A 57,671-nucleotide genomic window follows, 5' to 3' on the forward strand; every position below is an offset into this window, starting at 1 on the left:
AAGCACACGAACGCGGGTGTGCCCACGTCGAGGGTGGTGTTGTAGGTGCCGGTGGCGAGGTCGGAGTCGGAGAAGACTGCGGTTTCGGTGATCCCTGTGGTGCATTCGCCCGGGTTGGTGACCTCGTACAGGTCGTACGTCAGCCCGGCGAGTGCCGTGCCGTTCGTGGACATCGTCACGTCCGCCGAATAGTCGCCGGTCACCTGGAGCCCGAACGGGGCGGCCACGGTGTCGCCCGGTGCCAGGGTGCCCGCATCGAACGTGAGCGTGGCCGGCGCGCTCTGGCCGTTGTTCGCCCACGTCGTGCCGTCGGTGCTGCTCTGGAGCTCGAACGTGCCGGCCGTGAAGGTGCCGGTCGCCGCCTGATCGTCGCTCCAGGCGGCCAGGGTGACGGCCGCGCCGACGCCCAGCACGGCGCCGCCGGCGAGGATCGCCTTGAACTTGCGTGAACGGGTGGACTGCTTCATCTCAACTCCAACTGATGGAAGGACGGAATGTTCGATCAGTGATCGCCCGGCGACAATAAGCGGCAGTGGAACCCGCGATACGCCCTCTTCCCGTGAGTGCGTTTTCGCCCCTGCCGTCCATGGCACCAGAAATCATCCCGATGCTAGCAGTCGATCGGCCTGGTGAAGTGAGACGGCTGCATATGAAGCGGCCGCGCCGGAGGAATTCTCCGGCGCGGCCGAAATGGTGGCGGGTATGGCCCGCCGACCCGTGTCAGATTGCGACCTCCAGGCTCTCGTTCCGGGCCCCGAGATCGACGAACAGGGCGGCATTGAGGTCGAACGCGATCTTCGCCTCGGCCACGGCCTCGGCTCGTTGGGCGTCGGTGAAGGCGGCCGCGTCGAGCAGCGCGCGGTAGGAGTCCTTGAACGGCTTGACCTTCGGGATGGCGGTGAAGGAGTAGAAGGTCAGCTCCTCGGGCGGGATGCCGTAGTGGCGGCGCAGCATCGCGCTGATCGCCTGGCCGCCGGAGAGGTCGCCGAGGTAGCGCGTGTAGGCGTGCGCCACGTACTGGGCCGGGGTCGAGATCGCGGCGAGGCGATCGACATACACCTCCGTGGCCGGAACGAGGCTCGTGTGCTCGCGCCAGTCCGCGCCCACCATGGCCACGAGGTCCGCCTCGATGCTCGGCAGCCGGATGAGCTCGGGCAGCAGGAAGGCGGCGGTGATCGGATCGTTCGAGAGTCGCTCGCCCAGCTGCTCGAGTGCGGTGTAGATCGCCTCGTGCTGGACCGCGAGGTCGATATAGGCGGGGCGCCCGAGTCGGCCCGACATGAGGTCGGTGACGAACGTGCGGGTCTCGGCGTGCTCGTGCTGTTCCCGGGTGGCGGTGCGCAGCAGTTCCGACAGGGGCGTGGTGGTCATGGCGACGGCGTTCCTCGATCGACGGCGGTGTGTGGGTGGCAGGCGGGGCCGGCCGTGCTGACGCATTGTCACGACAGTGCGTCAGCACACTATGGCACGGTGCGTCGAATAACGACAGTTGTGAGTCACGTATTTGAGACGTGCGGTCGGCCGGGGCGTGAGGTCGGTCACGCGGCGGCGCCGCCGATGCTGGTCGGCGACGGCCGCAATCGCCGCCGCCGAGCCGATCGCGCCGGCGTCACGGGGATCCGACAGCCTGTCAGATCAATATGCAAGGTGCGTGTTGCGATATAAAGCGAGGGAAGGCTAGCCTTACTCGCGCTCCGGCGTGGATGCCGGTGACCCGGGCGAGGCAGACGCATCGCGATCGATCAAGAACGAGGAACCCATGTTGAGAACGAGTCCGTCTCGGCCGTGGCGGCGCTCCGCGAGTGCCCTCTCCACGCTCGCCCTCGCCGCCGTCGGCGTCATCGCAGCGACACCGGCGATGGCCGATGAGGCTGATGACGGGGGTCGGGAGATCCCAGCCGTCGCCGCGGAGTTCGCGGGTGAGATGGAGGTCGAGGTGACCGGGGCGAGCGCGCAGGACGGGCTCGAGTTGAGCGCCTCTGGAACCGGGTTCGCCGACCTGCCGGAGTCGAGCTTGGGGACGCCCGCGGCGGGCTTCTATCTCGCCCTCGTCGACACCTCGATCAGCGATGCGGAACTCAACGCCGACCAGGATCTCGCGACCGCGCTGCAGTACGTGCGGCCGACAGCGGTGAGCGACGGCGCCTGGTCCACGAGCCTGGTCGCCGGTGCCGACCAGCTCGACCGCGAATCGGACTACGAGGTCGTCTCCTGGGTCGCGCACGGCTTCCTCACCGAGGACACCGAGCTCGCCCGCGCGCCGATCACCCTGTCCGACGACCAGCTCGAGGCACTCTTCCCCGGTGATGCGGGCGAGGGGCCCGGCGATGGATCCGGCGAGGGCGGCACGGACGGAACCGACGCTCCCGAGACGACCGTGGCCGTGACCGCGGCCACAGCGACGGACGGGCTGACCGTGGCGGTCTCGGGCAGCGGCTATGTCGACCTGCCGGACGCCGAGGGCGCCGACGGGTCGGCCAAGCCCGCGATGGGCTTCTACGCCGCGATCCGCGACGCGGCGACGCAGAGCTACGAGGACATCAACGCCTCGACGAGTGCGCTGGCGCTCACCTGGATCATGCCGCAGCAGGTGCGCGGCGGGGCATGGGCGACCGAACTGTCCGTGCCCGCGGGGGAGGTGCCCGAGGGCGGCGACTTCGAGCTGCTCACCTGGTCCGCGCACGGGAACCTGACCGAGGCGACCCTCATCGACACCGCGCCGATCACCCTGTCCGACGACCAGCTCGAGGCACTCTTCCCCGGTGACGCGGGCGAGGGGCCCGGCGATGGATCCGGCGAGGGCTCGGGCGAGGGCGGCACGGACGGGACCGACGCTCCCGAGACGACCGTGGCCGTGACCGCGGCCTCGGCGACGGACGGGCTGACCGTGGCGGTCTCGGGCAGCGGCTATGTCGACCTGCCGGACGCCGAGGGCGCCGACGGGTCGGCCAAGCCCGCGATGGGCTTCTACGCCGCGATCCGCGACGCGGCGACGCAGAGCTACGAGGACATCAACGCCTCGACGAGTGCGCTGGCGCTCACGTGGATCATGCCGCAGCAGGTGCGGGATGGGGCATGGGCGACCGAATTGTCCGTGCCCGCGGGGGAACTGCCCGAGGGCGGCGACTTCGAGCTGCTCACCTGGTCCGCGCACGGGAACCTGACCGAGGCGACCCTCATCGACACCGCGCCGATCACCCTGTCCGACGACCAGCTCGAGGCACTCTTCCCGGCCGGTCCGGGCGAGGGTGGCACGCCGGAGCAGCCGGGCACCACGCCCGAGCAGCCGGACGGTCAGGAGCCGGAGGCCGAGGAGAACGAGGGCCCGGCCCCCGAGAACACGGCCCCGGTCGTGACCGGCAAGCTCGAGAAGCAGAAGGACGACGGCACGGTCGTCACCTGCACCGTCGAGACCGTCCAGGGCTCGGCGGGCACCCCGCGCCTGACCTGGGGCGTCAAGTCCTCGTTCGCGAGCTACATCGAGGGCGGCATCGCGAAGGGATCGATCTCCACCGCCGGCGGGGCGGCCCGCGGCGGCGGCGGCTTCACCTGGGGCGCGGGATCGGGCAGCCTCGACGCCTCCGGCGCCGGCACCGTCACCTTCCCCGGATCCGTCCACTTCTCCGGCCACGACGGCGTGCTCACCACGACCGTCTCGAACGTGCGGGTCAAGGTGACCGGCGCCCGCTCCGGCGTGCTCGTCGCCGACATCGCCTCCCAGGACATGGAGGGCAACGACCTGTCCGCCCGCGGCGTGACCTTCGCCGACCTGTCGTTCTCGTCGGTCTCCGGCCAGGGCGGCACGGCATCCGCCACCCTGACCGCCGCCGGGGCGAAGGCGTTCGCCGGCTTCTACTCCGCCGGTGAATCCCTCGACTCCCTCACGCTCTCCGTCAGCGGGGCCACCGCCGACACGACCGAGGAGGTCTGCTACGACCAGGACGGCAACCGCGTGAACGCCGACGGCACCACCTACACCGGCGACGGGCTCGCCCACACCGGCCTCGGGGGCGCGGACGATCTCATCGCCCTCGTCGCGGGACTCACCCTCGCCGGGGCGGTCCTGCTGCTCGCCCGGGCGCGGACCACGCGCCGCGGTTCAGCGCTGCGCCGCTGACCGAACGATCGGGTGCTCCCGGGGCGATCCCCGGGGGCACCCGGTCCTTCACAACGACAGATCGACCGATCGACCACCACAGCAAGGAGTCGCCCGTGAAGCGGTCCAGGATCGCCGCCGCGACGATCGCCGCCCTGGCCATGCTCGCGGCGGGCTGCTCCGCCCCCGCAACCGGGGGCGACCCCGCCGCGACGGCGACCACGGGGGCCACCGCGGCGACCCCGACCGGAGCCGCGACCGAGGGCGAGGACGAGGGAGAGCCGGGCGCCGTCGTCAATGCGCTCGACCTCACCGGGCCCGCCCACGCGGCCGACGTGCCGGACATGGAGCCGGTCGTGACGCGGGCGAGGCCGAGCCTGCCCGTGACCATCACGGATGCGGCGGGGGAACAGGTCACGATCGATAAGGCCGACCGCCTGCTCAGCCTCGACCTGTACGGCACGCTCACCGACACGGTCATCGGGCTCGGGCTCGGGGACTCCCTCGTGGGACGCGCCAGCTCGGACCTGCAGGCCTCGCTCGCGGACCTGCCCGTGGTCACCCGCGGCGGCCACGACCTCAACGTCGAGGCGATCCTCGGACTCGAGCCCGACCTCATCCTCACCAACACGACGATCGGAACCGCCGCCGCCTACAGCCAGCTCGAGGCCGGCGGGGTCACGGTCGTGCGATTCGAGCAGATCCCCACGTTCGAGGGGATCGCGACGACCATCGAGGCGGTCGGTGCGGCCGTTGGGATGGCGGCGGAGGCGACCACGCTGGCGGAGGACACCCAGGACCGGCTCACGGTCGCGCTCGAGCGGGTCGAGGAGCTCGCCGCGGGCACCCCGCGGCCACCCCGCGGATTGGTGCTCTACGTGCGCGGCACCGCCGGGGTGTTCTTCATCCTCGGCGCCGAGTACGGCGCCGCCGACATCCTCGGGGCGCTCGGGCTCGCGGACGTCGCCGGAGAGAACGGTATCGACAACCTGCGGCCCGCGAACGCGGAGTCCCTCGTGAGCCTCGATCCCGAGATCGTGCTCGCCATGGACGACGGCGTCGAATCGAGCGGCGGGATCGACGGCTTCCTCGACCGGCCCGGGATGGCCGCGACCACCGCCGGGATGAACGAGCGCGTCGTCACCGCCGCGGACAGTCAGCTCCTCGCCTACGGCCCCCGCACCCCGGAGAACCTCGTGGCGCTCGCCGAGGCGATCTACACCGGCGGCGACGCCTCGTGATCACCGCGCCGGACGCGCCCGAGACCCTCGCCGCCCGGGAGCCCGCGCGGCCCGGTCCCGCCCGCGGCGTCGGCGGCGTGCGGGCAAACCGGCGCGGCCTGCGCGCCGCGATCGTCGGCTCGGTGCTCACGGTCGGACTCCTCGCCACCCTCGTGGCCTCGGCCACGATCGGGCAGTTCGACACGACCCTCGGCGAGGTGGTCGATTCCCTCGTGCGCGTGCTCACCGGCGCGGCCTCCCCGAGCGAGTCGCGCCTCGACGCCGCCCTGTGGGCCATCCGCTTCCCCCGCGCGCTGCTGGCGATGATCGTCGGCGCCTGCCTCGCGGTCGCGGGTGCCGTGATGCAGGGCGTGTTCGCGAACCCGCTCGCCGAGCCGAGCATCGTCGGGGTGAGCTCGGGCGCCTCGGTCGGGGCGGCGGTCGTCATCGTCTTCGGCCTCACCGCCGTCACCCCCGCGGCGCTGCCGATCGCGGCGTTCCTCGGCGCGCTCGTGGTCACGCTCGCGGTCTGGGCACTGGCCCGCACCGGCGGCAAGGCGGCCGTGCTCACCCTCGTGCTCACGGGCATCGCCATCAACGCGATCGCGACCGCGGCCACGAGCTTCCTCATCTTCCTCGGCGACACCTCCTCCCGCGAGCAGGTCATCTTCTGGCAGCTCGGCACCCTCTCGGACGCGCGCTGGAGCAGCGTGGCGATCACCGGGGGCGTGTTCGCGGTTGCGTTCGCCGGCTGCCTGCTCGTGCGCGGGAACCTCGACGTGCTCGCCCTCGGGGACACCTCGGCCGCCACGAGCGGGGTGCCGGTCGAGCGACTGCGCGTCATCGCGATCCTGCTCGTGTGCCTGCTCACGGGGGTGGCGGTCGCGTTCTCCGGGGTCATCGCCTTCGTCGGGCTCATCGTTCCGCACGCGCTCCGGCTGCTCGTGGGGCCCTCGCACCGCTACCTCGTGCCGCTCTCGGCGCTCGGGGGAGCGGTGCTGCTCAGCCTCGCCGACATCGTCGCGCGCACGATCATCCCCTTCGGGGACCTGCCGATCGGGATCTTCACGGCCGTGGTCGGCGGCCCGCTGTTCCTGGTGCTGCTGCGGCGAACCCTGCGCGGGCAGGGGGTGCGCGCCTGATGGCCGCCCTCAGCCTCGCCGGCGTGAGCGTCTCGATCGGGGGCGCACGGATTCTGGACGACGTCTCGGTCGCCTTCGCGCCCGGGCTCGTCACGGCCCTCATCGGGCCGAACGGGGCCGGGAAGTCGACCCTGCTGTCGGTGGCGGCCGGGTACCTCGCGCCCGACCGCGGCAGCGTCACCCTCGGCGGGGAGGAACTCGCGCGGATCCCGGTGCGCCGCGCCGCGCAGCTGCGGGCCGTCATGGCCCAGGACTCGACCGTCGCCTTCCCGTTCACGGTGCGCGAGGTCGTGGCGATGGGACGGACCCCGTGGAACACCACGCCCGGGGACGACGACGCGATCGTCTCCCGGGTGCTCCACCTGACCGAGCTGACCGAGTTCGCCGATCGGGAGATCACCACCCTCTCCGGCGGGGAACGGCAGCGGGCCGCGTTCGCCCGGGTGCTCGCCCAGGCGATGCCCGTGCACGAGGCCAGCGTGCTCCTGCTCGACGAGCCGACCGCCGCCATGGACATCGCCCACGCCGAGTCGACCCTCCGGCTCGCCCGCGGGATCGCCGCGCGCGGGGCGGCCGTGGGGATCGTCGTGCACGATCTGGACGCGGCGGCCTCCTACGGCGATCACCTCGTGCTCATGGATCGCGGTCGCGTGCACGCCGCGGGACCCGTGCGGGAGGTGTGCACGCCGGAGCTGCTCTCCGGGGTCTATCGAACGCCCATCGACGTGCTCGAGCACGCGGGCCGGGTGCGCATCGCGCCGAGCCGGGGCGAGCAGCGCGCCGTCGGCCTGAGCGACACCGCCGAGCTTGCCGCCGGCCTGGCCCTCGACCTGTGATCACCGAGAATGATGGAATCTGACGCATGTTGAACAGGGACTAACAACTTCGCGCACCTTCGGCTACCATGAGCAAGCATTCGCTGTGCGATCCGAAGGATGAACAATGAAGTTACGACAGTCATGGCGCCCGCAGACGTGGGGAGCCGGCCTGGGAGTCATGGCGCTCGCGCTCGGTCTCTCGGCCCCCGCGCTCACCGCGCCGCCTGCGCAAGCCGAGCCGCCTGCAGAGACCAACGTCGCGCTCGCCTCGGAGGGTGGGGTCGTCACCGCCTCCGGTCAGGAGAAGGCCGGGCAGTGGGGTCCGGAACTGGTCAACGACGGCGATACGAGTGAGGTCGCCGGGGCGAGCGGGTCGCGCTGGTCCTCGAACCACTCCGATGACGCATGGATCCAGGTGGAGTTGGCCGAGCCGACCATCGTCGACCATGTGACGATCTACTGGGAGGACGCCTGCGCGGCGAAGTACAAGCTGCAGACCTCCACCGACGGGACGAGCTGGACGGACGCCACGGGCGAGATCGAGCCGACCTGCGGCACGGTCGACGACCAGGTCCTCGACACCCCCGAGCCGGTGGAGTTCGTTCGCATGCAGGCGCTCGACCGCACCCCCATCGGTGGCTCGAAGTGGGGAGTGTCGATGTGGGAGTTCCAAGTGTGGGCCGACCTATCCGAGCCCACCCCCGCTGAGGGCCAGAACATCGCCCTCGCCTCGGCCGGCGCGATGGTCGGCTCCTCGGGCACCGAGGTGAGTGACGGGCGCTGGACCGCGGATCTGGCGACGGACGGGGACCGCTCGACCCGGTGGTCGTCGAACACCTCCGATGACGCCTGGATCCAGGTGGAGTTGGCGGAGCCGACCGTCGTCGATCACGTGACGATCTACTGGGAGGCCGCCTACGCGGCCCGATTCAAGCTCCAGTCCTCGACCAACGGCACGGACTGGACCGACCTGACGGCGGAGCTCACCGGCTCCGAAGGGCGCCAGGAGATCCCGATCACCACCGGTGACCCGGTGGCATACGTGCGGATGCAGAGCATCGAACGCTCCGGCACGTACGGCGTGTCCCTCTTCGAGTTCGAGGTCTGGGACGGGCCCGAGCCCACGCCCGTGACCCCCGAGGCGAGCCTCGTGCCGCTGCCCGCCTACGTGGACTGGGCCGGCGAGGACGCCGAGCCGTTCCGGCTGACCGACGCCACGCGGATCCTCGCCGAGGACGGCCTCGCCGGCGAGGCGGCACTGCTCGCCGCCTCGCTGCGCGGATCGACCGGCTTCGACGTGCCGATCGAGACCGGCACGGCCGGAGCGAGCGCGAGCGACATCGTGCTGACCACGGGGGACCTCGACCAGGCCGTCGCCGACGCCGGGCTCGCGGACGCCTCGCTCGCCGAGAACCCGCTCGACGGCGGCGCGGAGACCTACCAGCTCGACGTCAGCGCCGCCGGGGCGATCGTCACCGGCGCCTCCGCGCACGGCGTGTTCAACGGCACCCAGACCCTGCTCCAGCTCCTGCCCGAGTTCGTGTACTCGCCCACGGCCGTCGCGACCGACTGGGCCGCCCCGGCCGTCACCATCGTCGACTCCCCCCGCTACGACTACCGCGCCATCATGCTCGACCCGGCCCGTTCCTTCCTCACAGTGGACGAGGTCAAGCACGTGCTCGACGCGATGGCGAATGCCAAGATGTCGGCCCTGCACCTGCACCTGGCCGACGACCAGGGCTGGCGGATCGAGATCACCAACGAGGGCAAGGCCGACGACGACCCGATCGACTACACCCGGCTGACGGAGATCTCCGGCAAGACCGCGATGAACAAGCTCGGGGCCACCTACAAGGACGAACTCGGCCACACCGGCTACTACACGCAGGAGGACTACACCGACATCGTGACCTATGCCGCCGAGCGGCACATCACGGTCGTGCCCGAGATCGACCTGCCCGGCCACACGAACGCCGCGCTGCACGCGATCCCGGAGCTCAACACGGCCGGCTCCTCCCACGAGGGCACGGCCGCGGAGCCCACGGCGCCCGCGAACGGCAGCGGCGACGTCGGCTACTCCTACCTCGACCCCGACTCCGAACTCTCCTTCACGTTCATCGAGCACGTGCTCGGCCAGATCGCCGCGCTCACGCCCGGTGAGTACCTGCACATCGGCGGCGACGAATCGCATGCGATGACCAGTCGCTACGGCATCGACGGATTCAACGAATTCGTCGCGCGCACGATCCAGATCGTGCACGACCTCGACAAGAAGCCGATCGGCTGGAGCGAGATCGCCGCCGGCACCCTCAACCCCGGCGACGGCGTGCAGTACTGGGTCGGCGGCACGGCCGACATCACCCGGGCCGTCACCCAGGAGGGCGCCAAGGTGCTCGTCTCGCGCGGCGGGAACTCCTATATCGACATGAAGTACAACCCGAAGACCCCGATCGGGCTTACGTGGGCGTGCTCGGGCATCTGCGACTTCGACCGGTACTACGACTGGAACCCGGCGGCCACGATCGACGGCGTCGACGACCCCGCCATCCTCGGCAACGAGGCGCCCATGTGGTCCGAGACGATCCGGGGCGGCTACCAGGCCGAGTTCCTCGCCTTCCCGCGGGCCTTCTCGCACGCGGAGATCGGCTGGTCGCAGCAGAGCGACCGGAACGTCGCCGAGTTCGCCCAGCGGATGGCGACCCAGGGCGTGCGGATGCTCGCCGGCGGCTGGAACTTCTACGACGGCGACAGGGCCGTGTGGGACACGGCGCTCGTCGGTACCGACCTCGAGGCCAAGCCCGGGGCCGACGTCACCTTCGACGTCGGGCTGCTCGCGGCGCCGGGCACGACGACCGACGGCGCGAGCGTCGCCGTCGACACGGTGGACGACGAGGACGGCGTGAGCCGCTCGAGCCTCGACGGCCCGCTCACGGCGACCGTCGACTTCGGCGACGGCACGGCGGCGCAGCAGGTGACCTTCTCGACCGAGCAGGCCCGGGACTCCCTCCACGCCGGCAGCCTGTACACCATCGAGGCCGGGCACGCCTACGCCACGGCCGGCGAGTACACGGGAACGATCACCGGTTCCGACGGATCGGTGGCGACCTTCACCGCCCGCATCGCGGCCGACGCCGAGAACCCGAGCGAGCCGGTCTCGCCCTGGGATCCGGCTGCGACCCCGACGGTGACGTTCACCGACGACGACGCGGAGGCGGGGGCTCGCACCCAGGTGTCGATCTCCGGCTTCGAACCGGGCAAGCACGTCGCCCTCACCTTCGACGGAGCGCCGTCGAACTCGGTCATCCCGGGTGACGACGGCACCATCACCGTGTGGTGGCAGGTGCCACCGGCATCCACGAACGGCGAGAAGACCCTCGTCGCGACTCAGGGCGAACGGAGTGCCACCGATGCGATCGTCGTGACCGACGGTCGCCTCACCCTGGCCGACCCGATCGACCAGTCGCTGTACACGGTCGCGGACGTCTCCAGCCAGGAGACCGTCGGTGAGCCCGCGGGCAGCGGGGTGGCCACCGCGGCGATCGACGGCGACCCGGCCACCTACTGGCACACCCAGTGGCAGGGGACGGTCGATCCGGACGGCTCCGATCAGCTGCCGCATCACATCACGCTCGACCTGGGCGGGCAGTACGACGTTCAGGCGCTGGAGTACATGACTCGACAGTCCGGGACGAACGGTCGCATCGCCGACTACGACATCTACGTCTCGAGCGACGGGACGACCTGGGGTGATCCGGTTGTGACGGGCACGTTCTCGACTGCGCTCTTCCCGCAGGTCGTGGAGTTCGCGCCGGTCGAGGGCCGGTTCGTCAAGCTCGTGGCGAAGACCAGCCAGGCGGGCAACGAGTTCGCCGGTGCCGCCGAGATCCGCATCGGGGGCCTACCCGCCGACGAAGGCGGCGGTGACGACGACGGCACGGCCGATTCCTCCGGTGGGGCCGACGACGGCACGGCCGACGCCTCCGGTTCCGGCACGGACGCCGGTGCCGACGCCGATTCGTCGGGTTCGGGTACGGATGCGGATGCCGATTCGTCGGGTTCGGGTACGGACGCCGGTGCCGACGCCGATTCGTCGGGTACGGACGCCGGTGCCGACGCCGATTCGTCGGGTTCGGGTACGGACGCCGGTGCCGATGCCGATTCGTCGGGCTCGGCTACGGACACCGACGCCGATTCGTCGGGTTCGGGTACGGACACCGGTGCCGACGCCGACTCGTCGGGCTCCGGTACGGATGCGGATGCCGATTCATCGGGTGCCGGTACTGCCGCGAGCGCCGACGCGTCGGGTTCTGGTGCCGGTACCGACGCGGACGCGGGTGCCGATCCCGCGGATCCCGGTGCCGATTCCGCCGGCGCGGGTGACGGCAGTGACGGTGGCGATGGCGGAGGCCGGGGCGCCGGGGCGGATGCGCTCCCGACCGTCCCGGGGGCCGACGAGCCGGGCGACCTGCCGGACACCGGGGCCTCCGTGCTCCCGGCGGCGCTCATCGCCTGTCTCGTGATCCTGGGCGGGGTGGCTCTCCTGGTCCGCCGAGGCGCCCGCGGCTGACCGCAGAACGGCTCACCGCCGGGGCCCCGGTCACCATGGGTGGCCGGGGCCCCGGCATGCCCGGGAGACCGTCGCTCGGAATGTTCGCCTAGGCGTAGTTTGAGGATTAGGTGGCCTGGGTCTACGATCCGGGTCATGCCTTCTCCCATCGTCGTGTGCCGGCCCGGCCCCGCCCGTCGCCGTCGGGGGGCCGCCATCGCCGCAAGCCTCGCGGTGCTCACGCTCGCCGCGGCATGCTCCGGTGGCCCCGGGTCCACCGGAACTGCAGGAGTGGACGCCGGTCCAGGCGCCGGCCCAGGCGACGACAGGGCCGGGGTGTCTGGGGCCGGGGTGTCCGGGGCCGACGACCGGCCCCTCGTGCTCACCACCTTCACGGTGCTCGCCGACATCGCCCGCAACGTCGCCGGCGACCACCTCCGGGTCGAGTCCCTGACCAAGGTCGGAGCCGAGATCCACGGCTACCAGCCCACCCCCTCGGACCTGCAGCGGGCCGAGGGGGCCGACCTCGTGCTCGACAACGGCCTCGGCCTCGAGGCGTGGTTCGCCCGGTTCATCGGCAGCGGATCGACCGCCCGTGTCACGGTCACCGACGGCGTGGACGTGCTCCCCATCGCCGGCGGGCCCGAGAGCGGTGCCCCGAACCCCCACGCCTGGATGAGCCCGGTGAATGCGGGCGTCTACGTGGACAACATCGCCGCCGCATTCGCCGAGCTCGACCCGGCCCACGCGGCCGACTACCGGGCCGCCGGGGCCCGCTACCGGCGCGAGGTCGAGGCCGTGGGCACCGGGCTGCTCGACCGGCTCGCGGACCTGCCGTCATCGGCCCGGATGCTCGTCACGTGCGAGGGGGCGTTCTCCTACCTCGCCCGCGACGCCGACCTGACCGAGGGCTACCTCTGGGCCGTCAACGCCGAGCAGGAGGCCACCCCACGCACCGTCGCCGGCGTCATCGACGTCGTGCGTGAGCGCGGAGTGCCCGCGGTGTTCTGCGAGTCGACGATCTCCCCCCGCACGATGATGCGAGTGGTCGAATCCACCGGTGCCGCCTTCGGCGGGACCCTCTACGTCGACTCCCTCTCCCCACCCGACGGGCCCGTGCCCACCTACCTGGACCTGCTGCGCCACGACGCCGACGTCATCGCCGGCGCGCTCACGGCCGGCCACGACGACAAGGAGGGGCGATGACCGACCCGGCACTCGTCGTCCGTGATCTGACCGTGCACTACGGGCCGGTCCGCGCCCTCGACGCGGTGAGCCTCACCCTGGCCGCGAGCCGCGTGTGCGGGCTCATCGGCATGAACGGATCGGGCAAGTCCACGCTCTTCAAGGCGATCCTCGGGCAGGTTCCCCTCGACGCCGGCGACGTGTCGATCTTCGGGCGCACGCCGGCGGCCGCGCGGTCCGCGGGGCTCGTGGGCTACGTGCCGCAGACCGAGGCGGTCGACTGGGACTTCCCGGTCTCCGTGCGTGAGGTGGTGATGATGGGCCGGTACGGGCGGATGGGCCTGCTGCGCCGTCCCCGCCGCGCCGACCACGAGGCTGTGGAACAGGCACTCGACCGCGTCGAGCTCACCGACCTGGCCCACCGCCAGATCGGCCGGCTCTCGGGGGGACAGCGCAAGCGGGCCTTCGTCGCCCGCGGGATTGCCCAGGGGGCCCACCTCATGCTGCTTGACGAACCCTTCGGCGGGGTGGACAAGCGCTCGGAGGCCATGCTCGTGGGGCAGCTGCGCCGACTCGCGGCGGGCGGCGTCACGGTGCTCGTCTCCACCCACGACCTCGCGGGCCTGCACGACCTGGCCGACGAGGCGATCCTGCTCCTGCGCACCGTGCTCGCCCACGGGCCGACCGCGAGCGTGCTCACGCCCGCCCGCCTCGCGGGCGCCTTCGGTCTCGACGTGCTCGGGGGTGCTCGTGCCTGACCTGCTCGCCCTCCTGACCGCCCCGTTCGCCTACGAGTTCATGGTGCGGGCGCTGCTCATCACCCTCGCCGCCTCCGGGGTGTGCGCGCTGCTCAGCTGCTGGCTCGTGCTCATCGGCTGGTCGCTCATGGGGGAGGCGGTCTCCCACGCCGTGCTGCCCGGGGTCGTGCTCGCCTACCTCGTCGGGGTGCCGTTCGCGATCGGGGCGGTCGTCTTCGGCGGGCTCGCCGTGGTCCTCATCGGCACCGTCCGCCGGACCACCCGGCTCAAGGAGGACGCCGCCATCGGGATCGTGTTCACCACGCTCTTCGCGGGCGGGCTCGTGCTCGTCTCGGTCACCCCGAGCGAGGTGGACCTGTTCCACATCATCTTCGGGAACCTGCTCGGAGTCTCCCGCGCCGACCTCGCCCAGGTGCTCATCCTCGGGGCGATCGTGGTGATCGTGCTGCTGGCCCTGCGGCGCGACCTGACCCTCGTGGCCTTCGACTCGACCCACGCGCACGCGATCGGGCTGAGTCCGCGGCTGCTCAACGCCGTGCTGCTCGGGCTGCTCGCGCTCACCGCCGTCGTGGCGCTGCAGGCGGTCGGGGTGGTGCTCGTGGTCGCGATGCTCATCACGCCGGGGGCGACCGCCTACCTGCTGACCGACTCGTTCTCCCGGATGCTGCTCATCGCGCCGGGCATCTCGATGCTGTGCGGGCTCGCGGGGATCTACGCGAGCTACTACCTCGACACCTCCTCGGGGGCGATGGTCGTGCTCGCCCAGGGGCTCGCCTTCGGGGCGGTCTACCTGCTCAGCCCCTCGCACGGGGTGATCATGCGGCGCCTGGCCGCGCGCCGTCGTCGTCGCGCCCTGGCCGGGTGAGCGCCGGCTCAGCGGCCGGTGAGCGCGACCCACAGCGCCGTGGTGGCGCTCGCCCCCAGGTTTACCGGCTCCCGGCCCGCGACGGCGACGGTCACGGCGTCGGAATAGGGCGGTCCCGGGGTCAGGTCGAGGCTCGAGCCGACCCCGATGCCGGCGTCGGCGCAGAATGCGAGCAGCGCCGGGTCCTCGTCGGAGATCCGCTCGAGGGTGACCGTGGCGGGCGCCGGCACCGTGCTCAGTTGGACGGCGTCCGGCGGGTGGATCACGCCGGCGGCGGTGGGAATCGGGTCGCCGTGGGGGTCGCGGGCCGGATGGCCCAGGAGCGCATCGATCCGCTCGACGAGGGCGTCGGAGACGGCGTGCTCGAGCGCGTCGGCCTCGTCGTGGACCTCGTGCCACCGGTAGTGCAGGATCTCGACGAGGAAGGTCTCGATGAGCCGGTGACGCCGCACCATCGTCAGGGCATGGCGCCGTCCCAGGGCGGTGAGGGCGACGGCGCCGTAGGGCGTGTGGGTGACGAACCCCTGGGAGGCGAGCCTGCGCACGGCGTCCGAGACGCTCGACATCCGCAGCCCGGCCTTCTGGGCGATGTCGCTGGGGGTGACCGGGGCGTGGGACCACTCCTGCAGCCCCCAGATGATCTTGAGGTAGTTCTGGGTGCTCGGCGTCAACTCCGAAACGGACATGCGCCGAGCCTACCCAGGGCCGCGACCGCGGCGGATCCTACGTCAGGCCGGTGGTCGCCGCCTGGATGAGCAGGCTCGTGGCGGTGACGCTCAGCCACAGCACGAATCCGAGCAGCAGCGGGGCCGGGCCGGTGCGCCGCAGCCCGGCCACGTCGGTGGACAGACCGATCGCGGTGAGCGCCATCGTGATGAGGAAGACGGAGGCCGTGATGAGGACGTCCGCGGCCGTGGGCGGCAGGGGGAGGATCGAGTTGACCGTGGCCAGCACGAGGAAGCCGATGAGGAACCACGGCACGAGGGTGAACAGCCCCGGGCGGCGTGGGGCGGGCACGGCGGTGTTGTCGGCAGTGTTGTCGGCAGGGCCGGCAGTGTTGGCGGCAGGGGAGATGCGGGCGGACCGGCGCGCCTGCAGATAGGCGAGCCCGAGCACGATCGGGATGATCATGAGCGTGCGGGTCAGCTTGACCACGACCGCCACGTCGGTGGCCTCCCGGCCGTAGGTGGCGGCCGCCGCGACGACCGAGGAGGTGTCGTTCACCGCCGTCCCGGCGAAGACCCCGAAGGCCTCCTGGCTCATCCCGAGGGCGTGCCCCACCCACGGGAAGAGGAGGACGGCGAGGATGTTGAACAGGAAGATCGTGCTCAGGGCGTAGGCGACCTTGCCGGCGGCGGGCTTGACCACGGGGGTGACCGCGGCGATGGCCGACGCGCCGCAGATCGCCGTGCCGACTCCCACGAGCGTCGTCAGATCCCGGTCGATGCGCAGGAGCCGCCCGACGCCCCAGGCGACGCTCAGGCACACGGTCAGGGTGCCGAGCATGACCGGCAGGGAGTGCCAGCCGGAGCGCAGCACCTGCGGGATGGACACCTGGGCGCCGAGGAGCACGACGGCGGCCTGAAGCACCCGCCCGCCCGCGAACTTCACCCCGGCGGCCAGTCGCGGCGCCCGCCGCACCGGCCGAAGGAGCGAGGCGGTGACGCCCCCGAGGAGCACCCCGCTCACCGGCCCGCCGACCACGGGGAATGCGCGGCCGATGAGCATCGCCACGACCGCGATCGGCACGACGAGGGCGAGCCCCGGAAGCAGCCGGGTCCAGCGCGCCCGGGAGGTCTGGGGGGTCTGGGCGGGTTGCGAAGGCCGGGTGGGCTGCGGGGCGGGATCGCCGGCCGTCGTCGCGGGGGCCGCGACGGGGGTCGAGGGGTGCTCGGAATGGGGCATGGATCCACCGTGGCACAGGGGCCGGGGTCGCCGGTACCCACAGAGTACAGGGATACCCATAGGATATTGCTATGGCAGGTGTGGATCTGGAGGAGCTGCGGCTGCTCGTCGCGGTGGCCGATCACGGCTCGATCTCGGCGGCGGCCCGGTTGCGGCGGATCAGCCAACCGAGCGCGTCGGCGCGGATGCGTCGGCTCGAGCACTCCCTCGGCCTCGAACTGCTCGACCGGCGCAGCCGGGGGGCGGAACTGACCGATCACGGCCGGGCGGTCACGAGCTGGGCGCGCTCCGTTCTCGCCGCGGCCGACGCCCTCCTCACCGGCGCGGAGGCGCTGCGCACCGACCGGCCCGTGCGGGTCGCGGCCTCCCAGACGATCGCGGAGTTCCTCGTTCCCGCCTGGTTGGCCCAGGCGCGGGAGCGCTCGGGGGAGCCCGTGCACCTGCGGGTGGCCAACTCGGCGGCGGTCGTGGCCGCCGTGCGCGACCGCAGCGCCGACCTCGGCTTCATCGAGGGGCCGCGGGCGCCCTCCGACCTCACGTGGACCACGGTCCGCACCGACCGGCTCGTGCTCGTCGTCGCCCCCGGGCACCGGCTCGCGCGGGTCCGTTCCCCGCTGTCGGCCGAGCAGGTGGCCGCCCTGGCTCTCGCCTCCCGGGAGGAGGGATCGGGCACCCGCGAGACCCTGGCGCGGGCGCTGCGCCGGGCCGGCGTGTCGGCGGTGTCCGGCCCGGCGGTGACGGTCGACTCGAACGCTGCGGTCAAGGTGGTCGTGGCCGCCGGCGCCGTGCCGGCGATGCTCAGCGAGCTGGCCGTCGCGGCGGAACTGCAGGACGGCCGGCTCGTCGAGGTGCCCACCGCCGGGCTGGACACGCGCCGGCGGCTGCGGGCCGTCTGGCGCCGGGGCACGGCCCCGCGGGCCGGGGGAGCGGCGCTGCTCGCCATCGCCACGGGCCGATAGGAGAGGCCGGACGCGCCCGCGCGGGCGCCGCGGTGGTTAGGGTGTCGGAGTGACTATCCAACCAAGCAACGTGCCCCTTGTCTCACTCAACGACGGCACCGCGATCCCGCAGCTCGGCTTCGGGGTGTGGCAGGTGCCCGACGACCAGGCCCAGGTCGCCGTGGAGGAGGCGCTGCGGGTCGGCTACCGCCACATCGACACCGCGGCCGCCTACGCCAACGAATCCGGCGTCGGCCGGGCGTTGGCGACCTCCGGCCTCGCCCGCGACGACGTCTACATCACGACCAAGCTGTGGAACGCCGACCAGGGCTATCACAGCGCCCTCGACGCCTACGAGGCCTCGCTCGACAAGCTCGGCATCGAGACCGTCGACCTCTACCTCATCCACTGGGCGGCGCCCTCGTTCGACCTCTACTCCGACAGCTGGAAGGCCCTCGCCAAGCTGCGCGAGGAGGGGCGCGTGCGCTCGATCGGGGTGTCGAACTTCGAGGCCGATCACCTCCAGCGCATCATCGTGGAGACGGGCGTCACGCCGGTCATCAATCAGATCGAGGTCCACCCCTACCTCCAGCAGGAGACGATGCGTGCCACGAACTCCTCCCACGGCATCGCCACCGAGGCGTGGTCGCCGCTGGGCAGCGGTCACGGGCTGCTCGAGGATCCGGCGCTCGTGCGGATCGCCGAGACCCACGACGCCACCCCGGCCCAGGTCGTGCTCGCCTGGCATCTCGCGATCGGGAACGTCGTCATCCCCAAGTCCGTCACGCCCTCGCGCATCGCCGAGAACTTCGCCGCGACCGGCCTCGAACTCGAGCCCGAGGACGTCGACGTGATCACCGAGCTCGACCGGAACGAGCGCTACGGCGCCCACCCGGCCGAGGCCGCCTTCGGCAAGCCCGCGCACCTGGCCTGACCGGCCGGCGCCGGCCAGGCCGGCGCCCGGCCTTCGGGAGACCCCGCCGAGCTCGGTAGACCCCGCCGAGGGGGCCCCGCCGACCCATGCGGTCGGCGGGGCCCCCTACGCGGGGCGGCCGGGCGTCGTCCTAGATCCAACTGGGAAGGAACATGTGCATGTTCCAGTACCAGTACGGAATCCACTCATTGGTCCAGATCGGCCAGAAGAACGCGCCGGCGGCGAGGGCCGCCACGACCACGAACGCGGCGATCCATATCCCCGGTCGTCGCTCGCGCAGCGGGATGCGTCTGCTCGAGATGAGCGTGGCGAGCGCGAACGTGAGCGCGAGCGCCACGTACGGAACGAACGCCACGGTGTAGAACGTGAAGATCGTGCGCTTCATGTACAGCAGCCACGGCACGTAGCCGGCGAGGTAGCCCGCCAGGATCGCCCACGCGCGCCAGTCACGGCGCCGCAGCGCCGCCCAGATCACCACGAGTAGCGCGAGTACCCCGCCCCACCACACGACCGGGTTCCCGACCGCGAGGATCGCCGAGGCGCACCGGTGTGAGCCGCAGATGAGCTCGGCACCCTGGTCCGCCCCGAGATCGCGCCACGCGAACGAGGTGGGCCGGTACTGGATGAGCCAGCCGAGCGGATTCGACATGTACGTGTGCTCGCTCGTGAGCCCGTTGTGGAACGACCACATCCGCAGGTGGTACTCCCACCACGAGTTGAGCCAGTCGGGCATCCACGCGCGCTGCGGCAGCTCGGCCACGGCGTTGACGTCGCGGGCCCAGTGGCGCAGATACGAGTTCGGGCTGAGCCACCACGGCAGCCACGTGAGCACGTAGGTGAGCGCCGCCGTCGGCACGAGCGCGCAGAACGCCGACACGCCGTCGCGCACCGCCCCGCCGCCGATCCAGAACCGCACGCCGATCGAGCGGCGCGCGCTGATCGTCCACGCCACGACGAGCAGGCCGAAGACGGCCACGAAGTAGATCCCCGACCACTTCACCCCGCTCGCCAGGCCGAGGCAGATCCCGGCCACGACGAGCCACCAGCGCATCCCCACCCGCGGACCCCACGGATCCGAGTAGCGGCCGTCGCCGCCCGCGCGGGTGAGGTCGCGGGAGGCCACGAGGGCGAGCCGGCGGCGGTACTGCTCGCGGTCGAGCAGGATGGCGCCGAACCCGCACAGCGCCCAGAACGAGAGGAAGATGTCGAGGATCGAGATCCGGCTCATGACCAGGTGGATCCCGTCGACGGCCAGGAAGAGCCCCGCGACGGCCCCGAGCGCGGTCGACCCGAAGAGCCGTCGCCCGATCCGCACGAGCAGCAGCACCGACAGGATTCCCGTGATCGCGGCGCTGATCCGCCAGCCCACCGGGTCGTTCGTGGCGAAGAAGCGCATGCCGAGCGCGATCATCCACTTGCCCACGGATGGGTGCACCACGTAGTCCGCGTCGGTGCCCAGATCGGAGTAGTCGCCGGCCGCGAAATCGAGGTTCGGGTCCTCGCCCCAGCGGCCCTCGTAGCCGAGGGTGAGCAGCGAGTACGCCTGCTTGACGTAATAGGTCTCGTCGAAGACCAGCCGCGCCGGCCGGCCGAGCTCGACGAGGCGCAGCACGGCCGCGAAGGCGGTGACCACGGCGGTGATCGCCCACGAGGCCCACGCATTCTCGTGGATCGGGGAGAGCAGCCGGTCGCGCAGCGTGCCGTGCACGTGCTCCCGGGTGGTCACCTCGGGCGGCGCGGGCGCCCGGAGCCGGGCGGTGGCTCGCGCCCAGGCGTGGGGACGACGCAGCTCGCCCTCCGGTTCGGCCTCGGGTTCGGCCTCGGGTTCGGCGAGGGGCACCGCCGAGTCGCCGCCCGCGGGCGGGACCGCGGGATCGGTGGCATGACGTGGGCCCGGGCCGGGCGCCGTCGCGTCGTCCTCATGCTGGCTCACGGCCCGATTCTAGGCACCGGCGGGTGGTGTCGATGGCCAGTCGCCGGCGCGGGCCGGCGGGGCTGACACACTGGGCGGGTGAGCGCCTTCTCGACCGATCCCGCCGACCCGGAGGAACTCCCGGACGGGGCAGTGCCGCCGATCCTGCTCGCGGGCACCCCGATCGGCTCCACCGAGGACGCCTCGCCCCGGCTGCGGCGCGCGCTCGCCGAGGCCGATCTCATCGCGGCCGAGGACACCCGGCGGCTGCGGGCGCTGCTCGGCCGGCTCGAGCTGCGAACGGGCGCGCGGGTGATCGCCTATCACGAGCACAACGAGCAGGCGCGGACCCCCGACCTCGTCGATGCCGCGCGCCGGGGGCAGCGGGTCGTCATGGTGAGTGACGCCGGGATGCCGGGGATCTCGGATCCGGGGTTCCGGCTCGTCGAGGCGGCTGCGGCCGGCGGCGTGCCCGTGAGCGTCGTGCCCGGGCCGAGCGCCGTGCTCACCGCGCTGGCGGTCTCGGGGTTGCCGACCGACCGGTTCTGTTTCGAGGGATTCGCCCCGCGCAAGCCGGCCGCCCGGCGCGGCGCGTTCGCCGAGCTCGCGACCGAGCGGCGCACGATCGTGTTCTTCGAATCGCCCCACCGGATCGCCGCGTGCCTGGCCGATCTCGTCGGCGCGTTCGGGGCGGATCGGCGGGCGGCCGTGTGCCGGGAGCTGACCAAGACCCACGAGGAGGTCCGCCGCGGCACCCTGGCCGAGCTCGCCGACTGGGCCGCGGACGGACTGCGGGGGGAGATCGCCGTCGTGGTCGCCGGCGCGACGCCCACGGTGCCCGGCCTCGAGGAGCTCGTGGCCCGGGTGCGGGAACGGATCGCCGCCGGGGCGCGGATGCGTGAGGCGGTCGATGCCGTGGCCGCCGAGGCGGGCGCGAGCCGGCGCGAACTCTACGAGGCCACCCTCGCCGACCGCTGAGGGGGCGGGCGGGGAGTCGCCTCGGGCCGTGTGGGCGGTCGTCTACGTGGCGGGGGCGATCCTCCCAGCTCGCCGACGGCGCCCGGGACGTGAGCTGGATTACTCCCGGCCCGGGCCGGATGGCAGAGTAGTGCCATGAGTACCAATCGTGCCCTGGTGATCGTGGATGTGCAGCCGACGTTCTGCGAGGACGGCGCGCTGGGCGTCGAGGGCGGCAACGCCGTGGCGCAGCGCATCGCCGACTTCGCCGACGCCCGCCGCTCCAACTACGACCTCGTGGTCACCACCCAGGACTGGCACATCGACCCCGGCTCCCACTTCTCCCCGACCCCCGACTTCGTGGACACCTGGCCCCCGCACGGCGTGGCCGGCACCCCGGACGCCGAGCTGCATCCGGCCCTGGCGGACCTGCACCCGGAGGTCTCCGTGAAGAAGGGCGCCTACGAGGCCGCCTATTCCGGCTTCGAGGGCCGCGACGAGGAGGGGACCGACCTGGCGACGCTCCTGCGTGCCGCCGGCGTCACCGCGCTCGACGTCATCGGCATCGCCGAGTCCCACTGCGTCAAGGAGACCGCGATCGACGGCGTCGGCGAGGGGTTCGAGGTGCGAGTGTTCACCGACCTGACCGTGCCCGTCACCCCGGAGCAGGGGCAGCAGGCACGCGAGGCGATGGCCCGCGCGGGCGTCGACCTCGCGCTGTCGTGACCGCGCGGCCGGCCGAGACGACCGCTCCGGCCGCCGACGCAGCGGGCTCGGCCGCGGCGGCGGGGCTGCGCCCGCGGATCATCGGCGGGCACACCTTCGACCTGGCGCGCCGCGTCGTCATCATGGCGGTCGTCAACCGCACGCCCGACTCCTTCTACGACCGCGGCGCGACCTACGCCCTCGAGGCGGCCACGGCCGCGGCCCTGCGGGCGGCCGCGGCGGGGGCCGAGTGGGTCGACGTCGGCGGCGTTCCGTTCTCCCCGGACACGCCGCCGGTCTCGGAGGCGGAGGAGCTCGATCGGGTCGTGCCGCTCATCGAGGCGATCCGGGCGCAGAGCGACGTCGTCGTCTCGGTCGACACCTACAACCCCGCCGTGGCGAGCGCCGCGATCGAGGCGGGCGCCGCCGTCATCAACGACGTCATGGGCCTGCGCGTGCCGGGCCTGGCCGAGGTGGTGGCGGCCTCGGACGCGACCGTCGTCATCGCGCACTCGCGCGCCGAGGCGCACCGGCACCTGCGCCGTCCGTCCTACGGCGACGTCGTCACCGAGGTGGCTGCCTACCTGCGCGACCGCGTGGCCCTCGCGCGCGCCGCCGGCATCCCGGAGGAGCGGATCGTCATCGACCCCGGGCACGACCTGAACAAGAACACCCTCCACTCCCTCGAGCTGACCCGGCGGCTCGGGGAGATCACCGCCCTCGGGCTGCCCACGCTCGTGGCGCTGTCGAACAAGGACTTCATCGGCGAGACCCTCGACCGGCCGCGCGGGGAGCGGCTCATCGGCTCGCTCGCCACGGCGGTGCTGTGCGTGCAGGCCGGTGCGCGGATCCTGCGGGTACACAACGTGGCGCAGACCCGCGACGCGGTGCGGATGACCGAGGCCGTGCTCGGGCTGCGGGAGCCGGCCCGGCTCCGCCACAACATGGACGCGGAGTAGCGGTGTTCGATCTCGACGAACTCATCGAGGCCTACCGGGTGAGCGACCGTGGCCGGGCCCGCGTGCGGGCGAACTTCATCGCCAGCCTCGACGGCGCCGCCACCGTGGGCGGCCTCTCCGGCGGCCTGAACGATCCGTGGGACCTGCAGGTGTTCACGGTGCTGCGCCGCCTCGCCGACGTCGTGCTCGTGGGGGCCGGCACGCTGCGGGCCGAGGGGTACGGCGGCCTGCGGGTCGGGGCCGCCGACGTCGCCTGGCGCCGCGAGCACGGCCTGAGCGACCATCCCCGGCTCGCGATCGCCACCCGCTCGGCCCGCCTCGACCCGGCCTCCGACCTGTTCGCCGGCGCCCCCGCGCCCCCGCTCGTGTACGCCCCGACCCCGCCCACGGACGAGAGCGACGACGGCACGGGCGAGCGGCTCGAGGCCCTCGCCGGCGTCGCCGAGGTGATCACCCTGCCCGGGGAGGTGCTCGACGTGCACGCGATGCTCGCCCACCTCGCGGCGGCCGGCCATCCGCAGGTGCTGTGCGAGGGCGGGCCCCACCTGTTCGGCAGCCTCATCGACGCCGACGCCGTCGACGAGCTCTGCCTCACCCTCGCCCCCGTGCTCGCCGGCGGCACGGCCCCGCGGATCTCGGCGACCGTGGCCGAGTCGACCCGGGCCATGCGGCTCGTGCACGCCCTGCCCGGCGGGCCGATGCTGTTCCTGCGATACGAGCGCGAGACGCAGCCCTAGCCCATCGCCCCTAAGATCGAGTCCATGACTCGCATCCTCTCCGCCGTGGCCTGGCCCTACGCCAACGGCCCCCGGCACATCGGCCACGTCGCCGGCTTCGGCGTCCCCTCCGACGTGTTCAGCCGGTACATGCGAATGGCGGGTCACGACGTGCTCATGGTCTCGGGCACCGACGAGCACGGCACGCCGATCCTCGTGCAGGCCGAGGCCGAGGGCGTGAGCGCCCAGTCGCTCGCCGACCGCTACAACCGCGTGATCGCCGAGGACCTCACCGCGCTCGGCCTCACCTACGACCTGTTCACCCGCACGACCACCCGCAACCACTACTCCGTGGTGCAGGAGATGTTCAAGACCGTTCACAAGAACGGCTACCTCATCGAGAAGACGACGAAGGGCGCCGTCTCCCCGAGCACCGGGCGCGCCCTGCCCGACCGCTACATCGAGGGCACGTGCCCGATCTGCGGCTACGACGGCGCCCGCGGCGACCAGTGCGACAACTGCGGCAACCAGCTCGACCCGATCGACCTGATCAACCCCGTCTCCCGCATCAACGGCGAGAAGCCGACCTTCGTCGACTCCACGCACTTCTTCCTCGACCTGCCGGCCCTGAGCCAGGCGCTCGGGCAGTGGATGGACACCCGCACGAACTGGCGCCCGAACGTGCACAAGTTCGCGCTCAACCTCCTCGACGACGTGCGCCCCCGGGCCATGACCCGCGACATCGACTGGGGAATCCCGGTGCCGATCTCCGGCTGGGAGTCCAACCCGAACAAGCGCCTGTACGTGTGGTTCGACGCCGTCGTCGGATACCTCTCGGCGAGCGTCGAGTGGGCCCGCCGCTTCGGCACGGGCGACGAGTGGCAGGAGTGGTGGGCCAACCCCGAGGCCCAATCCTACTACTTCATGGGCAAGGACAACATCACCTTCCACGCCCAGATCTGGCCCGCGGAGCTGCTCGCCTACGACGGCCGCGGGGCCCTCGGCGGCGCCCCCGGCCCGTTCGGCACGCTGCAGCTGCCCACGGAGGTCGTCTCGAGCGAGTTCCTCACGATGGAGGGCAGGCAGTTCTCCTCCTCCCGCGGCGTCGTCATCTACGTGCGCGACATGCTCGAGCGCTACCAGCCCGACGCCCTGCGCTATTTCATCGCCACGGCCGGGCCCGAGTCGCACGACTCCGACTTCACCTGGTCCGAGTTCCACCGCCGCACGAACGACGAGCTCGTGGCCGGCTGGGGCAACCTGGTCAACCGCACCGCCAACCTCATCCACAAGAACTTCGGCGAGATCCCCGCCGCCGGCGACCTCGCCGATATCGACCGGGACCTGCTCGCGACCACCGAGGCCGGGTTCGCCCAGGTCGGCGACCTCGTGGGCTCCCAGCGCCAGCGCGCGGCGATCACCGAGGCGATGCGGCTCGTGGCCGACGTGAACCGGTACCTCTCCGACACCGCGCCGTGGAAGCTCAAGACCGACCCGGCGCGGCAGGGCACCGTCCTGCACACAGCGGCGCAGGCGATCGGCGACCTCAACACGATGCTCGCCCCGTTCCTGCCCCATTCGGCGAGTGCCGTGCAGGAGACCTTCGGCGGCACTGCGGGCTCCGATCGTCTCGCCCCGCAGCCGCGGCTGGAGGAGGTCACCGACCTCGACGACCCCACCCGCTCGTACCCGATCATCACCGGCGACTACGGCGCCTCCCGCGGCACGTGGCACCGCACGCCCCTCGTGCCCGGAACCCCGGTGGGCAAGCCGACCCCGGTGTTCACCAAGCTCGAGGAGTCGATGGTCGCCGAGGAGCTGGAGCGGCTGCGCGAGCAGAACCGGTCCTGATGTCGCGCCGCCCCCGCCCCACCGGCCTGCCGCCCGCGCCCGAGCCGCTGCCCGGCCCGGTCGTCGACAACCACACCCACCTCGAATCGATCGCCGCTCTTCTGTCGGATCCCGCGGATCCCAAGCAGCCTACGGACGACGCAGCTCGCCCGGGCATCGCCACCCACCTGGCCGCGGCGCTCGCCGTCGGCGTCGACCGGATCGTCCAGATCGGCTGCGACCTCGACTCGGCCGCCGCCTCGCTCGACATCGTCGACCTCGCGCGCACGAACACCGGGCGAGGCGGGAGCGGCGAATCGGCGGCCGTGGTCGCCGGGGTCGCGATCCACCCGAACGAGGTCGTGGCCCATCACCGGATCGTCGAGGCGAGCCCCGACGGGCTCGAGCCCGCCCGGGCGCCCCGGCACGAGACCGGATACGCCGACGCCTTCGCCCGGATCGCCGAGCTCGCCCGCGACGAGCGCATCCGCGTGATCTCCGAGACCGGCCTCGACCATTTCCGTGCGGGGGAGCGGGGCCGGGCCGTGCAGCGGGAGGCGTTCCGCGACCACATCGCGCTCGCCAAGGAGCTCGGCCTGCCGATGCAGATCCACGACCGCGAGGCCCACGCCGCGGTGCTCGAGGTGCTCGACGCCGACGGGGCGCCCGAGCGCACGGTCGTCCACGCCTTCTCCGGGGACGCCGCCTTCGCGCGTGCCTGCCTCGAGCGCGGCTGCCACCTGTCCTTCTCCGGAACCGTGACGTTCAAGAACGCGGCCGACCTGCGCGCGGCCGCCCGGATCGTCCCGGCCGACCGGCTCCTCGTCGAGACCGATGCCCCCTACCTCACGCCGCACCCGAATCGGGGCCGCCCGAACTCCCCGGTCCAGCTGCCGCACACGGTGCGGCTGCTCGCCGAACTGCGCGGCGAGGATCTGAGCGACTTCTGCGAGCGGCTCGCCGCCCTGAGCGAGGACCTCTACGGACCGTTCGCGTGAGCGCGTGGGATCACCGAACGGCGGGGGGAGCCCGATCGGGTCAGGTGCCCGGGCGCCGTCCACCGACCGGTCCCGGCATGGACCGGAGCGGTCCGGGTGGGTTACGGTGCTGGGGCGCCCTCGCCGGCGCCGACCGCTCGATCTCCCGGACGATGAGGATGGACATGTGCACGTGGACGCGTCGATGAGTCGCCGGTCCCAGCGGCGGGAGATTCGTCGGGGGAGGCGGCTTCGCCAGGGCCTCGCCGGAGGTGCCGCCGTCGTCGTGCTCGGAGCCGGGGTCGCGTTCGCCACGGTGCCGTCCGGATCGGACGACGCCGACGGCCGGCTCACGTCGGCCGGCGTCGGCATGGATCGCGAACCGTGGCTCCAGGCCTCCCGCTCCGGCGTCGACCGCGTCCCCCTCGAGGGCGCCGATCCGGTGACGTTCACGGTGATCATCGACGGCGAGAGCCGCGAGGTCACCTCGGCCGCGCCCACGCTCGCCACCGCGCTCGCGGACGAGGGGATCGCAGTCGGCTTCGACGACGTGGTGAGCGTGCCGATGTCCGAGGCGCCGACCGAGGGCATGACCGTCGAGATCACGCGCGTGGAGACCCGCACCGAGGTGTTCACCGAGACCATCGAGCACGCCTCGGAGCGGCACGAGACGGCAACCCTGCCGGAGGGTGCCGAGCAGCTCGAGACCGAGGGCAGGGACGGCGAGCGGGAGACGACCGCGAGCGTCACCTACTCGGGCGGCACGGAGGTCTCCCGCGAGGTGCTCGCCGAGGTGGTCTCCACCGAGCCGGTGACCGAGGTCGTGCTCGTCGGCACCGGTCCCGCCGAGACCGCGGCGTCCGCCGAGTCCCCCGACTCCTCCGTGCCGGCCGACAGCGGCGGCCCGGTGAACCAGAGCTACTCGGGCGAGGACCCGCGCGGCATCGCGCAGGCGATGCTGGCCGACCGGGGCTGGGGCGAGGACCAGTGGCAGTGCCTGAACAAGCTCTGGGAGCGCGAGAGCGGCTGGAACCCGAGCGCGCACAACAGCTCGTCCGGGGCCTACGGGATCCCGCAGGCGCTCCCCGGCTCGAAGATGGCCAGCGTGGGCGCCGACTGGCGCACGAACCCGGCCACCCAGATCGAGTGGGGCCTCGGCTACGTCAAGGGCCGCTACGGCACCCCCTGCGGTGCGTGGGGCCACTTCCAGGCCAAGAACTGGTACTGACGCACTCCCCGGCCCGGCCGCTGCGCCTCTCGCCGGCCGCATGATCGCGTCGTCGATCGGGGCGTGACTCCCGCCCGGATCGGGGTTCCCCGCGCGGGGTCACGGGCTCTCCGGGCGGGGGAGGCGCGCGGGAGCGCCGTGGTGAATTACCACACATCTGCCCGGGATTCCTTGGCATCGCAGATAACGATGGGGTTACAGTCGCCGAGGCCTTCGAGCCCCGTGTACCACGAGTGCGCGCCTCCCCAGCGGGAAGCGAACCATGCCCCCGCGCAATCCTAGGACGCCCCGTTGACCGAACCCCTCCCCGTCGTCCCCGCCGACAGTGCTGCCGATGCCCCCGGCGTCCACGGCGCCCCCGACACCACGGGTGGCCCTGACGCCCAGGCGACTCCCGCGCCGCGCCGTCGTCTCGCGATCGCCCTGCTCGCCGGGGGACTCACCCTCCTCCTCGCCGTCGGCGGCATCACCGCGGCCTCCGCCCACAAGCGGGTCTCCGTGGACCTGGACGGAACGATCCAGAGCGTCGGCACGTTCGCCGGCTCCGTCGCCGGGGCCCTCGAGGTCGCCGGCATCAGTCCGGGCGATCACGACCTCGTGGTGCCGGGCCCGGGGGAGAGTCTCGAGGACGGCGCCGAGATCGTCGTGCGCACGGCCGAGCAGGTGAGCTTCGTCGTGGACGGCGAGCCCACCGAGCTGTGGACCATCGGTCGCACCGCCGCGGAGGCGCTCTCCGACGTCGCCTCCTCCGGCCGGACGGTCACCATGGCCACGTCCCGCTCGGGGGACGGCCGACCCGACCTCGACCTGCCGCTCGTGACCGACGACGACGTGGACTTCGCCGTCGACGGCGAGGAGCGCACGGTCGCGATGACCGGAACGGTCGGCCTGGCCCGGGCGCTCGAGCAGGCCGGGATCACCCTCGGCGAGCTCGACGCCGTCGCCGTCTCCATCGGCGCGGGCGGCACCCCGCTCGTCACCGTCACCCGGATCAGCGAGGACGAGAAGAAGACCACCGAGACGGTGGACTTCACGACCGAGACCCGCAAGACCGGCGACCGCTACCAGGGCGAGTCCGTCGTGGTGCAGGCCGGCAAGGAGGGCGTGCGCACGATCGTCACCTGGCAGCGCACCGTCGACGGCGAGGTCGTCAAGGAGGAGGTCCGCAGCGACGAGGTGACCACCGAGCCGGTCACGAAGATCGTCGAGGTCGGCACGAAGGCCCGCCCGGCACCCAAGCCGGCCCCCGCGCGCTCATCGAGCGGATCGGGCGGCGGCTCCGCCCCGGCCGGCGTGTGGGCCAAGCTCGCCCAGTGCGAATCCGGCGGCAACCCCGGTGCCGTCTCCGCGAGCGGCACCTATCACGGCCTCTATCAGTTCTCCGTGGCGACCTGGAATGCCGTCGGCGGCTCCGGCCTGCCGAGCCAGGCGAGCGCGGCCGAGCAGACCAAGCGCGCCAAGATCCTCCAGGCCCGGTCGGGCTGGGGACAGTGGCCCGCCTGCTCGAGCAAGCTCGGGCTGCGCTGACCCCGCAGCACTTCGACCGGCCGTGACCCGGCCGTGAGCCGGCCCATCGGGCCCCCGGTCCCAGCGGACCGGGGGCCCGATGTGGCAGAGTTCGGTCCGTGACCGTGCACCTGCTCAGCGCCTCCGATATCCGCGGCCTCGCCGAGGAGTACGGCATCCGCCCCTCGAAGGTCTTCGGCCAGAACTTCGTGGTCGACCCGGGCACGGTGCGCCGAATCGTGCGCACCGCCGGGGTCGAACCGGGCGACGTGGTCATGGAGGTCGGCCCCGGGCTCGGCTCCCTCACCCTCGGGCTCCTCGAGGCCGGCGCCCACGTCGTCGCCGTCGAGATCGACACCGAACTCGCCCCCGTGCTCCCACGCACGGTGACTCGCTTCGCCCCCGGGACGGCCGATCGCCTCACCGTCGTCACCGCCGACGCGATGAAGGTGACCGAGCTGCCGATCACGGACGGCGGCCCCCCGACCCGGCTCGTCGCCAACCTTCCGTACAACGTCGCCGTGCCCGTCATCCTTCATTGCCTCGCCGCATTCCCGACGCTCACCGAGGCGCTCGTCATGGTGCAGGCGGAGGTCGCCGACCGCCTCGTCGCCGCACCCGGATCCCGCATCTACGGGGTGCCCTCGGCCAAGGCCGCGTGGTACAGCGAGGCCACCAGGGCCGGCTCGATCGGCCGGGCCGTGTTCTGGCCGGTGCCGCGCGTGGACTCGAGCCTCGTGCGAATGGTCCGGCGCGAGCCGCCCGGGGCGACCGCGACCCGGGCCGGCACGTTCGCCGTCATCGACGCCGCATTCGCCCAGCGCCGCAAGACCCTGCGCTCGGCCCTCGCGGGCTGGGCGGGATCGGCCGCGCTCGCCGAATCGGCCCTGCGGGCCGCGGGCATCGACCCGACCCTGCGCGGCGAGCGGCTGCGGGTGGAGGACTTCGCGGCGATCGCGGCCCATGCGCCCGAGGGCGCGGCCGGCCCGGACCGGGGCACCCGGAACGAATGATCGCCGCGCGGCGATATCCTGGGGGCATATGGCGCATCTACTCGGAGCCGAATCGATCGGGCTCGACTACCCCACGAAGACCGTGCTGGCCGATCTCACCCTCGGTCTCGACGAGGGCGACCGGATCGGGGTCGTCGGCCGCAACGGTGACGGCAAGTCGAGCCTGCTCGGACTCCTTACCGGGAGGATCCAGCCCGACAGCGGCCGGGTCACCCACCGCGGCGGCCTGCGGGTCGGGGTGCTCACCCAGGCCGACACCCTCTCCGACGACGAGACCATCGCCCACGCGATCGTCGGGGACCGGCCCGACTACGAATGGGCCTCCGACCCGCGCATCCGCGACGTGCTCGCCGGGCTCGTGGCCGACCTCGACCGCTCGGCCACGATCGGCACGCTGAGCGGCGGCCAGCGCCGCCGGGTCGCCCTGGCGGCACTGCTCGTGGGGGACTGGGACGTGCTCGCGCTCGACGAGCCCACGAACCACCTCGACGTCGAGGGGATCTCGTGGCTCGCCGCGCACCTGAACGGGCGGTGGGCCCGCACCGCCGGCGGCCTGCTCGTCGTCACCCACGACCGCTGGTTCCTCGACGCGGTGTGCACCCGCACGTGGGAGGTGCACGACGCCACCGTCGAGGCCTTCGACGGCGGTTACGCCGCCTACGTGCTGCAACGGGTCGAGCGGGACCGGCAGGCCGCCGTGACCGAGGCCAAGCGGGCGAACCTCATGCGCAAGGAGCTCGCCTGGCTGCGGCGCGGGGCGCCCGCACGGACGGCGAAGCCCAAGTTCCGGATCGAGGCGGCCAATCAGCTCATTGCCGACGTGCCGCCGCCCCGGGACACGCTCGAACTCACCCGCCTGGCCACGGCCCGGCTCGGCAAGGACGTCGTCGACCTCGAGGACGTGGGCCTCGCCTACGACGGCCGGGAGATCCTGCGCGAGGTGACGTGGCGCATCGCGCCGGCGGAGCGCACCGGCATCCTCGGTGCGAACGGGGCCGGCAAGTCGACCCTGCTCGCGCTCGTCGCGGGAACGCTCGCCCCGACGGCCGGCCGGGTCAAGCGCGGCAAGACCGTGCGGATGGGGGTGCTCGACCAGCAATTCTCCCAGCTGGCCGACATCGCCGGCGACCGGGTCCGGGAGGTGCTCGCCCGCACGTCCGGAACGGTCGTCGTCGGGGGGAGGGAGCTCACCCCCGCCCAGCTGCTCGAGCGACTCGGGTTCTCCCGCGCGCACCTGGCCGCCCGGGTCGGCGAGCTCTCCGGCGGCCAGAAACGCCGGTTGCAGCTCCTGCTCGTGCTCCTCGACGAACCGAACGTGCTCATCCTCGATGAGCCCACGAACGACGTTGACACCGACATGCTCGCCGCGATGGAGGATCTGCTCGACTCCTGGCCCGGCACGCTGCTCGTCGTCTCCCACGACCGCTACCTGCTCGAGCGGGTGACCGACCAGCAGTACGCGATCCTGGGCGGACGGCTCCGGCACGTGCCCGGCGGCGTCGACGAGTACCTGCGGCTGCGCGACGCCGGCGCCGGCGACGACCCGGGTGCCGGGCCGGCTACCGCGACGGACGAGCCGCCGAGCGCGCGCTCCGGCGCCGAGATCCGCGCGAACGAGAAGGAACTCGCCTCCCTCGAGCGGCGGATCGAGCGCCTGCGCCGACAGGCCGCCGACGCGCGCCTCGACCTCGCCGACCTCGACCAGTCGGACTTCGAGCTCATCGGCGTCGAGATGGCGAAGATCACGGCGCTCGAGGACGAGGCCGACGTGCTCGAGGAGCGCTGGCTGGAGCTGTCGGTCACGCTCGACTGAGCCACGCGACCGCGGCGACGGCCGGTTACGCCGTCAGGACGTCCCGACGCCGGAAGCCGGCGAAGGCGAGCGCCCCGAGTGCGACGAGCGCGGCCACGAGCCCCGCGACGCCCGAGAAGTCCGGGTCGGGCCCGAAGGCCTCGGGCACCCAGTGGAACGGCGAGATGCCGAGCACCCACTCGGGCAGGTCGAACAGCTGCCCGAACATCCCGCCCACGAACACGTAGGCGAGCAGGATCCAGGCCAGGCCCGCGAACCGGGGCCACCACGCGAACAGGGCCGCCGGGAGCGCGAGGAACACGAGCACGGCGGGCAGCCGGCCGACCAGCACGAGCGAGTAGTCGGCCAGGCCCGGTTCGTCGACACCGACGAGGATCGATCCGAGCCACAGCCCGTACACCGAGACCGCGAGCAGCACGCCCGTGCCGATTCCGGCGACGAGGACCTGCGCCCCGAGCCAGCGAGTCCGGGACACGGGGGTGGCGAGGGTGACCTCGAGCCGGCCGGCGGACTCCTCCGCCCGCGGGCGCAGGCCCATGACGATGGCGTAGGCCGCGGCGCACAGCGACACGAACAGCATGACGACCGCCAGGAACGAGCTCGTGAACGCGGCCGGATCCGTGCCGAACAGCCGGCCCAGCACGGGGTTCGTGCCCACGAGATCGGCCACCATGTCGTTCAGCGTGCTCATGAGCGTGCCGGTACCGAACCACATGAGCCCGAGCCCGACCGTCGTCCACAGCAGCGTGCCGCGCTGCTGAAGCCACGCGAGCCGGACCGGGGAGCGAAGCCCCGCCCGGGCGGTGGCCGGACCGGGCCGGCTCTCGAGCAGCCCCGCGCCGAAGTCGCGCCGGGTGGCCAGGAGGGCGGCGAGGCCGAGGAGCACGAGCGCGACCACCACGGAGAGCAGGACCGGCCACCAGCGCAGGTCGACGAACGCCCGCAACTGCTGCGCCCAGGCGATCGGTGAGAACCACGAGAGCAGCGACCCGCCCGGCTGCCGGATGTCGCCGGCGGCCCGGACCACGAACGCCCCGGCCACGACCGCGAGCGAGAGGCCGCTCGCGGTGCGGGCGTGCACGCTCACCTGGGAGGCGACGAGGGCGGCGGCGCCGAAGACGAGCGCGCTCGCCGCGCAGCCGAGCATCATCGCGAAGGCGTCCGCCGCCGACAGTCCGGTCCCCACCGCGACCATCGTCGCCGCGGACAGCACCGCGATGACGAGCAGGTGGACCGCGAGGGTGAGCATGGTCGCGACCCCGGGGGCGTGGCGCCCGACCGCGGCCGCACGCACGAGCTCGGCCTGGCCGTCCCCCTCCGCCGCGCGGGTGTGGCGGACCACGTGCATGATGCTCATGATCGCCAGCGCCACCACGATCCACATCGTGCCCTCGTTCGCGACCGCGACCGGGGCGGTGTAGTGGTCGAGGCCGTACCCGGGCCCGCCCATGACGATGCCGCTCGGGGTGCGCATGACCGCGGCGCGCGCGGCGAGGGCGGACGGGTCGAAGACGGTGGACAGCGCGAACACGAAATAGGCCACGAAGGCCACGACCGAGGCCACCCAGACGACCATGCGGACTCGGTCGCGGCGAACGATGTGGCGACTCAGGTGCCCGAGGCCCGTGAGCGGGGATTCGCGCCGGAGCGGGGTCCGGACGGCGTCGAGCGGCGCGGCGGCGGCGGTGCTCATCGCCCGCCACCGGACGGAACGGGCTGCTCGCCGTAGTGGCGGAGGAAGAGATCCTCGAGCGAGGGCGGGGTGACCTGGAGGGAGGCGACGCCGTGGCTCGCGAGCGGCTCGAGCACGCGCTGGATCGTGGCGTCCTCGACCTCGAAGGAGACGTGGGTGCCGTCGTGTCGAGGTCGGGACGCGAGATCGTGCACCCCGGCCAGGGCGGCCAGGGCCCGCGCCCCGGCCGCGGTGACGACGGCCTCGACGTGGGAGCGGGTGAGGTGGCGCATGCTCGCGAGGGTGCCGGTCTCGACGGCCCGACCGGCGCGGATGATCGTCACCGTGTCACACACCTTTTCGACCTCGCTGAGGATGTGGCTGCTCAGCAGCACCGTTCGGCCCGCGCGCGCGAGGCCGCGCACGTAGTCGGTGAACACCGATTCCATGAGCGGGTCGAGTCCGCTGGTCGGCTCGTCGAGGACGTACAGCTCGGCGTCCCGGGCGAACGCGGCGACGAGCGCGACCTTCTGGCGGTTCCCCTTGGAGTAGGTGCGCGCCTTCTTCGTGGGGTCGAGCTCGAACCGCTCGAGCAGTTCGGCCCGGCGGGCCGGGTCGGCTCCGCCGCGCAGCCGGGTGAGGTAGTCGATGGTCTCCCCGCCGGTGAGGTTCGGCCACAGGGTCACGTCGCCCGGCACGTAGGCGAGGCGACGGTGGAGCGCGACCGCGTCGGCCCACGGATCGGCGTCGAAGAGACGCACGTGCCCGGCGTCGGCCCGGAGCAGGCCGAGCAGCACCCGGATCGTCGTCGACTTTCCGGCGCCGTTCGGGCCGAGGAAGCCGTGAGCCTCGCCGGCGCCGAGGCTCAGGTCGAGTCGGTCGAGTGCCGTGACCGGGCCGAAGGACTTCTCGAGTCCGCGGATGTCGATGATGCTCATGGGGTGTGCTCGCCGTCCTTGCCCTCGTCGGTGTGTGGTGCTGCGGCCGTATCGACTCGATCGGCCGAATCCGCCTGACCGGGTGCGTCGCCCGTGTGCAGCAGGAAGTCCTCGAGGATGCGCCGGGTCGTGAACAGGCCCTCGGTGTACAGCTCGAGCATCGGACCCGTGCCCTCGGAGGCGAGCATGCGGTACAGCCCGGGCAGGTCGGTCGCGGAGCGGCCGCCGGTGTCCGGCTCGAGCAGCATCGTGAGGAGGAAGGAGCCGAGGGAGCTGGTCACGAGGTAGCGGGCGCGGGCCCGCTCGTCGCGACTGGGTCGGATGACGCCGGCGGCGACGGCGTCGGCCAGGTAGCCCTCCGCGTCGGCGATCATGTGCTCGACGAAGGATCGGCCCAGCGATCCGCCGGCGATGACCGACTGCATGACGTAGCCGACGAGCGGGGCGTACTCGTCGCCGCCGACGAGGGTCGGCAGCAGCCCGCCGCCCGCGACGACGCCGATGTTCCTCGCCTTGGCCGCGCGGATCCATTCGAGCGCAACGCCGTCGCAGGCCGCCCGCAACCCCTCCTTCGTGCCGTAGCGCTTGATGATGAGCGCCGCGCTCACATCCGCGTCCGCCGCGATCACACGCAGCGGCGCCCCGAAACCCTCGCGGGCGAACCGGTTGAGCGCCGCCATGAGGATGGGGCCGGCCTCCGGGGAATCGGTCGGGACCGGGGGATCGGCGGCTGTGAACGCCTGTTCATGGACCATGACAGCCAGTGTGAACGCATGTTCACGCTCGTGTCAAGGGTCGATTCGCCGCCGTTCGGCTCGAGCGCCGGCCGATCCGCGAGCGGGTGCCGGCAGGGCCCCGAGAGAGCGCGGCTCGGGCGCCGGTCAGGCGGCCGGAACCCCCGCGCGCAACTCGGTGAACACCTCGGCCGCCTCGTGACGGGTGGCGAGCGGTGCGCCCTGGCCGAGCCACAGCGACTGGAGCTCGCCGAGTCCGCGCCGGCCCGCCTCGGAGCGGAACCGGCCCGTGAGCCAATTCTGCGCGGGGAACGGCGCGATGGCCCCGGCGTCCTCGATCGCGGTCACCGCCCGGTTCCGGGCCCCACGAGCGAGCCGGCCGCTCATCGCCCGGGTGAGCACCGTTGCCTCCGGTGGCGTCGAGCGGATCGCCGCCCGGTGCGCGTCGTTCGCCGCGGACTGGCGGGTGGCGAGGAACGCGGTGCCGACGTGCACCCCGGAGGCGCCGAGGGCGAACGCGGCGGCGACCCCGCGCCGGTCCGCGATTCCGCCGGCGGCGAGCACGGGGATGGCGACCGCGTCGACCACCTGGGGAACGAGGGCGAACGTGCCCACGAGCGAGTCCTCCGGGCGACCCAGGAACGAGGTGCGGTGGCCGGCGGCCTCGGAGCCGGTGGCCACGACGGCGTCCACCCCGCCCGCCTCGAGCGCGACCGCCTCGGCGACGGTCGTGGCCGTGCCGATCACGACCGTGCCGGAGGCGTGGGCACGCTCGATCAGCCAGGCCGGCGGCACCCCGTAGACGAGGCTGAGCACGGCCGGACCCGCCGCGAGCGCGGCCTCCGCCTGCTCGGTGAACTCCGGGAGGAAGGCCGCGGGTTCGGGCGGAACCGGCGCGTCCACCTCGGCGAAGAACGGGGCGAGGGCGGCGTGCACCGCGTCGAGCTCGCCCTGGCCGGGGCGCACCTCGTCGCCGGTCGGCAGCCACAGGTTCAGGGCGAACGGGCGATCGGTGGCCGCGTGCAGCGCCTCGCAGGTCTCGGCGATCCGGGCGGGGGAGTAGCCGTACAGGCCGTAGGACCCGAGTCCGCCGAGCTCGCTCACGGCGGCGGTCAACTCGATCGAGCTGAGGCCGCCGAAGGGGGCGAGCACCACCGGGTGGTCGATGCCGAGCAGGGCGCGAAGAGTTGCGGCGGACATGCGTGACCGGCCTTCCGGTGGGGAAATATTCTCACCCCAGTGTATAACCGCCGGTTCCCCGGCCCGCGGGAGGGGTCAGCCGCGCCCGGCGGTCACCGCATCGTCGGTGTGCTCGGTCTCCGGGGCACGCACGAACATCGCCGCGGCGGCGAGGGCCGTCGCCGGGATGAACAGCATCCCGATGCTCAGCAGCCCGGCGAGGGTGAAGAGGATGAGCAGCGCAGCGGAGATGAACCCGAGCCGCTGCCACCAGCGCCCCCGGGAGAACAGCGGCAGCAGCGCGAACGCCACCGGGAAGGCGACCGTCACGAGGATCGAGGGGCCCATCGCATGCCAGGCCGACACGCTCTCGGTCACCTCGGTGCCCGTGCTCGAGGTGGAACTGGTCGCGTACAGCGGCAGGAGACAGGCCGCCACCGCCCCGACCACCGCGGCGCCCGCGGCCACGAGCTGGACCACGCGGCGGCGGGAGAGATACGGTTCCGAATCCACTGCTTCCTCCTGGCACCCGTCGGTTCTCAGCCTAACCCCCGGGGGTCTCGAAGGGCGCGGCCAGCGCCCGCAACAGGTCGGCGAGCTCGGTCCGCTGGGGGTCGCTCAGTCCGGTGAGCAGTTCGGTCTCGCGTCGCAACAGGTCGGCCATCGCGGCGTCGACGACCGACTTGCCGGACTCCGTCAGGCGAACCCGCACGACCCTCCGATCGCCGACCGCCGCGGCGCGCTGCACATAGCCGTCCCGCACGAGCCGGTCCACCCGGTTGGTCATCGTTCCGGAGGTGACCATGGTCTCGGCGAGCAGCAGGCCCGGGGTGAGCTCGTACGGCTCACCCGACCGGCGCAGCGCCGCGAGCACGTCGAACGCGCCGGACTCGAGGCCGTATTTCGAGAAGGCCGCCCGACGCGCGAGCTCGAGGTGTCGCGCCAGCCGTGACAGCCGCGAGAACACCTGCATCGGCTCCGGATCCAGGTCCGGGCGCTCCCGGCGCCAGGCCGCGACGAGCCGGTCGACCTCATCGGAATCTGCCATTCCTGCAGGGTAGTCGACGCCCGGTCGCCGGACCGGCCCGGCTCAGCCCTTGAGCGCCGCCGAGAGCTTCATCCGTCCGCCCGTGTTGAGCACGGCCCGGCCGTACACGCGCCCGCCGATCCACATGAGGAACGGGATGAACAGCAGGCAGAGTGCCACGGACAGCAGGACCTCCCAGGTCTCCACCACTCCGGTCGCCGTGCGAACCGGCATCATGAACGGGGAGAAGAAGGGGACCTGGGAGAGCACCCTGGTTGCGAGGGAATCGGGGGCGTTCGGAACGAGGTAGATGCCGAGGTAGAACGGGATCATCATCCCGAACACCATCGGCGTGGTCACGGCCCCGATGTCCTCCTGCCGGGAGACGAGCGCCGCGAGCCCGCCCACGAGCACCACGTAGATGGCGAATCCGAGTAGGAACCACAGCGCCAGCATGCCGATGGCGCCACCGAGGTCGAACTCGAAGCCATCGAGGACCCCGGTCGCCTTGGCCGTGATGAGTGCCGCGGCGATCATGGCGACCACCTGGCTCAGCGCGACCACGCCGACGCCGATCACCTTCCCGGTGAGGAGCTGGATCGGTCGGATGGTCGCGAGCAGGATCTCCACGACGCGCGAGGACTTCTCCTCCACCACGCCGACGGCGACCATCGAGGCCGACTGGATGAGCGCGAACAGCAGGAGGCTGATCGTCGCCAACGTCGTGATGATCTGGATCGGATTCAAGTCCGCGACAGCCTGCTCTGCACTCAGGTTGACGGTCGTGGGAGCGGCGGTCGCGGCCTGCGCGAGCACCTGCTTCGGATCGCCGCCGGCCGCGCTGATCGCCTCGGCGAGGGCGTGGCTGCGCACGGCCGCGGAGACCAGCTCCATGATCGTCTGATCCGGGTCCCCATCGAAGGCGACCTGCGGCGCCGTCGGGTCTCCGCTGATGAACGCCTCGATCTCGCCGCCGAGCACCTGCCGGCGGCCCTCCTCGGCGCTCAGGCCGGTGTGCAGGTCGAGCGAGGAGCTCTGGCTGGTCGCGGCCTGCTCGAGGCTCGCGCTCAGCTCGGCCGTCTCGCCGGCCACGCCCACCTCGAGCGAGGTGGCCGGCCGGGAGGTGATGATCGAGAGCGCCACGATCGCTCCGATGATGAGCACCATGAGGATCACGGTGGAGATGATCGTGGCCTTCGCGGTGAAGCGCGTACGCATCTCCCGCAGGGCGACCCGCCCGACTGCCGACATCGTGCTCATGACCGCACCTTCCCCTCGTCGCCCGGTTGTCCGTCCTCGCTCACCGCGTGGCGGAACAGGTCGGTCAGCGTGGGCCGGACCCACGTGAATTCGGTCACCGCCGACGTGTCGAGCGCCGCTCGCAGCAGCTTCTGGACGACGTCCGTCGCCTCCGCCGGGAGGCTCACCAGCGCGTCGGGCCCGTCCGCGAGGAGCTGAGCCCCCGGGACCCCGGTGAGCACGCCGGAGGCGGCGGCCCACGAGGGCGGTGCGTCCGGCGCCACGATCCGCCAGTTCCGGGTCGGGGTGCGGTGGAGCTCGTCGATCGTGCCCTCGGCCACGAGCCGTCCCTTGCGCACGATGCCCACGCGGTCGCAGAGCCGCTCGACCAGTTCGAGCTGGTGGGAGGAGAACACCACGGGAACCCCGGCGTCGGCCCGTTGGCGCAGCACGGAGCTCATCACGTCCACGGCGACCGGGTCGAGCCCGGAGAACGGCTCGTCGAGGATGAGCACGTCCGGGTCGTGCACGAGCGCAGCCGCGAGCTGCACCCGCTGCTGGTTCCCGAGCGAGAGCTTCTGCACCTCGTCGCCGCGGCGCTCCGACACGCCGAGCACCTCGGTCCAGTGGAGCATCGCCTCGTGCGCCGCGGACCTCGAGAGGCCGTGGAGCTGGGCGAGGTAGACGAGCTGCTCGCCCACCCGCATCTTCGGGTACAGGCCCCGCTCCTCGGGCATGTAGCCCACGCGCCGCCGGGCGTCGAGGTCGAGGGGCGTGCCGTCGAGGAGGACCTGGCCGGCGTCGGCGTGGAGCACGCCGAGCGCGATCCGCATGGCCGTGGTCTTGCCGGCGCCGTTCGAGCCCACGAAGCCGAAGATCTCGCCGGCGCCGACGGTGAACGACATGTCGGTCAGGGCTCGCAGGGATCCGTAGCTCTTGTCGAGCCCGGAGATGGTCAGGGTGGGCATGATCGGTTCCCCAGGTCAGTGGTCGATGCGTGGTTCATCTTAGAGGTCGGGTACCGACACCGGCACGGTCCCACCCCGTGTGTACGGTCCTCCTGGGGCACCCGCTCCTGCACCTGCCGGCGAGGCCCCTGCTACCGAGGCGCCTGCTACCGAGACGCCGGCGACCGAGGCGTCCGCTCGCGGTCACTGCTTGCGGTCACTGGTGCGGTCACTGTTCCGGGCGACCCTGCCCCCGCCCGGCGGCACGCGCGCCCCGCCGGAGCCGCCAGCCGCGCCCGAGGGTCGGTTCGGGCTCGATTCCCCTGAGCCCGTTCCACGCGAGGTTGACCAGGTGCGCGGCCACGACGTCCTTGCTCGGTGCGCGGGTCTCGAGCCACCACTGACCGGTGAGCGCGATCATCCCCACGAGCATCTGGGCGTACATCGGCGCCGCCTCGACGTCCATGCCGCGGCGCGCGAACTGGGCCGCGAGGAGGTGCTCCACCTGGGTGGCGACGTCGCCGATGAGCGAGGAGAAGGTGCCGGTCGCCTGCGCCACGGGCGAGTCCCGCACGAGGATCCGGAAGCCGTCGGTGTTCGCCTCGATGTAGTCGAGCAGCGCCCACGCTGCCGCCTCGACCGTGTTCTTGGGATGGGAGCCGCTCGAGAGGGCGTCGGTGAGCGCCGCGAGCAGCGCATCGACCTCGCGGTCGACGATGACCGCGTACATCCCCTCCTTGCCGCCGAAGTGTTCGTACACGACCGGCTTGGACACCTCGGCCCGGGCGGCGATCTCCTCGACGCTCGTGCCGTCGAAGCCCTTCTCCGCGAAGAGCGATCGCCCCACGGTCAGGAGTTGTTCGCGGCGTTCCTGGCCCGTCATCCGGGCGCGACGAGGGGTGGGCACGTGCCCATCATGCCCCACGGCGGCGGCGGGGTGCGGCACAGGGCCCGGCGCGGGTATGCTCGCTGCTGCGTCGCAACCGGCTCCGATCGGCTCCGTCGGCCTCGTGCCCGCGGACAGGCCGGGTCCGCGAGCGGAACGATCCGCCCTGGTGTAAAGGCAGCACGCCGGCCTTTGGAGCCGTGCAGTCCAGGTTCGAATCCTGGGGGCGGAGCCCCTGCATCGACACCGGCGCCGCTGGTGCCGCGAGTTCCCTGCGCCGATGACCGGCGGTCCCGCCGCGCCCGGGTGGCCTCCCGCACACCTGCCCGCCCGGGCGCCGAGTCCGACCGGCGGCGTCGCGGGCGGCATTAGAGTGGTGGCCGTGAGCCAGTCGCCAGCCGCCGTCATCGTCCTCGCCGCCGGGCAGGGCACCCGGATGCGATCGTCGCTGCCCAAGGTCCTGCACGCGATCGGCGGCCGGAGCCTCCTCGGTCACGTCCTCGCGGCCGGGCGCAGCCTCGGTCCCGACCACCTCGCCGTCGTGGTCCGCCACGACCGGGAGCGGGTCGCCGCCCATGTGCGCGAGCTCGATCCCGCGGCGATCGTCGCCGACCAGGACGAGGTGCCCGGCACCGGCCGGGCGACCCAGTGTGCGCTCGCCGCGCTCCCCGCGGACCTGAGCGGGCCCGTCGTCGTGCTCGCGGGCGACGTGCCGCTCCTCGACGAGGCGACCCTGCGGGGCCTGCTCGCCGAGCACGCCGCCGGCAACGCCGTGACCATCCTGAGCACCGACGCCCCGGACCCGACCGGCTACGGGCGGATCGTGCGCGACGGCGACGGGCAGGTGACCGGGATCGTCGAGCACCGCGACGCGAGCGCCGCCCAGCTCGAGATCACCGAGATCAACTCGGCCGTCTACGTCTTCGACGCGGCGATCCTGCGCTCCGGGCTCGCCCGCATCGGCACCGACAACGCCCAGGGCGAGCTCTACCTGACCGACGTGATCGGGCAGGCGCGCGCCGACGGCGGGCGAGTGGCCGCCGTCCGCACGCTCGATGCGGTCGTGGCCGAGGGCGTGAACGACAAGGCCCAGCTCGCGACGCTCGGCGCCGAACTCAACCGCCGCCTGCTCGGCGCGCACATGCGCGCCGGGGTGACGATCGTGGACCCGACCTCGGTGTGGGTCGACGTCGGGGTCGACCTGGCGCCCGACTGCGAGATCCTGCCCGGGGTGCAGCTGCACGGGGCCACGAGCGTGGCCACCGGAGCACGGATCGGCCCGGACACGACCCTGACGGACACCCGCGTCGGCGCCGGCGCCGAGGTCGTGCGCAGCCATGTGCTCGATTCGCGCATCGAGGCGGGCGCTCGCGTCGGTCCGTACGCGTACCTGCGCCAGCGGGTCGTCGTGGGGCCGGGGGCGAAGATCGGCACGTTCGTCGAGGCGAAGAACACCCGGCTCGACGACGGCGCCAAGATCCCGCACCTGTCGTATATGGGCGATGCCACGATCGGTGCGGGCGCCAACGTCGGCGCCGGGTCGATCACCGCGAACTACGACGGCGTCCACAAGCACCCGACCGTCGTCGGGCCCCAGGCCCGGGCCGGGTCGAACACGATGTTCGTGGCCCCGGTCGAACTCGGCGCGGGCGCCTACACGGGTGCCGGCACGACGCTGCGGGAGGACGTCCCCGCGGGCGCACTCGCCGTGAGCACCGCCGGCGAACGCATCATCGAGGGGTGGACGCGCTCGCGCCGTCCCGGCACCCCCTCGGCCGACGCAGCCGCCGCGGCCGACGCAGCTGACGCGGCCGACACGGCCGCCGCAGCCGATCCAGCCCTCACCCCGCCCGATCCGCACTAGCCGCCGACCCGCACCGGCCGCCGGTCCACACCTGCTGCCGGTCCACACCAACCACCCGCCCGCTCGCAGCCGACTCGCCCGCCCCGCACCCAGGAGTAGTTGATGACAGGTATCACCACCCAAGACGAGAAGCGCCTCGTGCTGGTCTCGGGTCGAGCCCACCCCGAACTCGCCGTCGCCGTCGCCGAGGAGCTCGGCATCGAGGTCGTGCCGACCACGGCGTACGACTTCGCGAACGGGGAGATCTACGTGCGCTACGCGGAGAGCGTGCGCGGCGCCGACGCCTTCGTGCTGCAGTCGCACACGCAGCCCATCAACCAGTGGGTGATGGAACAGCTCCTCATGGTCGACGCCCTGAAGCGGGCCTCCGTGGCCTCGATCACCGCCGTCATGCCGTTCTACGGGTATTCGCGCCAGGACAAGAAGCACCGGGGCCGCGAGCCGATCTCCGCCCGCCTCATGGCCGACCTGTTCAAGTGCGCCGGCGCCGACCGGCTCATGAGCGTCGACCTGCACGCCGCCCAGACCCAGGGTTTCTTCGACGGCCCCGTGGACCACCTGTGGGCGATGCCGATCCTCACCGACTACGTGCGCGGCCGGGTCGACACCACCAACGTGACGGTCGTCTCCCCGGACGCCGGCCGCATCCGCGTGGCCGAGCAGTGGGCCACCAAACTCGGCGGCGGACCGCTCGCCTTCGTGCACAAGACCCGCGACATCGACCGGCCGAACAGCGCCGTGGCGAACCGGGTCGTCGGCGAGGTCGAGGGGCGCGACTGCGTGCTCGTCGACGACCTCATCGACACCGGCGGCACGATCGCCGAGGCCGTCAAGGTCTGCATGGACGCGGGAGCGAACTCGGTCATCGTCGCCGCCACCCACGGCGTGCTCTCCGACCCGGCGGCCCAGCGGCTGCAGGAGTGCGGCGCGCGCGAGGTGATCGTGACCGACACCCTGCCGATCACCGCCGACAAGCGATTCCCCAACCTCACCGTGCTCTCGATCGCCCCGCTCATCGCCCGCGCGATCCGCGAGGTCTTCGACGACGGCTCGGTCACCTCCCTCTTCGACGGCAACGCCTAGCCGTACTTCCCCGGCCGGTGTGGGCGAGTGACGCGAGCGCCGGGTGCGATGCGCACCCGGGCGAGCGACGTCGTCCATACGCGCGCCCGTTGCGCGGGGCCATCCGTTCGAACCGTGGCCGACATCACGCCGGGACCGGAGCTGTGGGCGGGGCGCGACTGTGCGCGAGCGGGCGACGGGGGCTACGATGTCGAGGTTGCCTCGGCGAGGGAGAACCGGTCTCACCGGATCCGTGATCGACGTGGTGCAGGAGCGATCCGTTCCTTCGCCGTGCGTGCTCACGGGCCCCCGCCCGAGGAGCCACCGCCCCCACGACGAAGGAATCTCCCGTGCCGAAGAACACCACCACCACGCCCGTCCTCGCGGCCCAGCTGCGGACCGAATTCGGCAAGGGTGCCTCGCGCCGCTCCCGTCGCGACGGCCTCGTGCCGGCCGTGCTCTACGGCCACGGCACCGACCCGGTGCACCTCGCGCTTCCCGGCCACGACACGTTCCTCGCGCTCAAGGGCAACCCGAACGCGCTCGTCCAGCTCACGTTCGACGGCACCGAGGAGCTCGCCCTCACCCGTGACGTCCAGCGCGACCCCGTCAAGCGCGTGATCGAGCACGTCGACCTGCTCCTGGTCAAGCGCGGCGAGAAGGTCGTCGTCGAGGTGCCCGTCGTGATCGAGGGCGAGTCCTACCCCGGCACGATCCACGCGCTCGAGCTGCAGACCGTGACCATCCGCGCGGAGGCCCTGAGCCTGCCCGAGCACATCGTGGCCAACATCGACGGGCTCAACGACGGCGACTACGTGCGCGCGAGCGACCTGCAGATCCCGGCCGGCGCCGAGCTCGAGGTCGAGGCCGACGAGGTCATCGTCCTCATCACCGAGCCCTACATCGAGCCGGCCGCCGATGTCGAGGAGGCCGCGGAGGCCGCCACCGAGGCGACCCCGGCCGCCGAGGCCTGAGCCGCGCGTCCATGACCGTTCTCCTCGTGGTGGGCCTGGGCAACCCCGGGCCCGCCTACGCGGGACACCGCCACAACGTCGGCCACCAGGTGCTCGACGCCGTGGCCCGCGAGATCGCCGGCACCTTCGGCAGCCACCGCAAGGCCCGCGCCCGCGTGCTCGAGGGGCGGTTCGGCCCCGGGGGTGTGGGCGGGCCGCGGGTCGTGCTCGCCAAGCCGCTCACCTTCATGAACGTCTCCGGCGGCCCGGTCGCCTCGCTCGCGTCCTTCTACGGGGCCGAGCCCGACCACATCCTCGTGGTGCACGACGAACTCGATCTGCCCCCCGCCACGCTCCGGCTCAAGCGGGGCGGCGGCGAGGGCGGTCACAACGGGCTCAAGTCGATCTCCTCGGCGCTGGGCACCAAGGACTACCTGCGACTGCGGATCGGGATCGGCCGGCCACCGGGACGCATGGACCCGGCCGACTACGTGCTGCGGGACTTCGCCCGCGCCGAACGGGACGAACTCGCCGTGACGATCGCCGAGGCGGTCGAGGCCGTCGAGGACGTCGCCACCCTCGGATTCACGGCCGCGCAGGAGCGGCTGCACTCACGCACCTGATGCGGCTATGCGGCCTGCGCGGGCCGTGACGGGCCGGGACGGGCCGCACAGGGGAGGGATCGACCCCCTCGGGGGCGGGTGGAGGCCCCCGCCCGGGCGGCCCGGGGCGCCGCGTACACTGGTTCGCCGGAGGAGATCCTCCCACCCCGCCTCCCCGGAGCGCGGGGACACGAGTGCTGCCCAGGAAGCGGTCTGTCTGTGAATCTGTCTGCCCTTGTGCCCGCCCTCGCCCACGATCCTGCGGTCGCGACGCTGGTCGAGGCGGTGCCTGCGCGCGGCGCCCTCGACATCACCGCCGCCGCCGGCGCCCGGGCACCACTCATCGCCCGCCTCGTGGACCGGACCGACCGCCCGATCGTCGTGGTCACCGCGACCGGACGCGATGCGGACGACCTCGCGGCCGCCGTCGGTGCGTACCTTCCGCCCGAGCACGTGGCGGTCTTCCCGTCGTGGGAGACCCTCCCGCACGAGCGGCTCTCGCCCCGCTCCGACACGGTGGCCCAGCGGATCGCCGTGCTGCGCAGGCTCACCCACGCCGAGGGCCCGGGCCAGGCCGCCGGCGAGCGTGACGAGGAGTCGGCCGCCACGCGGGGAGCCGCGGGCAGCACGGACCCGATCCGGGTGCTCATCCTGCCGGTGCGCTCGCTCCTGCAGCCGATCCCCGCCGGGCTCGGAGACCTCGAACCGGTGACGGTCAAGGCCGGGGACCGGCTCGCGATCGAGGACCTGACCCGCGGGCTCGTCGACGCCGCCTACACCCCGGTCGACATGGTCGGCCGGCGTGGCGAGTTCGCCGTGCGCGGCGGCATCGTCGACGTGTTCGCGCCGACCGCTTCCCATCCCCAACGGATCGAGTTCTTCGGCGACGAGGTGGACGAGATCCGCTGGTTCTCCGCCGCCGACCAGCGCTCCCTCGAGATCTCCGAAGACGGCATGTGGGCTCCGCCCTGCCGCGAGATCCTCCTGACCGAGCAGGTCCGCGACCGGGCCCGGGCACTCAAGGACCGCCTCCCCGGCGCGGCCGACATGCTCGACAAGCTCTCCGAGGGCATCGCCGTCGAGGGCATGGAGTCCCTCGCCCCCGCGCTCGTGGACCGGATGGAATCGGTGCTCGAGGTGGTCCCGGCCGAGTCGCTGCTGGTGCTGTGCGATCCGGAACGGGTCCGCGGGCGGGCCCACGACCTCGTGGCCACGACGGAGGAGTTCCTCGCGGCCGCCTGGACCTCGGCCGCCGCCGGGTCGAGCACCCCGCTCGACCTGTCCGAGGCCTCCTTCGCCACCCTCGCCGACACCCGCGAGATCGCCGCCGAGCGCGGCCTGGGCTGGTGGACCGTCGGGCCGTTCGGACTCGACGAGGACCTGGCCGACCTGGTCCCCGACGACGAGGAGGCCACCGCGGCCGTCACCCTCCCGAGCCGGGACGTCGAGGGCTACCGCGGCGATATCGAGGCCGCGATCACGGACCTGCGCGACCTCACCCGGCAGGGCTGGCGGCTCGTGCTCGTGACCGAGGGTCCCGGGCCCGCCCGCAGGCTCACCGATCAGCTGCTCGCCGCCGAGGTACCCGCCCGGCTCGTGCCGGCGCTCGTCCCCGCGGGAGCCGATGCCCGCGACGACGAGGACCCGGAGCTCCCGCCGGCCGGTCTCGTGCTCGTGACCACGGCCCGGATCCGGAGGGGATTCGTGTCCGAGCCGCTGCGGCTCGCGCTCTTCACCGAGGCCGACCTCACCGGCCGGGCCGGCACCTCGACCCGGGACATGCGCACGATGCCCTCCCGGCGGCGCAACGTGGTCGACCCGCTCGCCCTGCGGGCCGGGGACTTCGTGGTGCACGAGCAGCACGGCGTGGGCCGGTTCATCGAACTCGTCCAGCGCACGATCGGCACGGGCTCCAACGCCACCACGCGCGAATACCTCGTGATCGAATACGCCTCCTCCAAGCGGGGCCAGCCCGGCGACCGGCTCTTCGTGCCCACCGACTCCCTCGACCAGGTGACCAAGTACACAGGTGGCGAGTCCCCCTCGCTCAACAAGATGGGCGGTTCGGACTGGGCCAAGACCAGGTCCCGGGCCCGCAAGGCGGTCAAGGAGATCGCCGCCGAGCTCATCCGGCTCTACGCCGCCCGGATGGCCACGCAGGGACACGCGTTCGCGCCCGACACTCCGTGGCAGGCCGAGCTCGAGGACGCGTTCGCGTTCGTCGAGACCCCCGACCAGCTCGCCACGATCGAGGAGGTCAAGGCCGACATGGAGAAGTCGGTGCCGATGGACCGGCTCATCTGCGGGGACGTGGGCTACGGCAAGACCGAGATCGCCGTGCGGGCCGCGTTCAAGGCGGTCCAGGACGGCAAACAGGTCGCGGTGCTCGTGCCCACGACGCTGCTCGTGCAGCAGCACCTCGACACCTTCTCCGAGCGCTACTCCGGGTTCCCGATCGTGGTCGAGGCGCTCTCCCGATTCCAGACGCCGGCGGAGGCCGGCCGGATCCGCGACGAGGTCCGGTCGGGCGGGGTCGACGTCGTCATCGGCACGCACCGCCTCCTCACCGGTGAGGTCCGCTTCAAGGACCTCGGCCTCGTGATCGTCGACGAGGAGCAGCGCTTCGGGGTCGAGCACAAGGAGACCCTCAAGCAGCTGCGCACGAACGTCGACGTGCTGGCCATGAGCGCCACCCCGATCCCGCGCACCCTCGAGATGGCCGTCACGGGGATCCGGGAGATGTCCACCCTGGCGACCCCGCCCGAGGAACGGCACCCCGTGCTCACCTATGTCGGTCCGTACCAGGAGAAGCAGATCGCTGCGGCGATCCGCCGGGAGCTCCTGCGGGAGGGGCAGGTGTTCTACGTGCACAACCGGGTCGAGTCGATCGAACGCACCGCCGCCCGGCTGGGCGAGCTCGCCCCCGATGCCCGGATCGCCGTGGCCCACGGGAAGATGCACGAGGGCCAGCTCGAGCAGGTCATCATGGACTTCTGGGAGAAGCGTTTCGACGTGCTCGTGTGCACGACCATCGTCGAGACCGGCCTGGACATCTCGAACGCGAACACGCTCATCGTCGAGCGGGCCGAGACGTTCGGGCTGAGCCAGCTCCACCAGTTGCGCGGCCGGGTGGGCCGCGGCCGGGAGCGCGCCTACTCCTATTTCCTCTACCCGCCCGAACGGCCGCTCACCGAGACCGCCCACGACCGGCTCGCAACGATCGCAGCCCACACCGACCTCGGTGCCGGCATGCAGGTCGCCATGAAGGACCTGGAGATCCGCGGCGCGGGCAACCTGCTCGGCGGCGAACAGTCGGGCCACATCGCCGGCGTCGGCTTCGACCTGTACGTGCGCATGGTCTCCGAGGCGGTCGCGGCCTACCGCGGGGAGGAGGCCGAGGAGCTGCCGGATCTGCGGGTCGACCTGTCCGTCGACGCCCATATCCCGCACGACTACCTGGGTGAGGAACGCCTGCGGCTCGAGGCGTACGCGAAGATCGCCCAGGCCGACACCGAGGAGCGGATCGCCGCGGTCGGCGAGGAACTCTCCGACCGCTACGGCACGCCCCCACTGCCGGTTCAGCGCCTGTTCGAGGTGGCCCGGTTGCGGAACAAGGCGCGCGCCGCGGGGCTCGTCGAGATCACCACGCAGGGAAAGTTCCTGCGCTTCGCGCCGGTGGAACTGGCCGAGTCCGCGCAGCTGCGGCTCAAGCGGCTCTATCCGGGCACGGTGCTCAAGCCGGCGATCCGCACCATCCTCGTGCCCGCCCCGACCACCGCCCGCGTCGGTGGGCGGCCGCTGCGCGACGAGGCGCTCGTCGACTGGGTGGGGGTCCTCATCGACTCCGTGCTCGCCCGCCGGACCAGCGTGGCCGCGGCAGCGACGGCGGCCGCGGGACCGGCATGAACCGCGCTCGCAACGGGCTCACACCGCGCTCGCAGCGGGCTCGCGGCGGGAGAGCGCTGGTGCCCGGTGCGGGTGAACCTGCGTAGGATGGGGGCGAACGTGATCGCATGCGAAAGGCAACCTGTGGGAATGCGGACAAGGGCCCGGATGGGTCGAGTGGCGGCCTCGGCCGCGGCGATGGCGTTGGCGGCGACGGTCATGGCCGGATGTGCCGACGGTCGGGGCCCCGGCATCGCGGCCAGCGTCGACGGCACCGTCATCTCGGCCGAGGAGGTCGACGAGGGGATGGCGCTCGCACCGTTCTACGCCCAGCCGCCGAACCCGACCGCGATCGTGACCAACCTGATCCACGCGTCGATCCTGCTGCCGGTCGCATCCGACAACGGGCTCGGGGTCTCCGACGAGGACGCCGCCTCGTTCCTCGACGGACTCGACGCCCAGAGCATCCAGGTCGACGGCGAGTACACCCAGCCCGTGCTCGATCTCGTCCGCCTGTCCCTGGCCGCCGAGGCCGCGAACAGCGCGCCGCAGGGCCAGCAGTTCTTCGGCGAGGTGAACGAGCGACTGGCCACCGCAGACATCACGCTCAGCCCGCGTTACGGCGACTGGGACGAGGCCACCGCCCAGCCGGTCGCCGCGGCGCGCCCGTGGCTGGTCTCCCCGACCCCCACCCAGTGACGAGCGCGGCACCCGCCCCATCGAGGCCGTGACACCCTGAAAGGCCCAGCGATCCAGCCCACCCCGCCCACGCCCGACGCCACCCGCGGCGCCGAGCCGCCCGCACCCGCCGGCGGCGCGACCGTGCCGCATCCGGGCACCCTGGCGGCCCTGGCCGAGGCGATCGCGATCATGGATCGCCTCCGCGGCCCCGGCGGCTGCCCCTGGGATCGGGAGCAGACCCACGCGAGCCTCGCCCCGTATGCGATCGAGGAGGCCTACGAGGTGGCCGAGGCCGCCGAGACGGGTGCGCCCGGCGACCTCGCCGACGAACTCGGCGACCTCCTGCTGCAGGTCCTGTTCCATGCCCGGATCGCCACCGAGAGCGGCGCCTTCGACCTCGGGGACGTCGCATCCCGCCTCTCCCGCAAGCTCACCTCCCGGCATCCGCACGTGTTCGCGACCGACGGCGAGGCCGGGGTCGCCGCAGCGCCCGACGTGCGCGCGGTCCGGGCGAACTGGGACGCGATCAAGGCATCCGAGCCGGGCCGCGAGCATTTCCTCGACGGAATCCCGGCCTCGTTGCCGGCCCTCGCGCGGGCCCAGAAGATCCTCGGCCGGGCCGAGCGCGCCGGCCACGACCTGCCCGACCTCGTCCACCCCCGTAGCCCCGGCGACCCGGCGGCGGACGACGAAGAACGGATCGGCGCCGAGCTGCTCGCCGTCGTCGCCCGGGCCCGCACCCGCGGGGTCGACGCGGAGGCCGCGCTGCGCTCGGTGCTGCGCAGGGCCGAGCGAGCGCTCCGCGCCGGAGAGCCCCGGACCGGGCCGACCCCTCCGATCCCACCAGCCTGACGAAATCCCAGCAGAAACACAGAAGGAGAACACATGGCCACCATTGAGGCCCTTGGCGCCCGCGAGATCCTCGACTCGCGCGGAAACCCGACCGTCGAGGTCGAGATCGCGCTCGAAGACGGTTCGTTCGCCCGCGCCGGCGTGCCCTCCGGCGCCTCCACCGGCGCCTTCGAGGCGGTCGAGCGCCGCGACGGCGACTCCGCCCGCTACCTCGGCAAGGGTGTGCAGGACGCGGTCAACGCCGTGACCGAGGTCATCGCCCCCGAGGTGCTCGGCCTCGACGCCGCCGACCAGCGCCACCTGGACCAGGTGCTCCTGGGCCTGGACGGCACCCCGAACAAGGCCAAGCTCGGTGCGAACGCGATCCTCGGCGTCTCCCTCGCCGCCGCCCGCGCCTCCGCCGAGAGCGCCGACCTGTCGCTGTTCCGCTACCTCGGTGGCCCGAACGCGCACGTGTTGCCCGTGCCGATGATGAACATCCTCAACGGCGGCTCGCACGCGGACTCCAACGTCGACATCCAGGAGTTCATGATCGCGCCGATCGGCGCCGCGACCTTCAAGGAGTCGCTGCGCTGGGGCTCCGAGGTGTACCACGCACTCAAGTCCGTGCTCAAGGAGCGCGGCCTGGCCACCGGCCTCGGCGACGAGGGGGGCTTCGCCCCGAACCTCGACTCGAACCGGGCGGCCCTCGACCTCATCCTCGTCGCGATCGAGAAGGCCGGCTTCACGCCGGGCGCGCAGATCGCCCTGGCCCTCGACGTGGCCTCGACCGAGTTCTTCTCGGACGGCGCCTACGCCTTCGAGGGCAAGAAGATCAGCCCCTCGGACCTCATCGACTACTACGCCCAGCTCACCGCGGACTACCCGCTCGTGTCCATCGAGGACCCGCTGAGCGAGGACGAGTGGGGCTCGTGGAGCGAGCTTGTGGCGAAGATCGGCGACAAGGTGCAGATCGTCGGCGACGACCTGTTCGTGACCAACCCCGAGCGCCTCGCCCGCGGCATCGCCGAGTCCTCGGCGAACTCGCTGCTGGTCAAGGTGAACCAGATCGGCACGCTGACCGAGACCCTCGACGCCATCACGCTCGCGCAGCGGGCCGGCTTCACGGCGATGGTCTCCCACCGCAGCGGCGAGACCGAGGACACGACGATCTCCGACCTGTCGGTCGCCGTCAACGCCGGCCAGATCAAGACCGGTGCCCCCGCCCGGGGTGAGCGCGTGAACAAGTACAACCAGCTCCTGCGGATCGAGGACGAGCTCGACGACGCGGCACTCTACGCCGGCACGAGCGCCTTCCCCCGCTGGAAGGCCTGACCCCTCGTCGCGTCCGACCACTGCCGCGCCCCTTCCCGTCACCTGCACGATCCAGGTTCGGGGAGGGGCGCGGCGGTCGTGGAGGAGCCACGGCGCCACGCCCCGGACAATCCTGGGCCGGCCCCCGGGGATGGGGGATCATGACAGGCGTGAGTTCGACCCGTCCCGCCAAGCGTCGGCCCGCGGCCGCCCCGCCGCGCACCGGGGGGTCCGGGCGCGCGCGCCCGCCCGCCCGACCCGCGGGAACGAAACCGGGCGGACCACGCGAGCGACGTCGTCCGGACGAGAGCGCCGAGCACTCCCGGGAACGGGAGCCGCGGCAGATCACGGTGCGCACGCTCGTGCTCGCGATCGTCGTCCTCCTCGCGTTCATGCTCGTGGCCCCCACGCTCGGGGCCTACGTGCGCCAGCAGGAACAGCACCGCGACCTCAAGGCCGACCTCACCTCGGCCCAGGACGAGGCGGCCGCACTGCAGGCGGCCGTCGACCGCTGGAACGACGACGACTTCGCGCGCAATCAGGCCCGTCAGCGGCTCGGATTCGTGATGCCGGGGGAGACGCCGTATCGTGTACTCGATCCCGAGACGATCACCGGTGAAGCGGCCCCCGAGGAATCGGAGGGCGGCGAGGTGACCGGTCCCGTACCGCTGGCACCCTCCGGGCCCTGGTACCTGACCGTGTGGGAATCGACCGAAGCAGCAGGACAGTCGACGGGAGAAGTGGAGCCCTGACATGGCGGTGGCAGCCTCCGATATCGATATCCTCGCCCAGCAGCTCGGTCGCGTCCCCCGCGGCGTCGTGTCGATCGCCGCGCGGTGCGTGTGCGGGCGGCCGACCGTCGTGCGCACGGCGCCGCGCCTGGACGACGGCACCCCCTTCCCCACGACGTTCTACCTGACCTGTCCCGGCGCGACGAAGGCGGCGTCCACGCTCGAGGCCCGCGGCGTCATGCGGGAGATGGCCGAGGAGCTCGCCGAGGACGCCGACCTCGCGGCGGCGTACGGCCGCGCCCACGAGGACTACCTCGCCCGCCGGGCCGAGCTCGGGGACGTGCCCGAGATCGCCGGCATCTCAGCCGGCGGCATGCCCACCCGGGTCAAGTGCCTGCACGCACTCGTGGGACATGCGCTCGCCGTCGGCCCGGGTGTCAATCCGCTCGGCGACCGGGCCCTCGAGCTCATGGATCCGCTCTGGTCCCCGGCACGCTGCAGTTGCTGACCGCGCGCGGCCCCCGAACTCCCGCCCCGACGACCCGACAGGCACGATCGTGACCCGTGTAGCCGCCATCGACTGCGGAACCAATTCCATCCGGCTCCTCATCGCCGACCACGACGGCGGCCGGCTGCGCGACGTCGTCCGGCTCATGCGGGTCGTGCGCCTGGGGCAGGGCGTCGACCGCACCGGCGAGTTCGCGCCCGAGGCGCTCGCCCGCACCCTCGAGGCGACCGCCGACTACGCCCGGCTGTGCCGCGAGCACGGCGTCGAGGCGATCCGCTTCGTCGCGACGTCGGCCACCCGCGACGCCCGGAACCGGGCGGAGTTCATCGGCGGGGTGACCGATCGGCTCGGCGTCGCCCCCGAGGTGATCTCGGGGACGACGGAGGCCGAGCTCTCGTTCACCGGCGCCGCCCGCGTCATCGGTCCAGGCACGGGCTCGCAGCCGGGGCCGGCGCTCGTGGTCGACCTGGGGGGCGGCTCGACCGAGCTCGTCCTCGGGGACGCCGGCGGTGTGCTCGCGAGCTGGTCGATGGACGTCGGCTGCGTGCGCATCACCGAGCGTCACCTCGCGGGCGATCCGCCGACGCCCGGCCAGGTGGCCGCCGCCCGCGCCGACGTGCGGGCCGCGATCGCCCAGGCGGCGACGGCGGTGCCGCTCGACCGGGTGCGCACCCTCGTGGGACTGGCGGGATCGGTCACGACCGTGACCGCGCACGCGCTCGGCCTGACCGCCTACCAGCCGGAGCGCATCAACGGGGCCCGGCTCGGCGTCCGCGAGATCGAGCGTGCCTGCGCGGACCTGCTCCACCGCACCCGCGCGCAGCGGGGCGACCTCGGCTTCATGCACCCGGGCCGGGTCGACGTCATCGGAGCCGGTGCGCTCGTGTGGAGCGAGGTCGTCGCCGCGGTCGCGGCGCACGGGCACGTGCACGAGGCGACCACGAGCGAGCACGACATCCTCGACGGCATCGCCCTCTCCCTCGGCGGGTAGGGCGCGCCCTACCCGCGGACGCGAACGGGGCGCCCGGATCCGGACGCCCCGCTCGCTCGACGAGGTGGCTACGCGAGCCAGACCCATCTGACGAGCAGCAGCGCCGCCAGGATGTAGACGATCCAGTGGGCGTCCTTGACCCGGCCGGTGCACAGCTTGATCAGGGCGTAGGAGATGATGCCGATCGAGACGCCCTCGGCGATCGAGAACGTGAACGGCATCGTCACGACGGTGAGGAAGGCCGGCACGGACTCGGAGATGTCGTCCCATTGCACGTGCCGCATCCCCTCCATCATGAGGGCGCCGACGAGGATGAGCGCCGGCGCGGTCGCCGAGCCGGGCACGGCCGCGATGAGCGGGCTGAAGAACATCGCCACGAGGAACAGCGCCGCGCCGGTCACCGCCGTCAGGCCGGTGCGCCCGCCCTCCTCGACACCCGCGGCGGACTCGACGTAGGCGGTCGTCGTCGAGGTGCCCAGTGCCGCACCGCTCATCGCGGCGAGCCCGTCCATGGAGAACAGGGTCTTGGCGCGGGGCATGTTGCCGTGCTCGTCCATGTACCCGGACCGCTGCGAGAGCCCGGTCAGGGTGCCGGTCGCGTCGAAGAAGTCGACGAAGAAGAACGTGAAGATCACGGTGAGCAGGCCGGTGCTCAGCACGCCGGCGAAGTCCATCTGAAAGGCGAGATCGCTCGGCCAGATCGGCGCGGCGACGATCCCGTCGCCGAAGCCCGCGAACGCCGCGTAGCCGTCCGCGCCCTCATAGACCGGCAGCCGGAACGCGATCCCGATGACCGTGGTGGCGATGATGCCCCACAGGATCGCGCCCTTCACCTTGAGCTTCATGAGCGCCACGATGATGAGCAGGCCGATGAGCGCGAGCCAGACGTGCGCATCGGCCACGTCGCCCACGCCCACGAAGGTCGCCTCGTTCGCGATGATGAAGCCGGCGTTCTTCATGCCGAGGAAGGCGAGGAATGCCCCGATCCCGGCGGTGATCGCATACTTCATGCTCGTCGAGAGCGAGCGGGCGATCGCCTCCCGCAGGCCGATGACGCTCAGCGCCACGAACAGCACACCCGAGATGAAGACGGCCGCGAGGGCCTCCTGCCAGGTGTAGTCCATGCCGAGGACGACGGTGTAGGTGAAGAAGGCGTTGAGCCCCATCCCCGGTGCCTGCATGAACGGGTAGCGCGCGATGAGCCCCATGTACAGCGAGCCGAGGATGGCCGCCATGCACGTGACCATGACGAGCTGCTGGAACACGTTGTCGACCCCGGGGATCACGATCGCGTCGGAGAGCACACTCGGGTTGACGAAGATCACGTAGCTCATCGCGAGGAACGTGGTGATCCCGGCGCGGATCTCCGTGGCGTAGTTCGATCCGTTCTTCGTGATGCCGAAGAACCGGTCGACGGCGCCTCGGGGCTTGGTCGGGGCGACCGGCGGATCATCCTCGTGCTTGGCGGTGTCAGTACTCATTGCTCTCCTTCGGGCAGTGATCTGAGGTGAGATCGATGGTCACGGGTCCAGTCTGGACCCTCAAGCAGCCTGGGACGCCCGGGTGTGGGCCGACACGCCGCTCGTCCAGACGCGGGAGATGTCGGCGGACGTGCCGCCGGCGAAGATCGCCGCGAGCGCCTCGTCGGGGCCGGGGGCGTGGGCGAGCACCGCGGCGAGCGTGGTGCCGGCGGGCGGATCGACCTCGATCGCGTCGAACGAGGCCCCGACCCCGAGGTGGCCCACGCCCGGAAGGTCGAGTGCGGCGGCTCCGGCGCGGGTGGCCAGGTGGAGCAGGTGCGCCGCGGTGAGCGGCACGCCGTCGGGCCGGAGCTGCTGATGGAAGTAGGCCTGGAGGCCCTCCTTGAACAGGCTCAGCCCCGTGCCGCCCCCGACGTCCGAGCCGAGCGCCAGCCGCACGCCCGCCTCGAGGTGGCGCCGCATGGGGAACAGGCCGCTGCCGAGGGAGGAGTTGGAGGAGGGGCAGTGCGAGACCGCGGTGCCGGTCTCCGCGAGCAGCGCGAGCTCGGCATCGCCGGCGTGCACGTTGTGCGCGAGCACGGTGTGTCCCCCGAGCAGGCCGGCGCGGTGGTAGGCCTCCGTGTAGCTCGTGCCGAACAGCTCCTCCACGGCCGCGACCTCGGCGGGGTTCTCGTTCACGTGCGAGGTCACGAACAGGTCCGGCGCGAGCGCGAGCACCTCCGCGCACGAGCGCAGCAGCTCCTCGGTGGCCGAGAGCGCGAACCGCGGGGTGACGGCGTAGCGCAGGGATCCCCTCCCGTGCCAGCGGGAGATGAGCTCGGCCGAGTCGATCGCGGCACGTTCGGGGGTCGTGTGCAGGTCGGGGCGCAGGTGCCGATCGCCGACGACGAGCCCTGCGGTCATGCGCAGGCCCGTCGCCTCCGCGGCGCGGAAGAGGGCGTCGGTGGCGCTCGCGTAGTGCGCGCCGAACACGAGCGCCGTCGTGGTTCCCGCGGCGAGCAGGCCCGAGGTGAACTCGCCGGCGACCCGGGCGGCGTAGCCCGGATCGGCCATCCGGGCCTCCTCGGGCAGGGCGCAGCGCTCGAGCCAGTCGAGCAGCGGCAGCCCCAGCCCGCCGATGATCCGCAGCTGCGGGAAGTGCACGTGGGTGTCCACGAGCCCGGGCAGGACGACCCCGGCGAGGGCCACGACGGGGGCGTCGGGGAGCGCGTTGCGCGCCTCGGCGAGCGTGCCGCGGGCGCGGATGACGCCGTCGGTGACCGTCAGGGCGGCCTGCTCGGCGCGCAGGGTGCCGCCGGTGAACGGGTCGGTCGGGGTGTCCACGAGCAGGCCGTGGAAGATGGTCGTGGTCATGCTGCAGCCTTCTGGAAGACGCGCATCAGGTCGGCGGCGACGCTGACGGCGATGACGGCGGGGGCCTTGCCGGCGATGTCCGGCACCCCGATCGGGCAGTGGATCCGTTCGATGGCCGACTCGGTGTGCCCCTCGGCGGCGAGCTTCATCCGGAATCGCGACCACTTCGCCGCCGAGCCGATCACCCCGATGCTGCCCAGGCCGCCGCGTCGCAACGCCGCATCGCACAGCGCGAGGTCCTCGGCGTGGTCGTGGGTGAGCACGAGCAGGTGGGCGCCGTCGGGCAGGTCGGCGAGGAGCGTCTCCGGTGCGGGCAGGGTGTGCCGGTGCACGGTGGCGGGGCAGTCCTCGGTGGCGCGGACGAGCTCGTCGTCGATCATGGCGGCCCGGGAATCGGTCAGGTGCAGGATGAGATCGTGCCGGGCCAGGATCCGGGCGAGCTCCCCGCCCACGTGGCCCAGCCCGAAGACGGCCACGGTGGGCCGGGCCCCGATCGGCTCGAGGAGCACCCGCACGATGCCGCCACAGCACTGGGTGCCGTAGGTGACGTGCGCGTGCTCGTTCAGCCCGAACTCGGCGTGCTCGATCTCGCGGACTCCGGCCGTGATCATCGCGCGGGCCCGCTCGGTCACGGTGGCCTCCATGTTGCCGCCGCCGATGCTTCCGCCCGCGCTGTCGGCGGCGACGAACATCTTGGCGCCGGCGTTGCGCGGGGAGTGCCCCCGGACCTCGACGATCGTGGCGAGTACTCCGGGGGTCCCGTCGTGCCT

General features: G+C 72.5%; 48 protein-coding genes and 1 tRNA gene (2 of these 49 cut by a window edge). 32 read left to right on the forward strand and 17 right to left on the reverse strand.

Features of this window, described 5'->3' with window-relative positions; translation table 11 throughout:
• Both GCG21_RS01255 and GCG21_RS01260 read right to left on the reverse strand, forming a co-directional pair.
• A protein-coding gene (locus GCG21_RS01255) for a SipW-dependent-type signal peptide-containing protein (RefSeq protein WP_152817457.1) crosses the window boundary here: on the reverse strand, positions 1–467 show its 5' portion. 79 nt of this gene lie to the left of the window's left edge; 467 of the gene's 546 nt are visible here — the first part of the coding sequence; the start codon lies at positions 465–467; its stop codon lies beyond the left edge, outside the window.
• Between the two features lie 253 nt (positions 468–720).
• A complete protein-coding gene (locus GCG21_RS01260; protein WP_152817458.1) occupies positions 721–1,371 on the reverse strand; it encodes a heme oxygenase (biliverdin-producing) in 651 nt (216 codons plus the stop codon).
• Positions 1,372–1,759: 388 nt separating this feature from the next.
• Between GCG21_RS01260 and GCG21_RS01265 the strand changes: the two genes are divergently transcribed.
• From GCG21_RS01265 to GCG21_RS01300, 8 genes are all read left to right on the forward strand, one after another.
• Positions 1,760–4,117, forward strand: a complete 2,358-nt coding sequence (locus GCG21_RS01265; protein WP_152817459.1) for an HtaA domain-containing protein — start codon at positions 1,760–1,762, stop codon at positions 4,115–4,117.
• Between the two features lie 95 nt (positions 4,118–4,212).
• A complete protein-coding gene (locus GCG21_RS01270) occupies positions 4,213–5,337 on the forward strand; it encodes an ABC transporter substrate-binding protein (RefSeq protein WP_152817460.1) in 1,125 nt (374 codons plus the stop codon).
• Positions 5,334–6,458, forward strand: a complete 1,125-nt coding sequence (locus GCG21_RS01275) for a FecCD family ABC transporter permease (protein ID WP_370517188.1) — start codon at positions 5,334–5,336, stop codon at positions 6,456–6,458. The genes GCG21_RS01270 and GCG21_RS01275 overlap by 4 nt, the downstream gene beginning before the upstream one ends.
• Positions 6,458–7,294: a heme ABC transporter ATP-binding protein gene (locus GCG21_RS01280; RefSeq protein WP_194164876.1), complete on the forward strand. Its 837-nt coding sequence runs from the start codon at positions 6,458–6,460 to the stop codon at positions 7,292–7,294. Before GCG21_RS01275 ends, GCG21_RS01280 begins: the two co-directional genes overlap by 1 nt.
• 106 nt (positions 7,295–7,400) lie before the next feature.
• Positions 7,401–11,843 carry a family 20 glycosylhydrolase gene (locus GCG21_RS01285; protein WP_152817461.1) on the forward strand — a complete coding sequence of 1,481 codons (4,443 nt, stop codon included), beginning with the start codon at positions 7,401–7,403 and terminating at the stop codon, positions 11,841–11,843.
• A 135-nt stretch (positions 11,844–11,978) separates the two neighbouring features.
• A complete protein-coding gene (locus tag GCG21_RS01290; protein WP_152817462.1) occupies positions 11,979–13,028 on the forward strand; it encodes a metal ABC transporter substrate-binding protein in 1,050 nt (349 codons plus the stop codon).
• Positions 13,025–13,765: a metal ABC transporter ATP-binding protein gene (locus GCG21_RS01295; RefSeq protein WP_152817463.1), complete on the forward strand. Its 741-nt coding sequence runs from the start codon at positions 13,025–13,027 to the stop codon at positions 13,763–13,765. Before GCG21_RS01290 ends, GCG21_RS01295 begins: the two co-directional genes overlap by 4 nt.
• A gap of 40 nt (positions 13,766–13,805) precedes the next feature.
• Positions 13,806–14,630 (forward strand): metal ABC transporter permease, encoded by an 825-nt coding sequence (locus tag GCG21_RS01300; protein WP_152817696.1) that lies wholly within the window; start codon positions 13,806–13,808, stop codon positions 14,628–14,630.
• Positions 14,631–14,638: 8 nt separating this feature from the next.
• Here the strand turns inward: GCG21_RS01300 and GCG21_RS01305 are convergent, their stop codons facing one another.
• Both GCG21_RS01305 and GCG21_RS01310 read right to left on the reverse strand, forming a co-directional pair.
• Entirely contained in the window at positions 14,639–15,316 is a 678-nt protein-coding gene (locus GCG21_RS01305; protein ID WP_152817464.1) for a metal-dependent transcriptional regulator, read from the reverse strand.
• A 37-nt stretch (positions 15,317–15,353) separates the two neighbouring features.
• A complete protein-coding gene (locus GCG21_RS01310) occupies positions 15,354–16,535 on the reverse strand; it encodes a YeiH family protein (RefSeq protein WP_152817465.1) in 1,182 nt (393 codons plus the stop codon).
• A 71-nt stretch (positions 16,536–16,606) separates the two neighbouring features.
• Between GCG21_RS01310 and GCG21_RS01315 the strand changes: the two genes are divergently transcribed.
• Positions 16,607–17,494 (forward strand): LysR family transcriptional regulator, encoded by an 888-nt coding sequence (locus tag GCG21_RS01315; protein ID WP_152817466.1) that lies wholly within the window; start codon positions 16,607–16,609, stop codon positions 17,492–17,494.
• Between the two features lie 49 nt (positions 17,495–17,543).
• Complete coding sequence (locus GCG21_RS01320) at positions 17,544–18,407, forward strand: aldo/keto reductase (RefSeq protein ID WP_228760090.1); 864 nt, start codon at positions 17,544–17,546, stop codon at positions 18,405–18,407.
• A 130-nt stretch (positions 18,408–18,537) separates the two neighbouring features.
• Here GCG21_RS01320 and GCG21_RS01325 read toward each other — a convergent pair whose 3' ends face one another.
• Positions 18,538–20,340: a dolichyl-phosphate-mannose--protein mannosyltransferase gene (locus GCG21_RS01325; RefSeq protein WP_370517189.1), complete on the reverse strand. Its 1,803-nt coding sequence runs from the start codon at positions 20,338–20,340 to the stop codon at positions 18,538–18,540.
• Between the two features lie 132 nt (positions 20,341–20,472).
• Between GCG21_RS01325 and rsmI the strand changes: the two genes are divergently transcribed.
• The 10 genes from rsmI (at position 20,473) to GCG21_RS01375 (ending at position 32,023) form a co-directional block, all read left to right on the forward strand.
• Positions 20,473–21,297 (forward strand): 16S rRNA (cytidine(1402)-2'-O)-methyltransferase, encoded by an 825-nt coding sequence (rsmI, locus tag GCG21_RS01330; protein WP_370517226.1) that lies wholly within the window; start codon positions 20,473–20,475, stop codon positions 21,295–21,297.
• 135 nt (positions 21,298–21,432) lie between these two features.
• Positions 21,433–22,002 (forward strand): isochorismatase family protein, encoded by a 570-nt coding sequence (locus tag GCG21_RS01335; RefSeq protein WP_152817467.1) that lies wholly within the window; start codon positions 21,433–21,435, stop codon positions 22,000–22,002.
• Entirely contained in the window at positions 21,999–22,940 is a 942-nt protein-coding gene (gene folP, locus GCG21_RS01340) for a dihydropteroate synthase (RefSeq protein ID WP_370517190.1), read from the forward strand. The genes GCG21_RS01335 and folP overlap by 4 nt, the downstream gene beginning before the upstream one ends.
• 2 nt (positions 22,941–22,942) lie before the next feature.
• On the forward strand, positions 22,943–23,677 hold the full coding sequence (locus GCG21_RS01345) for a pyrimidine reductase family protein (protein ID WP_152817469.1): 735 nt from the start codon (positions 22,943–22,945) through the stop codon (positions 23,675–23,677).
• A gap of 24 nt (positions 23,678–23,701) precedes the next feature.
• Entirely contained in the window at positions 23,702–25,507 is a 1,806-nt protein-coding gene (gene metG / locus GCG21_RS01350) for a methionine--tRNA ligase (RefSeq protein ID WP_152817470.1), read from the forward strand.
• Positions 25,507–26,484 (forward strand): TatD family hydrolase, encoded by a 978-nt coding sequence (locus tag GCG21_RS01355; protein WP_152817471.1) that lies wholly within the window; start codon positions 25,507–25,509, stop codon positions 26,482–26,484. Before metG ends, GCG21_RS01355 begins: the two co-directional genes overlap by 1 nt.
• Positions 26,485–26,668: 184 nt before the next feature.
• Complete coding sequence (locus GCG21_RS01360; RefSeq protein ID WP_152817472.1) at positions 26,669–27,691, forward strand: G5 domain-containing protein; 1,023 nt, start codon at positions 26,669–26,671, stop codon at positions 27,689–27,691.
• Positions 27,692–27,982: 291 nt separating this feature from the next.
• Entirely contained in the window at positions 27,983–29,218 is a 1,236-nt protein-coding gene (locus GCG21_RS01365) for a resuscitation-promoting factor (RefSeq protein WP_227992861.1), read from the forward strand.
• Positions 29,219–29,316: 98 nt separating this feature from the next.
• Positions 29,317–30,210: a 16S rRNA (adenine(1518)-N(6)/adenine(1519)-N(6))-dimethyltransferase RsmA gene (gene rsmA / locus GCG21_RS01370; protein ID WP_370517191.1), complete on the forward strand. Its 894-nt coding sequence runs from the start codon at positions 29,317–29,319 to the stop codon at positions 30,208–30,210.
• Positions 30,211–30,238: 28 nt separating this feature from the next.
• The gene (locus GCG21_RS01375; protein ID WP_152817473.1) at positions 30,239–32,023 is read left to right on the forward strand and encodes an ABC-F family ATP-binding cassette domain-containing protein; all 1,785 of its coding nucleotides are present in this window, start codon (positions 30,239–30,241) and stop codon (positions 32,021–32,023) included.
• Positions 32,024–32,048: 25 nt separating this feature from the next.
• On the opposite strand, the gene GCG21_RS01380 is transcribed toward GCG21_RS01375, so the two are convergent.
• The 9 genes from GCG21_RS01380 to GCG21_RS01420 all read right to left on the reverse strand — a co-directional run bounded on the left by GCG21_RS01380 (position 32,049) and on the right by GCG21_RS01420 (position 40,642).
• Positions 32,049–33,716 (reverse strand): ABC transporter permease, encoded by a 1,668-nt coding sequence (locus tag GCG21_RS01380; protein WP_152817474.1) that lies wholly within the window; start codon positions 33,714–33,716, stop codon positions 32,049–32,051.
• On the reverse strand, positions 33,713–34,633 hold the full coding sequence (locus tag GCG21_RS01385; protein WP_152817475.1) for an ABC transporter ATP-binding protein: 921 nt from the start codon (positions 34,631–34,633) through the stop codon (positions 33,713–33,715). The genes GCG21_RS01380 and GCG21_RS01385 overlap by 4 nt, the downstream gene beginning before the upstream one ends.
• Entirely contained in the window at positions 34,630–35,388 is a 759-nt protein-coding gene (locus GCG21_RS01390) for a TetR/AcrR family transcriptional regulator (RefSeq protein ID WP_227992868.1), read from the reverse strand. The genes GCG21_RS01385 and GCG21_RS01390 overlap by 4 nt, the downstream gene beginning before the upstream one ends.
• 126 nt (positions 35,389–35,514) lie before the next feature.
• Complete coding sequence (locus tag GCG21_RS01395) at positions 35,515–36,567, reverse strand: nitronate monooxygenase family protein (RefSeq protein WP_152817476.1); 1,053 nt, start codon at positions 36,565–36,567, stop codon at positions 35,515–35,517.
• A gap of 75 nt (positions 36,568–36,642) precedes the next feature.
• Positions 36,643–37,059 carry a hypothetical protein gene (locus GCG21_RS01400; RefSeq protein ID WP_152817477.1) on the reverse strand — a complete coding sequence of 139 codons (417 nt, stop codon included), beginning with the start codon at positions 37,057–37,059 and terminating at the stop codon, positions 36,643–36,645.
• A 31-nt stretch (positions 37,060–37,090) separates the two neighbouring features.
• On the reverse strand, positions 37,091–37,594 hold the full coding sequence (locus GCG21_RS01405; RefSeq protein ID WP_152817478.1) for a MarR family winged helix-turn-helix transcriptional regulator: 504 nt from the start codon (positions 37,592–37,594) through the stop codon (positions 37,091–37,093).
• A 42-nt stretch (positions 37,595–37,636) separates the two neighbouring features.
• Positions 37,637–38,833, reverse strand: coding sequence for an ABC transporter permease (locus GCG21_RS01410; protein WP_152817479.1), 1,197 nt, complete (start codon positions 38,831–38,833; stop codon positions 37,637–37,639).
• Positions 38,830–39,780: an ABC transporter ATP-binding protein gene (locus tag GCG21_RS01415; protein WP_152817480.1), complete on the reverse strand. Its 951-nt coding sequence runs from the start codon at positions 39,778–39,780 to the stop codon at positions 38,830–38,832. Before GCG21_RS01415 ends, GCG21_RS01410 begins: the two co-directional genes overlap by 4 nt.
• A 208-nt stretch (positions 39,781–39,988) precedes the next feature.
• Positions 39,989–40,642 (reverse strand): TetR/AcrR family transcriptional regulator, encoded by a 654-nt coding sequence (locus GCG21_RS01420; RefSeq protein ID WP_152817702.1) that lies wholly within the window; start codon positions 40,640–40,642, stop codon positions 39,989–39,991.
• A 163-nt stretch (positions 40,643–40,805) separates the two neighbouring features.
• Here GCG21_RS01420 and GCG21_RS01425 point away from each other — a divergent pair.
• The 12 genes from GCG21_RS01425 to GCG21_RS01480 all read left to right on the forward strand — a co-directional run bounded on the left by GCG21_RS01425 (position 40,806) and on the right by GCG21_RS01480 (position 54,067).
• A tRNA-Gln gene (locus tag GCG21_RS01425) sits at positions 40,806–40,877 on the forward strand.
• Positions 40,878–41,027: 150 nt separating this feature from the next.
• Complete coding sequence (glmU, locus tag GCG21_RS01430; RefSeq protein ID WP_370517192.1) at positions 41,028–42,509, forward strand: bifunctional UDP-N-acetylglucosamine diphosphorylase/glucosamine-1-phosphate N-acetyltransferase GlmU; 1,482 nt, start codon at positions 41,028–41,030, stop codon at positions 42,507–42,509.
• A gap of 102 nt (positions 42,510–42,611) precedes the next feature.
• Positions 42,612–43,592: a ribose-phosphate diphosphokinase gene (locus GCG21_RS01435; protein ID WP_152817482.1), complete on the forward strand. Its 981-nt coding sequence runs from the start codon at positions 42,612–42,614 to the stop codon at positions 43,590–43,592.
• 329 nt (positions 43,593–43,921) lie between these two features.
• The gene (locus tag GCG21_RS01440) at positions 43,922–44,545 is read left to right on the forward strand and encodes a 50S ribosomal protein L25/general stress protein Ctc (protein WP_370517193.1); all 624 of its coding nucleotides are present in this window, start codon (positions 43,922–43,924) and stop codon (positions 44,543–44,545) included.
• An 11-nt stretch (positions 44,546–44,556) separates the two neighbouring features.
• Positions 44,557–45,147: an aminoacyl-tRNA hydrolase gene (gene pth / locus GCG21_RS01445; protein ID WP_152817483.1), complete on the forward strand. Its 591-nt coding sequence runs from the start codon at positions 44,557–44,559 to the stop codon at positions 45,145–45,147.
• Between the two features lie 198 nt (positions 45,148–45,345).
• Complete coding sequence (mfd, locus tag GCG21_RS01450) at positions 45,346–49,032, forward strand: transcription-repair coupling factor (RefSeq protein WP_370517194.1); 3,687 nt, start codon at positions 45,346–45,348, stop codon at positions 49,030–49,032.
• Between the two features lie 156 nt (positions 49,033–49,188).
• On the forward strand, positions 49,189–49,710 hold the full coding sequence (locus GCG21_RS01455; RefSeq protein WP_194164877.1) for a hypothetical protein: 522 nt from the start codon (positions 49,189–49,191) through the stop codon (positions 49,708–49,710).
• Positions 49,711–49,833: 123 nt separating this feature from the next.
• A complete protein-coding gene (locus GCG21_RS01460; protein ID WP_370517195.1) occupies positions 49,834–50,544 on the forward strand; it encodes a MazG family protein in 711 nt (236 codons plus the stop codon).
• A gap of 33 nt (positions 50,545–50,577) precedes the next feature.
• Positions 50,578–51,858, forward strand: coding sequence for a phosphopyruvate hydratase (gene eno / locus GCG21_RS01465; RefSeq protein ID WP_152817485.1), 1,281 nt, complete (start codon positions 50,578–50,580; stop codon positions 51,856–51,858).
• A gap of 149 nt (positions 51,859–52,007) precedes the next feature.
• Entirely contained in the window at positions 52,008–52,589 is a 582-nt protein-coding gene (locus tag GCG21_RS01470; RefSeq protein ID WP_194164878.1) for a septum formation initiator family protein, read from the forward strand.
• 1 nt (position 52,590) lies between these two features.
• Positions 52,591–53,076, forward strand: coding sequence for a DUF501 domain-containing protein (locus GCG21_RS01475; RefSeq protein WP_152817487.1), 486 nt, complete (start codon positions 52,591–52,593; stop codon positions 53,074–53,076).
• 49 nt (positions 53,077–53,125) lie between these two features.
• Positions 53,126–54,067: an exopolyphosphatase gene (locus tag GCG21_RS01480; RefSeq protein WP_370517196.1), complete on the forward strand. Its 942-nt coding sequence runs from the start codon at positions 53,126–53,128 to the stop codon at positions 54,065–54,067.
• A gap of 68 nt (positions 54,068–54,135) precedes the next feature.
• Here GCG21_RS01480 and GCG21_RS01485 read toward each other — a convergent pair whose 3' ends face one another.
• The 3 genes in view from GCG21_RS01485 to xdhC are tightly spaced (at most 60 nt apart) and all read right to left on the reverse strand, a layout consistent with a single transcriptional unit that may run on beyond the window.
• Positions 54,136–55,548, reverse strand: coding sequence for an NCS2 family permease (locus GCG21_RS01485; RefSeq protein ID WP_152817489.1), 1,413 nt, complete (start codon positions 55,546–55,548; stop codon positions 54,136–54,138).
• Positions 55,549–55,608: 60 nt separating this feature from the next.
• Positions 55,609–56,901 carry a guanine deaminase gene (locus GCG21_RS01490; RefSeq protein ID WP_152817490.1) on the reverse strand — a complete coding sequence of 431 codons (1,293 nt, stop codon included), beginning with the start codon at positions 56,899–56,901 and terminating at the stop codon, positions 55,609–55,611.
• Positions 56,898–57,671: the 3' portion of a xanthine dehydrogenase accessory protein XdhC gene (gene xdhC / locus GCG21_RS01495; protein WP_152817491.1), read on the reverse strand. The gene runs 30 nt beyond the window's last position; the window shows 774 of its 804 coding nt (coding positions 31–804); its start codon lies beyond the right edge, outside the window — the gene reads right to left on this strand; the stop codon is at positions 56,898–56,900. Before xdhC ends, GCG21_RS01490 begins: the two co-directional genes overlap by 4 nt.

Source organism: Pseudactinotalea sp. HY160, assembly GCF_009372055.1.
Taxonomy (GTDB): Bacteria; Actinomycetota; Actinomycetes; order Actinomycetales; family Beutenbergiaceae; genus HY158.

Excerpts from the sequence above, each read along its gene's own strand:
- GCG21_RS01310 (WP_152817465.1), bottom strand. The coding sequence starts at position 16,535 with ATGCCCCATTCCGAGCACCCCTCGACCCCCGTCGCGGCCCCCGCGACG.
- GCG21_RS01390 (WP_227992868.1), bottom strand. The coding sequence starts at position 35,388 with ATGGTCCATGAACAGGCGTTCACAGCCGCCGATCCCCCGGTCCCGACC.
- GCG21_RS01290 (WP_152817462.1), top strand. The coding sequence starts at position 11,979 with ATGCCTTCTCCCATCGTCGTGTGCCGGCCCGGCCCCGCCCGTCGCCGT.
- GCG21_RS01380 (WP_152817474.1), bottom strand. The coding sequence starts at position 33,716 with ATGAGCACCGCCGCCGCCGCGCCGCTCGACGCCGTCCGGACCCCGCTC.
- GCG21_RS01435 (WP_152817482.1), top strand. The coding sequence starts at position 42,612 with ATGACAGGTATCACCACCCAAGACGAGAAGCGCCTCGTGCTGGTCTCG.
- GCG21_RS01475 (WP_152817487.1), top strand. The coding sequence starts at position 52,591 with ATGGCGGTGGCAGCCTCCGATATCGATATCCTCGCCCAGCAGCTCGGT.
- GCG21_RS01305 (WP_152817464.1), bottom strand. The coding sequence starts at position 15,316 with ATGTCCGTTTCGGAGTTGACGCCGAGCACCCAGAACTACCTCAAGATC.
- GCG21_RS01335 (WP_152817467.1), top strand. The coding sequence starts at position 21,433 with ATGAGTACCAATCGTGCCCTGGTGATCGTGGATGTGCAGCCGACGTTC.
- GCG21_RS01405 (WP_152817478.1), bottom strand. The coding sequence starts at position 37,594 with ATGGCAGATTCCGATGAGGTCGACCGGCTCGTCGCGGCCTGGCGCCGG.
- GCG21_RS01295 (WP_152817463.1), top strand. The coding sequence starts at position 13,025 with ATGACCGACCCGGCACTCGTCGTCCGTGATCTGACCGTGCACTACGGG.
- GCG21_RS01315 (WP_152817466.1), top strand. The coding sequence starts at position 16,607 with ATGGCAGGTGTGGATCTGGAGGAGCTGCGGCTGCTCGTCGCGGTGGCC.
- GCG21_RS01285 (WP_152817461.1), top strand. The coding sequence starts at position 7,401 with ATGAAGTTACGACAGTCATGGCGCCCGCAGACGTGGGGAGCCGGCCTG.
- GCG21_RS01355 (WP_152817471.1), top strand. The coding sequence starts at position 25,507 with ATGTCGCGCCGCCCCCGCCCCACCGGCCTGCCGCCCGCGCCCGAGCCG.
- GCG21_RS01360 (WP_152817472.1), top strand. The coding sequence starts at position 26,669 with ATGAGTCGCCGGTCCCAGCGGCGGGAGATTCGTCGGGGGAGGCGGCTT.
- pth (WP_152817483.1), top strand. The coding sequence starts at position 44,557 with ATGACCGTTCTCCTCGTGGTGGGCCTGGGCAACCCCGGGCCCGCCTAC.
- eno (WP_152817485.1), top strand. The coding sequence starts at position 50,578 with ATGGCCACCATTGAGGCCCTTGGCGCCCGCGAGATCCTCGACTCGCGC.
- GCG21_RS01410 (WP_152817479.1), bottom strand. The coding sequence starts at position 38,833 with ATGAGCACGATGTCGGCAGTCGGGCGGGTCGCCCTGCGGGAGATGCGT.
- GCG21_RS01385 (WP_152817475.1), bottom strand. The coding sequence starts at position 34,633 with ATGAGCATCATCGACATCCGCGGACTCGAGAAGTCCTTCGGCCCGGTC.
- GCG21_RS01300 (WP_152817696.1), top strand. The coding sequence starts at position 13,806 with ATGGTGCGGGCGCTGCTCATCACCCTCGCCGCCTCCGGGGTGTGCGCG.
- GCG21_RS01265 (WP_152817459.1), top strand. The coding sequence starts at position 1,760 with ATGTTGAGAACGAGTCCGTCTCGGCCGTGGCGGCGCTCCGCGAGTGCC.
- GCG21_RS01260 (WP_152817458.1), bottom strand. The coding sequence starts at position 1,371 with ATGACCACCACGCCCCTGTCGGAACTGCTGCGCACCGCCACCCGGGAA.
- GCG21_RS01420 (WP_152817702.1), bottom strand. The coding sequence starts at position 40,642 with ATGACGGGCCAGGAACGCCGCGAACAACTCCTGACCGTGGGGCGATCG.
- metG (WP_152817470.1), top strand. The coding sequence starts at position 23,702 with ATGACTCGCATCCTCTCCGCCGTGGCCTGGCCCTACGCCAACGGCCCC.
- GCG21_RS01395 (WP_152817476.1), bottom strand. The coding sequence starts at position 36,567 with ATGTCCGCCGCAACTCTTCGCGCCCTGCTCGGCATCGACCACCCGGTG.
- GCG21_RS01485 (WP_152817489.1), bottom strand. The coding sequence starts at position 55,548 with ATGAGTACTGACACCGCCAAGCACGAGGATGATCCGCCGGTCGCCCCG.
- GCG21_RS01375 (WP_152817473.1), top strand. The coding sequence starts at position 30,239 with ATGGCGCATCTACTCGGAGCCGAATCGATCGGGCTCGACTACCCCACG.
- GCG21_RS01490 (WP_152817490.1), bottom strand. The coding sequence starts at position 56,901 with ATGACCACGACCATCTTCCACGGCCTGCTCGTGGACACCCCGACCGAC.
- GCG21_RS01415 (WP_152817480.1), bottom strand. The coding sequence starts at position 39,780 with ATGCCCACCCTGACCATCTCCGGGCTCGACAAGAGCTACGGATCCCTG.
- GCG21_RS01280 (WP_194164876.1), top strand. The coding sequence starts at position 6,458 with ATGGCCGCCCTCAGCCTCGCCGGCGTGAGCGTCTCGATCGGGGGCGCA.